At 62.2% G+C, this 57,671-nt stretch carries 50 protein-coding genes (1 of these 50 running past the window's edge); 21 read left to right on the forward strand and 29 right to left on the reverse strand.

Going from position 1 to position 57,671, the window contains the following annotated elements; translation table 11 throughout:
* Positions 1 to 725, forward strand: a 725-nt coding sequence (locus tag NJC38_RS16580; protein ID WP_366856065.1) for a zinc-binding dehydrogenase, incomplete at its 5' end; no start/stop codon positions are given.
* Between the two features lie 182 nt (positions 726 to 907).
* On the opposite strand, the gene NJC38_RS16585 is transcribed toward NJC38_RS16580, so the two are convergent.
* Positions 908 to 1,864, reverse strand: a complete 957-nt coding sequence (locus NJC38_RS16585) for a hypothetical protein (RefSeq protein ID WP_253115890.1) — start codon at positions 1,862 to 1,864, stop codon at positions 908 to 910.
* Positions 1,865 to 2,234: 370 nt separating this feature from the next.
* Between NJC38_RS16585 and NJC38_RS16590 the strand changes: the two genes are divergently transcribed.
* Positions 2,235 to 4,376 carry a TonB-dependent receptor gene (locus NJC38_RS16590; RefSeq protein WP_253115891.1) on the forward strand — a complete coding sequence of 714 codons (2,142 nt, stop codon included), beginning with the start codon at positions 2,235 to 2,237 and terminating at the stop codon, positions 4,374 to 4,376.
* Between the two features lie 443 nt (positions 4,377 to 4,819).
* A complete protein-coding gene (locus NJC38_RS16595) occupies positions 4,820 to 5,167 on the forward strand; it encodes a hypothetical protein (protein WP_253115893.1) in 348 nt (115 codons plus the stop codon).
* 337 nt (positions 5,168 to 5,504) lie between these two features.
* Here NJC38_RS16595 and NJC38_RS16600 read toward each other — a convergent pair whose 3' ends face one another.
* Complete coding sequence (locus NJC38_RS16600) at positions 5,505 to 5,759, reverse strand: hypothetical protein (RefSeq protein WP_253115895.1); 255 nt, start codon at positions 5,757 to 5,759, stop codon at positions 5,505 to 5,507.
* A 162-nt stretch (positions 5,760 to 5,921) separates the two neighbouring features.
* Between NJC38_RS16600 and NJC38_RS16605 the strand changes: the two genes are divergently transcribed.
* The gene (locus tag NJC38_RS16605) at positions 5,922 to 6,260 is read left to right on the forward strand and encodes an FKBP-type peptidyl-prolyl cis-trans isomerase (protein WP_045492236.1); all 339 of its coding nucleotides are present in this window, start codon (positions 5,922 to 5,924) and stop codon (positions 6,258 to 6,260) included.
* A 5-nt stretch (positions 6,261 to 6,265) separates the two neighbouring features.
* Here the strand turns inward: NJC38_RS16605 and NJC38_RS16610 are convergent, their stop codons facing one another.
* Positions 6,266 to 6,754, reverse strand: coding sequence for a DUF3237 domain-containing protein (locus NJC38_RS16610; RefSeq protein WP_253115897.1), 489 nt, complete (start codon positions 6,752 to 6,754; stop codon positions 6,266 to 6,268).
* 117 nt (positions 6,755 to 6,871) lie between these two features.
* Between NJC38_RS16610 and NJC38_RS16615 the strand changes: the two genes are divergently transcribed.
* From NJC38_RS16615 to NJC38_RS16660, 10 genes are all read left to right on the forward strand, one after another.
* Positions 6,872 to 8,533, forward strand: a complete 1,662-nt coding sequence (locus NJC38_RS16615) for a DUF6351 family protein (RefSeq protein WP_253115902.1) — start codon at positions 6,872 to 6,874, stop codon at positions 8,531 to 8,533.
* 410 nt (positions 8,534 to 8,943) lie between these two features.
* On the forward strand, positions 8,944 to 9,501 hold the full coding sequence (locus NJC38_RS16620) for a nucleotidyltransferase family protein (RefSeq protein WP_253115904.1): 558 nt from the start codon (positions 8,944 to 8,946) through the stop codon (positions 9,499 to 9,501).
* A gap of 233 nt (positions 9,502 to 9,734) precedes the next feature.
* The gene (locus NJC38_RS16625) at positions 9,735 to 10,733 is read left to right on the forward strand and encodes an ABC transporter substrate-binding protein (RefSeq protein ID WP_253115906.1); all 999 of its coding nucleotides are present in this window, start codon (positions 9,735 to 9,737) and stop codon (positions 10,731 to 10,733) included.
* A gap of 236 nt (positions 10,734 to 10,969) precedes the next feature.
* The gene (locus NJC38_RS16630) at positions 10,970 to 13,522 is read left to right on the forward strand and encodes a TonB-dependent receptor (protein WP_253115908.1); all 2,553 of its coding nucleotides are present in this window, start codon (positions 10,970 to 10,972) and stop codon (positions 13,520 to 13,522) included.
* 72 nt (positions 13,523 to 13,594) lie between these two features.
* Positions 13,595 to 14,458, forward strand: coding sequence for a TauD/TfdA family dioxygenase (locus NJC38_RS16635; protein WP_253115910.1), 864 nt, complete (start codon positions 13,595 to 13,597; stop codon positions 14,456 to 14,458).
* Positions 14,455 to 15,810, forward strand: coding sequence for an LLM class flavin-dependent oxidoreductase (locus NJC38_RS16640; protein WP_253115912.1), 1,356 nt, complete (start codon positions 14,455 to 14,457; stop codon positions 15,808 to 15,810). Before NJC38_RS16635 ends, NJC38_RS16640 begins: the two co-directional genes overlap by 4 nt.
* Positions 15,811 to 16,102: 292 nt before the next feature.
* Entirely contained in the window at positions 16,103 to 17,206 is a 1,104-nt protein-coding gene (locus NJC38_RS16645) for an LLM class flavin-dependent oxidoreductase (RefSeq protein WP_045492248.1), read from the forward strand.
* 119 nt (positions 17,207 to 17,325) lie between these two features.
* Positions 17,326 to 18,672: an LLM class flavin-dependent oxidoreductase gene (locus NJC38_RS16650; RefSeq protein ID WP_253115914.1), complete on the forward strand. Its 1,347-nt coding sequence runs from the start codon at positions 17,326 to 17,328 to the stop codon at positions 18,670 to 18,672.
* Positions 18,669 to 19,490 (forward strand): NADPH-dependent oxidoreductase, encoded by an 822-nt coding sequence (locus NJC38_RS16655; RefSeq protein WP_253115916.1) that lies wholly within the window; start codon positions 18,669 to 18,671, stop codon positions 19,488 to 19,490. Before NJC38_RS16650 ends, NJC38_RS16655 begins: the two co-directional genes overlap by 4 nt.
* Positions 19,491 to 19,507: 17 nt before the next feature.
* On the forward strand, positions 19,508 to 20,017 hold the full coding sequence (locus tag NJC38_RS16660) for a flavin reductase family protein (RefSeq protein ID WP_045492255.1): 510 nt from the start codon (positions 19,508 to 19,510) through the stop codon (positions 20,015 to 20,017).
* 183 nt (positions 20,018 to 20,200) lie between these two features.
* On the opposite strand, the gene NJC38_RS16665 is transcribed toward NJC38_RS16660, so the two are convergent.
* Complete coding sequence (locus tag NJC38_RS16665; protein ID WP_253116131.1) at positions 20,201 to 20,584, reverse strand: VOC family protein; 384 nt, start codon at positions 20,582 to 20,584, stop codon at positions 20,201 to 20,203.
* Positions 20,585 to 20,590: 6 nt separating this feature from the next.
* Entirely contained in the window at positions 20,591 to 21,478 is an 888-nt protein-coding gene (locus tag NJC38_RS16670; RefSeq protein WP_045492259.1) for a LysR family transcriptional regulator, read from the reverse strand.
* Positions 21,479 to 21,581: 103 nt separating this feature from the next.
* On the opposite strand from NJC38_RS16670, the gene NJC38_RS16675 reads away from it, so the two are divergent.
* Positions 21,582 to 22,973, forward strand: coding sequence for an aldehyde dehydrogenase family protein (locus tag NJC38_RS16675; protein ID WP_253115918.1), 1,392 nt, complete (start codon positions 21,582 to 21,584; stop codon positions 22,971 to 22,973).
* A gap of 30 nt (positions 22,974 to 23,003) precedes the next feature.
* Here NJC38_RS16675 and NJC38_RS16680 read toward each other — a convergent pair whose 3' ends face one another.
* Positions 23,004 to 24,065, reverse strand: a complete 1,062-nt coding sequence (locus NJC38_RS16680) for a transposase (RefSeq protein ID WP_253115920.1) — start codon at positions 24,063 to 24,065, stop codon at positions 23,004 to 23,006.
* Positions 24,066 to 24,376: 311 nt separating this feature from the next.
* The gene (locus NJC38_RS16685) at positions 24,377 to 24,946 is read right to left on the reverse strand and encodes a flavin reductase family protein (RefSeq protein ID WP_253115922.1); all 570 of its coding nucleotides are present in this window, start codon (positions 24,944 to 24,946) and stop codon (positions 24,377 to 24,379) included.
* Between the two features lie 111 nt (positions 24,947 to 25,057).
* Here NJC38_RS16685 and NJC38_RS16690 point away from each other — a divergent pair, with 111 nt between their 5' ends.
* Positions 25,058 to 25,663, forward strand: coding sequence for a nucleotidyltransferase family protein (locus NJC38_RS16690; protein WP_253115925.1), 606 nt, complete (start codon positions 25,058 to 25,060; stop codon positions 25,661 to 25,663).
* Here NJC38_RS16690 and NJC38_RS16695 read toward each other — a convergent pair.
* The 5 genes from NJC38_RS16695 to NJC38_RS16715 form a co-directional block, all read right to left on the reverse strand.
* Positions 25,636 to 26,619, reverse strand: coding sequence for an XdhC family protein (locus tag NJC38_RS16695; RefSeq protein WP_253115927.1), 984 nt, complete (start codon positions 26,617 to 26,619; stop codon positions 25,636 to 25,638). The genes NJC38_RS16690 and NJC38_RS16695 overlap by 28 nt on opposite strands.
* 15 nt (positions 26,620 to 26,634) lie before the next feature.
* Positions 26,635 to 28,851: a xanthine dehydrogenase family protein molybdopterin-binding subunit gene (locus tag NJC38_RS16700; protein WP_045492272.1), complete on the reverse strand. Its 2,217-nt coding sequence runs from the start codon at positions 28,849 to 28,851 to the stop codon at positions 26,635 to 26,637.
* On the reverse strand, positions 28,848 to 29,843 hold the full coding sequence (locus tag NJC38_RS16705; RefSeq protein WP_045492273.1) for a xanthine dehydrogenase family protein subunit M: 996 nt from the start codon (positions 29,841 to 29,843) through the stop codon (positions 28,848 to 28,850). The genes NJC38_RS16700 and NJC38_RS16705 overlap by 4 nt, the downstream gene beginning before the upstream one ends.
* Positions 29,843 to 30,514 carry a (2Fe-2S)-binding protein gene (locus tag NJC38_RS16710; RefSeq protein WP_253115929.1) on the reverse strand — a complete coding sequence of 224 codons (672 nt, stop codon included), beginning with the start codon at positions 30,512 to 30,514 and terminating at the stop codon, positions 29,843 to 29,845. Before NJC38_RS16710 ends, NJC38_RS16705 begins: the two co-directional genes overlap by 1 nt.
* Positions 30,515 to 30,801: 287 nt before the next feature.
* On the reverse strand, positions 30,802 to 31,740 hold the full coding sequence (locus NJC38_RS16715) for a DMT family transporter (protein ID WP_045492274.1): 939 nt from the start codon (positions 31,738 to 31,740) through the stop codon (positions 30,802 to 30,804).
* A 138-nt stretch (positions 31,741 to 31,878) separates the two neighbouring features.
* Between NJC38_RS16715 and NJC38_RS16720 the strand changes: the two genes are divergently transcribed.
* Positions 31,879 to 32,379 (forward strand): Lrp/AsnC family transcriptional regulator, encoded by a 501-nt coding sequence (locus tag NJC38_RS16720; protein WP_045492275.1) that lies wholly within the window; start codon positions 31,879 to 31,881, stop codon positions 32,377 to 32,379.
* Here NJC38_RS16720 and NJC38_RS16725 read toward each other — a convergent pair.
* Complete coding sequence (locus NJC38_RS16725; RefSeq protein ID WP_045492276.1) at positions 32,372 to 32,809, reverse strand: YqaA family protein; 438 nt, start codon at positions 32,807 to 32,809, stop codon at positions 32,372 to 32,374. The two genes, NJC38_RS16720 and NJC38_RS16725, sit on opposite strands and share 8 nt — an antisense overlap.
* Before the next feature lie 237 nt (positions 32,810 to 33,046).
* On the opposite strand from NJC38_RS16725, the gene hmpA reads away from it, so the two are divergent.
* Positions 33,047 to 34,228, forward strand: a complete 1,182-nt coding sequence (gene hmpA, locus NJC38_RS16730) for an NO-inducible flavohemoprotein (RefSeq protein WP_253115931.1) — start codon at positions 33,047 to 33,049, stop codon at positions 34,226 to 34,228.
* A gap of 72 nt (positions 34,229 to 34,300) precedes the next feature.
* Here hmpA and NJC38_RS16735 read toward each other — a convergent pair whose 3' ends face one another.
* Genes NJC38_RS16735 through tssA form a run of 16 tightly spaced genes read right to left on the reverse strand, consistent with a single transcriptional unit; the run spans position 34,301 to position 53,822 of the window.
* On the reverse strand, positions 34,301 to 35,170 hold the full coding sequence (locus NJC38_RS16735; protein ID WP_253115933.1) for a serine/threonine-protein kinase: 870 nt from the start codon (positions 35,168 to 35,170) through the stop codon (positions 34,301 to 34,303).
* Complete coding sequence (locus tag NJC38_RS16740; protein ID WP_045492281.1) at positions 35,167 to 35,829, reverse strand: PP2C family serine/threonine-protein phosphatase; 663 nt, start codon at positions 35,827 to 35,829, stop codon at positions 35,167 to 35,169. Before NJC38_RS16740 ends, NJC38_RS16735 begins: the two co-directional genes overlap by 4 nt.
* Positions 35,829 to 39,284, reverse strand: coding sequence for a type VI secretion system membrane subunit TssM (gene tssM, locus NJC38_RS16745; RefSeq protein ID WP_253115935.1), 3,456 nt, complete (start codon positions 39,282 to 39,284; stop codon positions 35,829 to 35,831). The genes NJC38_RS16740 and tssM overlap by 1 nt, the downstream gene beginning before the upstream one ends.
* A gap of 7 nt (positions 39,285 to 39,291) precedes the next feature.
* Positions 39,292 to 40,161, reverse strand: coding sequence for a type IVB secretion system protein IcmH/DotU (icmH, locus tag NJC38_RS16750; protein ID WP_045492286.1), 870 nt, complete (start codon positions 40,159 to 40,161; stop codon positions 39,292 to 39,294).
* 5 nt (positions 40,162 to 40,166) lie between these two features.
* Positions 40,167 to 41,498 (reverse strand): type VI secretion system baseplate subunit TssK, encoded by a 1,332-nt coding sequence (gene tssK, locus NJC38_RS16755; RefSeq protein ID WP_045492288.1) that lies wholly within the window; start codon positions 41,496 to 41,498, stop codon positions 40,167 to 40,169.
* Positions 41,498 to 41,995 (reverse strand): type VI secretion system lipoprotein TssJ, encoded by a 498-nt coding sequence (gene tssJ / locus NJC38_RS16760; protein WP_253115938.1) that lies wholly within the window; start codon positions 41,993 to 41,995, stop codon positions 41,498 to 41,500. Before tssJ ends, tssK begins: the two co-directional genes overlap by 1 nt.
* 5 nt (positions 41,996 to 42,000) lie before the next feature.
* The gene (locus tag NJC38_RS16765) at positions 42,001 to 42,750 is read right to left on the reverse strand and encodes an FHA domain-containing protein (protein ID WP_253115940.1); all 750 of its coding nucleotides are present in this window, start codon (positions 42,748 to 42,750) and stop codon (positions 42,001 to 42,003) included.
* A gap of 8 nt (positions 42,751 to 42,758) precedes the next feature.
* A complete protein-coding gene (locus NJC38_RS16770) occupies positions 42,759 to 42,902 on the reverse strand; it encodes a type VI secretion protein (RefSeq protein WP_144403335.1) in 144 nt (47 codons plus the stop codon).
* A gap of 31 nt (positions 42,903 to 42,933) precedes the next feature.
* The gene (locus NJC38_RS16775; protein WP_253115943.1) at positions 42,934 to 44,448 is read right to left on the reverse strand and encodes a sigma 54-interacting transcriptional regulator; all 1,515 of its coding nucleotides are present in this window, start codon (positions 44,446 to 44,448) and stop codon (positions 42,934 to 42,936) included.
* Between the two features lies 1 nt (position 44,449).
* The gene (tssH, locus tag NJC38_RS16780; RefSeq protein ID WP_253115946.1) at positions 44,450 to 47,014 is read right to left on the reverse strand and encodes a type VI secretion system ATPase TssH; all 2,565 of its coding nucleotides are present in this window, start codon (positions 47,012 to 47,014) and stop codon (positions 44,450 to 44,452) included.
* 15 nt (positions 47,015 to 47,029) lie between these two features.
* Positions 47,030 to 48,037: a type VI secretion system baseplate subunit TssG gene (gene tssG / locus NJC38_RS16785; RefSeq protein WP_253115948.1), complete on the reverse strand. Its 1,008-nt coding sequence runs from the start codon at positions 48,035 to 48,037 to the stop codon at positions 47,030 to 47,032.
* Positions 48,001 to 49,788, reverse strand: coding sequence for a type VI secretion system baseplate subunit TssF (gene tssF / locus NJC38_RS16790; RefSeq protein ID WP_253115950.1), 1,788 nt, complete (start codon positions 49,786 to 49,788; stop codon positions 48,001 to 48,003). Before tssF ends, tssG begins: the two co-directional genes overlap by 37 nt.
* 19 nt (positions 49,789 to 49,807) lie before the next feature.
* Positions 49,808 to 50,218, reverse strand: a complete 411-nt coding sequence (tssE, locus tag NJC38_RS16795) for a type VI secretion system baseplate subunit TssE (RefSeq protein ID WP_253115952.1) — start codon at positions 50,216 to 50,218, stop codon at positions 49,808 to 49,810.
* Positions 50,215 to 51,699, reverse strand: a complete 1,485-nt coding sequence (gene tssC / locus NJC38_RS16800) for a type VI secretion system contractile sheath large subunit (RefSeq protein ID WP_253115954.1) — start codon at positions 51,697 to 51,699, stop codon at positions 50,215 to 50,217. The genes tssE and tssC overlap by 4 nt, the downstream gene beginning before the upstream one ends.
* 24 nt (positions 51,700 to 51,723) lie before the next feature.
* A complete protein-coding gene (gene tssB, locus NJC38_RS16805; protein WP_045492302.1) occupies positions 51,724 to 52,230 on the reverse strand; it encodes a type VI secretion system contractile sheath small subunit in 507 nt (168 codons plus the stop codon).
* Positions 52,209 to 53,822, reverse strand: coding sequence for a type VI secretion system protein TssA (gene tssA, locus NJC38_RS16810; RefSeq protein WP_253115955.1), 1,614 nt, complete (start codon positions 53,820 to 53,822; stop codon positions 52,209 to 52,211). Before tssA ends, tssB begins: the two co-directional genes overlap by 22 nt.
* Positions 53,823 to 54,333: 511 nt before the next feature.
* On the opposite strand from tssA, the gene NJC38_RS16815 reads away from it, so the two are divergent.
* From NJC38_RS16815 to NJC38_RS16825, 3 genes are all read left to right on the forward strand, one after another.
* On the forward strand, positions 54,334 to 55,635 hold the full coding sequence (locus NJC38_RS16815; protein WP_045492306.1) for an Nramp family divalent metal transporter: 1,302 nt from the start codon (positions 54,334 to 54,336) through the stop codon (positions 55,633 to 55,635).
* Between the two features lie 224 nt (positions 55,636 to 55,859).
* The gene (locus NJC38_RS16820; RefSeq protein WP_253115957.1) at positions 55,860 to 57,215 is read left to right on the forward strand and encodes a hypothetical protein; all 1,356 of its coding nucleotides are present in this window, start codon (positions 55,860 to 55,862) and stop codon (positions 57,213 to 57,215) included.
* A 4-nt stretch (positions 57,216 to 57,219) separates the two neighbouring features.
* Positions 57,220 to 57,671, forward strand: the 5' portion of a protein-coding gene (locus NJC38_RS16825; RefSeq protein WP_045492308.1) for an OmpA family protein. It continues 217 nt past the right edge of the window; 452 of the gene's 669 nt are visible here — the first part of the coding sequence; its start codon is at positions 57,220 to 57,222; its stop codon lies off the right edge, out of view.

Genomic DNA, 57,671 nt, shown 5'->3' on the forward strand with positions numbered 1-57,671 from the left:
TGGAAAAGATCCGTGACCTGACCTGCCTGTCGGACATTCTGCCTACCGGCTTCCACGGTGCGGTGACCGCTGGCGTTGGCCCAGGCAGCACGGTCTATGTCGCCGGCGCCGGCCCTGTGGGTCTGGCCGCTGCCGCTTCGGCGCGCCTGCTGGGCGCTGCCGTGGTGATCGTCGGTGACCTGAACCCTGCGCGTCTGGCGCATGCCAAGGCCCAGGGCTTTGAAATCGCCGACCTGTCGACCGACACCCCGCTGCATGAACAGATCGCCGCGCTGCTGGGCGAGCCGGAAGTGGACTGCGCGATCGACGCCGTGGGCTTCGAAGCCCGTGGCCACGGCCATGAAGGTGCCAAGCACGAGGCACCGGCCACGGTGCTCAACTCGTTGATGCAGGTGACTCGCGTGGCGGGCAAGATCGGTATTCCGGGCCTGTACGTGACCGAAGATCCGGGTGCAGTAGACGCGGCGGCCAAAAACGGCGCCCTGAGCATCCGCTTCGGCTTGGGCTGGGCCAAGTCGCACAGCTTCCACACCGGCCAGACCCCGACCATGAAGTACAACCGCCAGCTGATGCAGGCGATCATGTGGGACCGTCTGAACATCGCTGAAATCGTTGGCGTGCAGGTGATCAGCCTGGATCAGGCACCGGCTGGCTACGGCGAGTTCGATGCAGGCGTGCCGAAGAAATTCGTCATCGATCCGCACAAGACCTTTAGCGCGGCCTGAACGTCAGGCCAACTACTGATCTCTGTGGGAGCGACCTTGGTCTGTGCGGCATTCCGACGAAAGGGCCAGGAAAGTCACAGCATCTGCTGCGAATGTGCCGCCGCCTTCGCCAGCAAGCCAGCTCCCACACGTCTAATAGAACAGTATCGAGGCGAGCAGTAAGGGGCCGGGTCTTCTGCACATCAGCAGGCCCAGTCCAGCTCCATCTTCACCAGGTCGATCTGGCCGTTGCCGCTACCGAAGTTGAAGCCGCCGAAATCCTCTTCGATCTCCAGATAGCGCGGGCCGAATTCCGGGTAGCCCTGCACCGGGAACATGGTCCCGCCAAGGTGATTGCGGGCATGCCAGCGCTCCAGATTCTGCGCCGTACCGGCATCGCTGAAGCCCTGGATATAACCGCTGTCCTTGCACTCCTCATCCCACTCGCGTGGCGGCTTGCCGACATTCGGGTCGTCCTCGCGCTGTTCGGCGCGGATGGCAAAGGCAGTGTCGATACCCGCCTCCCGGCCCTCACCGGGCAGCCACTCATAAGCATCGGTGCCTGGGTTACGCACTTTTTCATACCCCAGGTATTCGAAATAGCTGTGCTCAAGCCAACGTGGCGCCTTGCCCAGCAGCGGATTGCCGCTCAGTGCCGGCGGCTCGCACAACGCCGCGTCAAACTCGGCCTGGGTCAGCCAGATCGCCGCGTAGCGGGTGCCGAGAATGTCACTCATGTCGAACTGCTTTGGGTGGCGCGCCTGCCGATGGGTCCAGAACGGCAGCAGATGCGCATCAGCCGGTGGTTCGTCAGCCAGAGGTGCGGCAAAGAATGCTTCGATAGCCTCACTGGACTCCAGCTCTTCGAACTGATCATCGACGAACAGGCTCAACGCCACGAACCGCTCACCCTGGCCGCGATACTGCGCCGGCACATGCAGCGTAAAGGCATGGCGCAACGGGTAGCCGTAGACCGGGCTCAGCGGCCATTGCGCCGGCGTGATGCCCGGCGGCCGGCCCAGGCTCCAGCCGCCGGCCCATGGCGCGCCACGGTCGGCTACTGGCAGGGGCTGTTGCGGGTCGCGCAGCAGATCCCAAGCGGTGGTCAGGGTCGGGTCAGCGAGCAGTTGAGGCGTTGCGCAGGAAGATGTGTCAGTCATGATCGAGCTTGCCTGGATGGATACAGATGGCTATCAGACCACGGTCGTGGCGGTTTTATCAGCAGCCGGAGAAAATTCCAGCGCTGACTGATGCGGCAGGTATCGGAAGCAGCACGAATTAAATCAGTTTAAGTAATATTAAAGCCAATAATAATTCTTAGAAAGCATGATTAGCTTATAGCCAAATATGCTTTCCTCGGTTTTTTTAAAAAGCATATCTTTTATCCAACCCGACCCCACGACATGGCGGAGGCCATGGACTTCTGTTGCCGCGTGTGGGGCGGGCGAACTGCCGCCGACTTTCCAGTGCCCGCCGCTCAGCAGTTTCCGACATCACGACCCCGATCGCTGCATGACAGGAAACGTATCAATGCCCAACATCCCTTATCCTTTGCAACCGCTGCTGCTGGCCATGACTCTGGGCGGCCCGGCGCTGGCCAGTGCTGCCGAAGAAGACCGTTTGCCCACGGTGACGGTCACCGCCGAACACCGCGAAGAAAATCTGCAGAAAACCCCGGTGGCGATCAGCGCCTTTGACCAGACCACCTTGCAGGACCAGCAGATCAACAACGTGCGTGACCTGTCTGGCCGGGTACCGAACCTGACCCTGCCGCGTCAGTCGATTTCCTACAGCGCACAGACCTACGGGATTCGCGGGATCGGCGAGACCGACCCGATCCAGGAAGCGGCTGTTGCGGTGTATGCCGATGACCTGTACATCCCCCGCGCCATTTCATCGATGCTGGACTTCAACGATGTGGAACGGGTCGAAGTGTTGCGTGGCCCGCAAGGCACGCTGTACGGCCGCAATAGCGCAGCCGGGGCGATCCGGGTCATCACCCGTGACCCCGACCAGACCACCCGTGGTTTCTTCGAGCTGGGCGCCGGCAACTATGACGCGCGTAACGCTCGCCTGCTGGTCAGCGGCCCACTGGTGGACAACACCTTGTATGGCAGCTTCTCGGCGATTCGCCTGACCCGCGACGGCACCGTACACAACCGCACCACCGACAAGGACGTCAATAACGTCGATATCCAGAGTTATCGCGGCAAGCTGCGCTGGGCGCCGGACCAATCGCCGTGGGATATGCAACTGACCCTGGCTGCCACCGTCGACCGTGGCGATACCACCAGCTACACGCCATTCAACGTGGCCAACGAGCACTATGACAAGTTCACCACCTACAACAGCCTGACGCCGAAGAACAAGCTCGACCAGGGCAGCGCCGTGCTGCGGGCGATCTACAGCATTGACGACAACCTCTCGTTCAAATCTGTCACCGCCTGGTCCGAGTTCGACCAGCCGGTGGACTACGACAACTCCGGTAAAGCCAACAGCGGTAACGCCTCGCCGATCCAGAACAACCTGATCACCTACAAGCAGCGTTATGCGACCCAGGAGTTCCAACTCAATGGTGACTATGACCGCTTCAGCTACACCCTGGGCCTGTTCCTTTATAAAGAGCGCTTTCGTGCCGAGCGCGACAGCCTGACCTATTCGGTAGCGACCGACCGGGTCAACGCCAGCGGCCAGTACAGCACCACCGACACCGAAAGCTACGCGCTGTATGGCCAGAGCAATTACAAGCTGACCCCACGCCTGTCGCTGACCACCGGGCTGCGCTACACCTACGAGCACAAGAACTTCGATTACCAAAACTACGCCATTACCCCGGCGCGGCAAATCACCGGCATCAACTTCAGTGCCGAAACCAGCGAGTCGTGGTCTTCGGTCAGCCCTAAAATTGGTCTGGAATACGCCTGGACCGATGATCTGATCCAGTACGGATATGTCGCCCGCGGCTTCAAGGCCGGCGGCTTCGACAACCGCGCCCCGACCCGGGTAGCGGCTGAACAGGGCTTTGACCCGGAGAACGTCACCACTTACGAAATCGGTTTCAAGGGCGACTTTGCCGACGGCCGCCTGCGCAGCAACCTCGCGTTCTTTTACAACGATTATGACGACCTGCAGACCAACGCCTGGGACCCGGCGATCAGCGCCAACCTGCGCACCAACGTCGGCAGCGCCCACACCTATGGTGTAGAACTGGAAAACACCGCACTGCTGACCCGCGACCTGCGCCTGACCGCTAACCTCGGTTACCTGAAAAGCCAGTACGACGACTTCCAGAATGCCAGTGGTCCGGGGGTAAGTGCCGACGGCAAGGAAATGATCTTCGCCCCCAAATGGAACGCCAGCCTGGGCCTGAGCTTGACGGTGCCGGTGAACCTGCCCGGCGCACTGGTGGCCAGCACCGATTATCAGTACCAGACCCGCTCATACGCCAACCCGCTCAACGCCGACATCTACGAGGTGCCGGCCCAGGGCTTCTGGAATGCGGCCACCAGCTACAGCAGCGGCGACGGGCACTGGACCACCACGGTTTCAGTGAAAAACATCCTCGACCGCGCCTATCCGCAAGGGGTGAGTTATTCAGCGGCGAGCAACACCTCGCACTACGTGATCAACGACCCGCGCACCGTGCTGTTGAGCGTGCGTTACGATCTTTGATGCTACCGGGCCAATACGGGTCCATTAGCGTGGAGAGAGTGGCCGGCCGACACTCCGGCTACCGACGAACAGGCCAGCAGATTCGCAGCAGATGCAGTGATTTTACTGACCTGTTCGCGAGCAGAGCTCCCTCCTACAAGGTCCTGAGTGAGCACAAAACCAATGCTCGGCACAAAACTGTGGGAGGCAGCGCTGCTGGCTCCATCGGCTGATCAACAGGTTGCGTAGCCGCGTGGTCAGCACTCGGACCAACTTGTTGCGAACCTCTGTGCGGACCGGCTCGAATTGCGGAGCAAATGAGGCAAGGCCGAACAGTAACAACCCCGCCTCATCAAAACATCTACCAGCTTGCGCTAACGAGCTTGAACTTGGTGAGCGCCTGGCAGGCAAGAGACTTTTCAGCTATGAAATAGCCATCACGCTCAAGACAGGGAGTCTTGCCCATGCTCGTAGTTCTTTTGTTTGCCCTGCTGTGTTTGCCTCTGGGCTTCTTAACCTTCCGCTCCATACAGGCCGACTATCGCTACGCGAAACAGGCCAATCTGGAGATGGATCAGGACTTCATCGACACACTCAAGACCTATCGGATCGCGTCCCACGAGATCGTAACGGAGACGGTCAGGCCTGCCAGTGATGCCAAGCATCCCTGTGAGGTCTACAGGATTTTTTTCGACGATAAAGGGCATTACTACCTCTATCTCTACAACTCAGGCCACCCTGGAATTCTCAAGCAACTCTCGCAAGAGCGGGCGCTTTTGGCAGCCAGGACAAAAGGGCAAGTCAAGGCTTAGCAAGGGGCCGCAAGCTCAATTCTGGCCTGCGCAAAATCCCGCCAGTGGTTGCATAGCGCGTCTTGACCATCTCTACAGCATCAGCTGCGGTAGCGTATATCGACGATGGTGCATATTCGCAGCAGATGCGGGACTTTACTGGCCTGTTCGCAAGCAGAGCTCCCTCCCACAAGCCTGTGAAGTGCGCAAACGCTGCGAACGTCTCGAACGTTGTGGGAGGCAGTTCTGCTGGCGAATGCAGCGTTTAGCGCTGCCGGCTCCAGCGGCTGATCAACAGGCAGCGTAGCCGCGTGGTCAGCACTCTGATCGGTCGCTTCTGCGTCACTTGTCATGGCATCTACTGCGCATCGATCTGGCTATCGGTATCGGCACCGCCATTTCTGCGCGGGGTCTGGGCGTCCTGATCCGAGCCTGGGTTGCCGGGCGGCGGGCTCCAGTCGACGGGCCTTTTTTCAGCGCCATGTTCATCAACGCCCTGATGCGGCTCGGAAGCGGTCTGCTCCAGGCCAGAACCATGCCCTTCCCCGGTATCAGCGACCCTTTCCGCAGGGTCCGGATATGCACTTTGCGGTCCGTTGTGTTCGATGGTCATGATGGCTCTCCTGTCTGGGCACAGAACGTCTGCGCATACAGGTCAGAGAAAGCCGCCGGTAATGAAGTGCAGCGCAGCCGACGAGCGGCAGACGGCCACTTGCGCCGCAGGGCATTTCCTGCGAAAAAGCCCGCCCTTTCTTTGTTCATAACGAGCACCCGCATGAGCGATACCCTGCAAATCACCGACCTGCACGAAGGCGACGGCAAGGCCGTGGTCAAGGGCGCCCTGATCACCACGCACTACACCGGCTGGCTGGCCGACGGCACGGTGTTCGACTCATCCGCCGAACGCGGCAAGCCGTTTCAGTGTGTGATCGGCACCGGTCGGGTCATCAAGGGCTGGGATCAAGGCCTGATGGGCATGCGCGTCGGCGGCAAGCGCAAGCTGCGGGTGCCGGCGGCGCTGGGTTATGGCGACCGCAAGGTCGGCAGTATCCCGCCAGGCTCGGATCTGACCTTTGAGATCGAGCTGCTGGAAGTGCTGACCCGCGACGACTGAGGGGTTCAGTAAATCCGGTAAGCCTTGATCGACACCGCATTGCGCGCCGGTCGCAGGCTGGTCAGGGTGCCGATGAACAGTGACTGGTTAAGCCACTCGTAGCGGCCTTTGGGCGCATCGACGGTGATGCGCGAAAACGCATAGCGCTCGGCGCCTTCGCCGCGCACCAGCACCTGATTGCGCACGCTGAGGATCACCCCGTCGTCGGTCTGCATCTCGTAGATCGCGTCCAGCTCGCGCACGCCGTCGCTGCGGATCAACTGCCGGTCAGCGCCGCCCGCCAGCACCTTGCCGGCCAGGCCTTTACCGTGAAACTCACCACCAGTAATCGGCACCATACGCCGCTCGCCCAGCGGTCCCTGTCCGAGACTGACCGCAGGTTCGATATCGACGATGGCCTCATAAACCAGTTCGCTGCGCGGTGGCGCGCTTTCAGCGGCATGGGCTTGATGGACGGCAAACAAGGCAAGCGACAGAACGATGGGATGACGCATGGAGAAACTCCGTTTTTTTGTTGTAGGTAAGGAAAAGCTTGACCGGGCATTTAGTTAATACTATTAACTTTATAGCTCGTCCTTCCCAACTACCACAACAAACAAAGGGAATTCTTAATGTCATTGGTTACTCGCCTTACCTTCTGCAGCCTGCCGCTTTTCGCTTTTCCGGTTGTCGCTCAGGCAGCCAGCGACACCTGCACCGGGCTCGCCAGTAACGATCCGCAGGTGCAACTGCTCAAGACCCTCAATGTGCCCGCCGGTGAAATCCCCAAAGCCAACCCCGGCCGCGCCGCACTGACCGGCCAGGCCCTGTCCAAAGCCGCGATGCCGGCCCATTGCCTGGTTGAGGGGCTGATCAACCCGCGTCAGGGCAGCGACGGCCAGGCGTACGGCATTCGCTTCGAGCTGCGCATGCCACAGGACTGGAACGGCCGCTTTCTGTTCCAGGGCGGTGGCGGCATGGACGGGGTGGTGAACCAGGCGCTGGGCGCCATCCCGTTTCGCGGCGCCAGCGCCCTGCCCGCGCTCAACCGTGGCTATGCAGTAGTGGCCACTGATTCCGGGCATGCGGGCAAAGACAGCAGCGATGCGCGCTTCGGCCTCGACCAGCAGGCGCGGCTTGACTACGCCTACGCGGCCATCGGCCAGGTCACCCGCCAGGCCAAACAGCTGCTGGCCGAGCATTACGGGCGTGGCCCCGAGCACAGTGTGTTCATGGGCTGCTCCAATGGCGGGCGGGCGGCGTTAATGGCCGCGCAACGCTTCCCGACCGAGTTCGACGGCATCATTGCCGGCAACCCCGGCCTGCGTCTGTCGCGCGCCGCCGTGGCACAGGCCTGGGACACCCGCGTTCTGGAAGCCGCCGCACCGCGCACTGGCGCCGGTGAGCCAATCCTCGCCCAGGCGCTGACCCGTGACGACATGAACCTGATCAGCCACAAGGTGCTGGAGCGCTGTGATGCGCTGGACGGCGCCCGCGACGGCAGCATTGATGCCATGAGCCAGTGCCGCTTCGACCCCGCTGACCTGCAATGCACCACTGACGGCCAGGGCCAGTGCCTGTCGGCCGCCAAGGTCCAGGCTTTGCGCACGGTGTTCGACGGCGCCAAAGACAGCCAGGGCCGCAGCCTGTACGCCAACTGGCCGTGGGATGCCGGGATTGCCAGCGATGGCTGGCGAGCCTGGAAGCTGGGCACCTCGCAAACCGGCCAGCCCAATGCGCGCAACGCCACCCTGACGCCCAACTCGCTGGGCTATTACTTCATGACCCCGCCCCACCCCAACCTGACCCTGGCTGAAGTGGACTTCGACCAGGCAGCCGCCGCCGTGGCAGAAACCGGCGCCATCAACGACCCGACCGGCACCCAACTGTCGAGCTTCATCGCCAATGGCGGCAAGCTGATCGTGATCCACGGCAACAGTGACCCGGTATTCTCGGCCAACGACCTGCGTCATTACTGGGACCGTCTGGCGCGTGACAACGGCGGCCAGCAACCGCTCGGCCAGTGGGCACGGCTGTTCATGGTGCCGGGTATGGCGCACTGCGGCGACGGCCCGGCGCTGGACAACTTCGATCCGTTACAGACCTTGCAAGACTGGCAAGACCACAACACACCACCGCAGCAGTTGATCGCCACCGGCAACGCCTTCCCCGGCCGCAGCCGGCCGCTGTGCCCCTACCCGCTCGAAGCCCGCTACAGCGGCCAGGGCGATCTGCAGAACGCTGAGTCCTTTACCTGCAGCTTGCCGGATACTCAGCAACATGCCGTCCGTTAGACGTGCAGACCAAAAAACTGTCGATATAGCAAAAGGCTTACACAGGATAGCGAACAATTGCCATTTGCCTGCATGTCCGACACGCCTATATTTGGATCCAACCACTGGTGAACAGGAAGCTCACCAGGATCAAGGATGATCGACCGTGAAAGGATACTGCTGACAGGGAGTTGGAACGGTATGGACAAAGAACCCGCTTCGGCGGGTTTTTTATGCGTGCGGCAAAAGTCTCTGCTTCCCCCATGACAATGCCTCGCCAAATGGACTCGCACGGCGAGCGAATGACAGAGCCAGCATGACCGGACTATCTCCCTCGTTCGTGCCGCAGCAGTCGCCGCAGAGCGGCCTCCCACATCCGTTGACTGCAATCTCGGGTAACCTCGGCTGATCCACACCAACCGAGAACACGCATGTCTTTGACCCACCAGCAACTGATAGCCATAGCCTCAAACGATCCGGTGAATGCCGAGCTGATCCGGCGCTTGCCCGAACTGGGTCTGGAGCAATGCGCATTGGTTGCCGGTTGTCTGTTCCAGGCCGTGTGGAATCAGCGCTCAGGGCTGGCGCCGGGCTGGGGAATCAAGGACTACGACGTGTTCTACTTCGACACAGACCTGTCGTGGGAAGCCGAAGACGCGGTGATTCAGCGAGCCGGAATTCTGTTCAAGGATCTTGATGCAACCATCGAATTCAAGAACCAGGCCCGGGTTCATCTCTGGTACGGCGAGCATTTCGCCAGGCCTTACCCACAGTTGCAATCTACCCGCGACGGTATTGATCGTTACCTGATCGCCGGGACCTGCGTAGGGCTTGAACTCGACAGCGGCGAACTCTATGCGCCTTACGGGCTGGACGATATCGACCAGGGACTGCTGCGCATCAACCCACTGAATGCCGAAGCGGAACTGTTTGCCAACAAGGCCAGCAGCTACCAGGCACGCTGGCCCTGGCTGCGCGTCGTGGACTGAGTCTGAGCAACGGACACAGATGACGCATGGCAGATAGCCAACCCAAAGACATACAAATATCTGATTATTAAAAAATCAATAGATAACCATTTTTCATAATTAGCTTAGAGCGAAAAAGACTTTCACAGTCATTTCTTATAGGGATAAGGTCTGATCCATACCCGCCCCCTTTCCTGGTGGAGGCCATTGCCACGATTGATCCAGGACCTTGCGGCCCTGGTCAGGAGCCCTCTATGCCAACCCGTTCCCTGCTCGCCTCGCTGATTGGCACCGCCCTGCTTGGCGGCTCTTTGCTGTTCAGCACTCTGAGCCAGGCTGCCGACCTGGCGCCATTGAAAGTCGCCAACCAGAAATCTTCATACAAGTTGCTGTTGCAGGCGGCCGGTGAACTCAAGGATGTGCCCTACACCATCGAGTTTTCCGAGTTTCCGGCCGCCGCGCCGCTGGGCGAAGCCCTGAACGCCGGGGCGGTGGATGTCGGCGGGCTGGGCGATGCGCCTTACGTGTTTGCGCTCGGAGCCGGGTCGCCGTTGAAGGTGGTCAGCATTACCCACGCCGATGGACGCTTCTCGACTTCGATTCTGGTGCCCAAGGATTCACCACTGAAAACCGCTGCGGATCTCAAAGGCAAGCGGGTGGTGACCAACCGTGGTTCCATCGGCCACTTTCTGGTGATCAAGGCGCTGCGCGATGCCGGGCTGCAAAGCTCGGACGTCACCTTCGTCAACCTGTTGCCCAGCGATGCCCGCAGCGCGCTGGAAAGCGGCAACGCCGATGCCTGGTCGACCTGGGATCCCTACACCACCATCGCCATCACCCAGAACGGCGCACGCATTCTGCGCAAGGGTGACGACCTGCTGACCAACCACCTGTACACCGCCGCGACCAGCAAGGCGATTGCCGAAAAACGCGTGCAGCTCGATGATTTTGTGCAACGTCTGGACCGCGCCTGGGCCTGGGCCAACCAGCATCCCAAGGAGTACGCCCAGGCTCAGGCGAAGGTCACCGGGCTGCCGGTGGAAGTGCACCTGGCCAGCGCCGAGGCCACGGATTTCCAGAAGGTCGCGATTACCGACCAGGTGGTCGCCAACCTGCAGCAAACCGCCGACATCTACCGCGAGGAAGGCATTCTCAGCAAGCCGGTGGACGTCTCCAAAGGGTTCGATCCGAGCTTCAATACCGTGCGCGGTTTGCCCGCAGCGGCGGCGTTAGCCGCAATACCGTCCAGATAAGCCCTACGGACCCTGTGGGAGCGAGCCTGGTCTGGGCGGCATACCGACGAAGAGGCCAGTAAGTCACAGCCTCTATTGCGAATGTGCCGCCGTCTTGGCTGAGCAACCGGAGCGTCGGCCGGCCACTCCCGCAGGTCTAATCGAACGGTATTGGTTTTAGCAGCCAGGCGGTATTAGCGGCTAACACGGAGCCCCGCCCGGCCGCTCCTACGATGCCCCCCATAAGGACATGTTCCATGAATGCATACACCCGTCTGCAGTCAGGCCCACGCTCGCCCGCGTTTTGCGGTCTGCTGCTGTGTGGCCTGGCCAGTGCAGTCCAGGCTGCCGACGCCGACACCGTGTTGGGCACGGTGTCGGTGATTTCCACCGGCACCCGTGGCAACACCCTGACCGTCGCCGAGAGCCCGTCGCCGATCGATATCATCAGCGGCGAGCAGATCCGCAAGACCGGCAAGGCCAGCCTGCGTGAAGCGCTGGGCAAGATCGTGCCGTCGTTCAGTGCACCGGCCCAGGCCGGTGGCGGGACCTCTTCGTCGGTGCGGCCGGTGTCGATCCGTGGTCTGTCCGGGGATCACCTGCTGGTGCTGGTCAACGGCAAGCGGCGCCACAACACCGCCGTGTACAACAACTTTGCGCGCATCGCCAGCGGCAGCGTGCCGGTGGATCTGGACCTGATTCCCACCGCCGCCATCGAGCGCATCGAACTGCTGCGCGACGGCGCGTCGGCGCAGTATGGCTCCGACGCGATTGCCGGGGTGCTGAACATCATCCTCAAAAGCCAGGCCGAAGGTGGCAGCGCCAGCGTCACCACCGGTCAGCAGCAAGACAAGCCCGGCGATCTGGTACAAACCGCGCTCAATGGCGGCTTCGCGCTGGGCCAGGACGGTGGGTTCTTCAACACCTCGCTGGACATTCGTCTGCAAGGCCCATCGTATGCAGCAGGCGATGCTCAAGGCGCCTGGTATTACCCGGTACTCAATGGCCAGTCAGTGCCGTTCGGCACCCCCGGTGCCAGCCCCGACCCACGGGAAGGCTCGGTGGACCGACTGCTGGAGAAAGGCTATGGCCGCTCCAACCGCGACGAGGTCTATAACCTGTCGTACAACGCCGAACTGCCGATTCACGACAACCTCAAGCTGTATTCGTTTTCGACCTACAGCGACCGGACGATTGTCGACACCCGCGGCAGCTTTCGGGCGACCAATCTGGGCTCGATCCCGCAGATCATCCCCGACGGCTTTCATGCCCAGCGGCTGATTGACGAGCAGGACTTTCAGGTCGCGTTCGGCGGCAAGGGCGATGTCGGCGGCTGGGGTTACGACCTGAGCACCACCTACGGCAAGGACGACGTACGGCTCGGTGCGCAGAACACCCTCAACTCGTCCATCGGCCCCACCAGCAAGACTGACTTCTACCTCGGCTCGCTGGAGTTCGAGCAGTGGACCAGTAACCTGGATTTCACCCGGCCATTCGACATCGGCCTGCCCAGACCGCTGCAGTTTTCAGCCGGGGTCGAGCACCGTTGGGAAAAGTATGTGCAAGGTGCCGGCGAGCCGGACTCCTACCGCGACGGCGGTTATGTGTACCCGGCCGGTCATCCGCGTGCCGGGCAACGCCCTACCGCCGGGCTGCAATCGTTTACCGGCACCTCGGTGGTGGATGCCGGTTCCCTGGACCGCGACAGCGTGGCCTTCTATCTGGACGCCGGCACCAATCTGACCGAGAAGCTCTACACCAGCGCGGCGTTTCGCTTCGAGCACTACGACGACAGCTCGGGCAACACCGCCAGCGGCAAGCTGTCGAGCCGCTATGAACTGGCGCCCGGCCTGGCGTTGCGCGGCACCTTCAATACCGGCTTTCGGGCACCGTCGCTGGCCCAGCAGACCTTCTCGGTGACCCAGAACACCGCGACCCTGCTGCCCGATGGCACCACCCAGTTACTCCTGGCCCGCTACCTGCCGCCAAGTAGCACCGCTGCCCAGGCGCTGGGGGCGCGGGATCTGGAGCCGGAGAAATCCACCAACTTCAGCGTCGGCCTGTCGTGGGAGCCAACCCGCAATGCACGGGTGACGCTGGACGCCTACCGCATCGAGATCAAAGACCGCATCGTCAAGAGCGAGATCATCCGCGACACCGGCACCTCGAGCCGGGTGCGCGACACCCTGGCCTCGCTGGGCATCAACGATTTGTACTCGGCGCAATACAACATGAACGGCGTCGACACCCGCACCGACGGTATCGATCTGGTCAGCGAGTTGCACAGTGACTACGGCCGCTTCGGTACGGTGCGCTGGTCGGCGCAATACAGCTACAACCGCACCACCCTCGAAGGCATCAAGCGCAACGGCACCGTCGACAGCCTGCTGGGCAGCAATTATGTGATTTTCGGTCATCAGGCGCAGACCGACCTGACCGAGGGCTCGCCGCGCGACAAGCTGGTGTTGGGCGGTCACTGGAAGGTCGGAGATTTCATCACCGACCTGCAAGTGAGCCGCTACGGCAAGTACACCGAGGCCGGCACCAGCGCCGCCGCCGATCAGCGTTTCGGCGCCAAGTGGATCACCGATCTGGACGTGACCTACCTGCTGACCGACAACATTTCTCTGTCGCTGGGCGCCAACAACCTGTTCGGCGTACGCCCCGACAAACAGGACCCGACCCCGACCGCCACCGGGTTGGGCAGCAGCAACCCCACCGAGATCAACAACCCCGACGCCTACGGCAGCTTCAGCCCGTACGGGCTGAACGGCGCGTTCTATTACGCGCGGGTTTCGTATGACTGGTAAGCGTTAGTAATTGCTTCGCGGCTAAAGCCGCTCCTGCCACCGCTATCACCGTAACCACAAGAGGACTACAGCATGCCCGCAGAAAACGTTGTATCCATCACTCCACCGCTCAGCGTAAAGCCGCTGGAACCCACTGTCGGGGCCGAGATCAGCGGTATTGATTTGAGTCGCCCGCTGAGTGCTCAGCAACGTGACGAGGTCCACGCGCTGATCCTCAAGCACAAGGTGCTGTTCTTCCGCGACCAGCACATCAACAGCGAACAGCAGATCACTTTTGCCCGGCAGTTCGGTGAACTGTACGAGCACCCGACCACCAAGAAGCAGGACCACAGCAAACCCCAGGCCCATCTGATCCTCGCCAGGGAGGCTCGCGAAGCCTACGGCAATGCGCCCAAGGGCCGGTGGCACACCGACACCAGCTGGATGCTCAAACCGACCTGGGGTGCGGTGTTGCGCGCGGTGGCGTTGCCCGAGCTGGGCGGCGATACGGTATGGGCCGATGCCGGCCTGGTGTATCGCGGGCTGTCTGATGAACTCAAAGCGCGCATCGACAACCTGTACGTGACGCATAACTTCAAGTCGTCGCTGGACAAGGTCGGCTATGCCTATCCGATCCTCGCTCACCCGCTGGTGCGCACCCATCCTGAAACAGGCGAAGACGCGATCTTCATCAACTTCTCGATGTCGCCGCAATTCATCGGCTGGTCGGTAGAAGACAGCAAGGCGCTGGTCGCCGAACTGCTCAAGGAATTCAGCAACCCCGAATACCAGGTGCGCTTCAAGTGGACTCCCGGCACCGTGGCGTTCTGGGACAACCGCGCTTTGCTGCACTACCCGGTCTACAACTACGGCGAATTCGAGCGGGTGATGGAACGGGTGCTGATTGCCGATGACGATATCCCGCACCGGGTGCGCAAGCCTGAGGCGGCGCAATGACCCAGCCACCGGTAAATCGCCAATTGCACCTGGCGCTGTTCGTCAGCCACGCTGGCACGCATCTGGCGGGCTGGCGTTTGCCGGAGGCAGAAACCGGCAATGCGCTGGACATCCGCTGGTATCAGCAGCTTGCGCAAAAGGCCGAGGCGGCCAGGCTGGATATGCTGTTTGTCGCCGACAAACTGGCGCTGGACGATATTCATGGCGGCTCGTTCGACGCCGCCGTGAGCTGGCGACCGAATGGCTCACCGGAACCGCTCGCGCTGCTTTCGGCACTGAGCGTGCTGACCTCGCACATTGGCCTGGGCGCGACCATTTCCACCAGCTACCACCAGCCGTACCACGCGGCCCGCCAGTTCGCCACCCTGGACCACTTCAGCGGCGGCCGCGCGGCATGGAACGCGGTGACCTCGGTCAACGACGGTGAGGCGCGCAACTTCGGCTTCGACCAGCACCTGGGCCATGCCGAGCGTTATGCCAAGGCGGCCGAGTTTCTCGATGTGGTGCGCGGGCTGTGGGACAGCTGGCAAGACGAGGCGATTGTTGCGGACAAGGCCAGCGGTCGTTATGCCGACGCCAGCAAGCTGCACTACCTGAACCACGACGGTGAGCACTTCAAAGTGCGCGGGCCGTTGAACCTGCCGCGCCCGCCGCAGGGCCACCCGGTGCTGATCCAGGCCGGCGTATCGGCTGTGTTCCAGTCGCTGGCCGCGCAAAACGCCGAGGTGGTGTTCCCGGTGCAATCGACGCTGGAAAAGGCCCAGGCGTTCTACCGTATCTTCAAGCAACAGGTGGTGGATGCCGGACGCCAGCCAGACGATGTGAAGGTGCTGCCGGGCCTGTACCCGATCATTGCCGACACCGACCAGCAGGCCCATGAACTGGCCGCACGACTGGACGAATCAATCCTGCCCATCGCCGGCCTGGCGTTCATGTCGGCAAGCATGAACTACGACCTCGCCCGGCACGACCCGACCGCGCCGGTGCCCGACATCCGCGAGCAGATTCGCGGCAGCAAGGGCCGCTTCGACGTGGTGATCGGCAATGCCATCGAAGCCGGCTGGACGCTCGAACAGCTGGGCCGCTGGTATGCCTCCAGCCTGGCCTTCGCCAAATTCATCGGCTCGCCGCAAACAGTCGCCGACCAGATGCAGCAGTGGCTGGAACAGAACGCAGCCGATGGCTTCGTGATCATGGCCCCGTACATGCCCGGCGGTGCCGAGCGTTTTCTTGAACAGGTGGTGCCCGAGCTGCAACGCCGCGGGTTATTTCGTACCGAGTATCAAGGCACGACGTTACGAGAACACCTTGGCTTACGAAAACCACAACGGCTGAATAGAGCCAGCCAATAAATAACCACTGAAAATAATATAACGATATTTTTATACGTTCTTTGCATATAAAAACCACCCCTCCTAGTATCGCCCTATTGCCCTGACGTGCATCACGACGCCGCTCCATGCAGAGCGGCGCCCAAGGTGTCTCTAAAAACGTAGGCGAGGCAGCCAGCGCAAGGCAAAAACAGGCGAAGGAGCGGAGTTTACGGTTGTAAATGAGCATCCTGAGCCTGGTTTTAACGCAGCGATGGCAACGCAGGTAGTTTTTAGAGGCACCTTCCACCGGATCAACAGGAGTTTACCCACCATGAGTCTCGAATTTATCGGCCTGATCGGCCCCCAGGAAGGCAGCGAATCACAGGCACCGCGTGGCCCGGTGGTGGACGTGGCGTTCGTCAAGGCATTGGCCCAGGCCCAGGAATACGGCGGTTTCGACAAAGCCTTGCTGGCGGTCAGCACCAGCTCTGCCGACTCGATGATTCTCGCCAGTTATGCGGCGGCCGTGACCGACAAGCTTGGCCTGCTGGTCGCCCACCGGCCGGGCTTTCAGGCACCGACCTTCGCAGCCCGGCAGTTTGCGACCCTGGATCACCTGAGCAATGGCCGCGCCTCGATCAACGTGATCACTGGTGGCGACAGCGGCGACCTGCAACGCGACGGCGACTTCCTCGACAAGGACGCCCGCTATGCTCGCACCGACGAATACCTGGAGGTGGTGCGCAAGACCTGGACCGGCACCCAACCGTTCGATCATCAGGGCGAACACTACCGCGTCGAAGACAACCTGACCCTGGTCAAGCCGCTGCAAAAGCCCCACCTGCCGATCTACTTCTCGGGCGCCTCCGATGCCGCCGTGGAAGTCGCCGCCAAGCACGCCGACGTGTACATGATGTGGGGCGAGCCGCTGGAGCAGGTGCGCGAGCGCATTGCCAAAGTGCGCAAGGCCGCCGCCAAATATGGCCGCGAGCAACACATTCGTTTCAGCCTGTCGCTGCGGCCGATTCTGGGCGGCACCGAAGCCGAAGCCTGGGCCCGCGCCGAGCGCATTCTGGAAGACGCCCGGCATCTGCATCACCTGCGCCAGGGCAAGCGCCGCGACAAGGTCGGCATCAACAATATCGGCTCGGCGCGGCTGGTCGAACTGGCCAGCCAGCGCAAGGTGCACGACAAACGCCTGTGGACCGAAATCGCCGCGCTGACCGGCGCGGCCGGCAACTCCACCTCGCTGGTCGGCACCGCCGATCAGGTTGCCGAGGCGGCGCTGGATTACTACAACGCCGGTATCACTACTTTTCTGTTCCGCGGCTTCGAGCAACTGCGCGATGCCGCCGAGTATGGCCAGGACCTGCTGCCCCGCATCCGCGCACGGGTCACCCAACAAGGTTCGGCGAAGACCGCCCACGCCGGCTGATTGATCTCCTCTGGCAGTGCTGCGCACTGCAATCGCCGACAGAGCCGCCTCCCACTGGCTATGTGGGAGGCGGCTCTGCCGGCGACAAGGCCAGTAAACCGATATAAAGGACTCTGATCATGTCTCAACGTCAACTGCATCTGGGCGCCATCCTCACCGGCGTCGGCACCAGCCAGCATGAATGGCTGCACCCGGAAATCCCTGGCGACGCCAGCATCGATATCGACTGGTACAAACAGCAGGCCCGTGCGGCCGAAGCGGCGAAGTTCGACTTTGTGTTCATCGTCGACAGCCCGTATATCACCCCCGACTCCGCACCGCATTTTCTCAACCGCCTGGAACCGCTGACCCTGCTCTCGGCGCTGGCCGGCGCCACCGACAAGATTGGCCTGGTGGCGACCCTGACCACCTCTTACACAGAACCCTTCAACGTGGCGCGCCAGTTCGGTTCGCTGGACCAGATCAGCCGCGGCCGGGCCGGCTGGAACGTGGTGACCACAGGTCTTGAAGGCGCTGCCGGCAACTTCGGTCGTGAGCAGCACATCGACCACGGCGAGCGTTACCGCCGGGCCCACGAACATGTGGCGGTGGTGCAAGGACTGTGGGACTCCTATGAGGACGATGCCTTCCCGCGTGACAAAGCCGCCAAGCGCTTCATCGCCCCGGACAAACAGCATCGCCTCGACCATCAAGGTGAGTTCTTCTCGGTCACCGGGCCGCTGAACATCTCCCGCTCGCCGCAGGGCCAGCCGGTGATTTTCCAGGCCGGGGTGTCGGAGTCCGGGCGCGGCCTGGCGGCTTCGATTGCCGAGGGCATCTTTGCCGGCGTCGATAACTTCGAAGATGCTCAGGAGTACTACGCCGACATCAAGCGGCGTGCCGCTGCGGCCGGGCGTAATCCTGAGCAGGTGCTGCTGTTTCCCGGCATCGACCCGATCATTGCCGACACCGACGAACAGGCCCAGGCCATCGAGCGGGCGCGCAAGGGTGAGCTGGACCTGAACAAGGCGCTGATTCAGTTGGGCCGGCCATTCAACTATCACGACTTCAGCCAGTATGACCTCGACGGGCCGTTCCCGGATCTGGGTGAGCTGGGCAGCAACGGTTATCGCGGCCATGCCGAGCGCATCAAGCGCGTGGCCCGCGAGCAGAACCTCAGCGTGCGCCAGGCGGCGCTGCGTTTCGGCCAGCCCTATTCCAGTTTTGTCGGTTCACCGCTGACTGTCGCCAACGAGATCGAACGCTGGTTCCGCGAAGGCGCAGTCGACGGCTTCAACATTCATGTCGGCGCACCGAGCGACTTCGCCCGCTTCACCAACGAGGTATTGCCGATCCTGCGCGAGCGCGGGCTGTTTCGCGACGACTACCGGCACAGCACCCTGCGTGGCCATCTGGGCTTGACGGTGCCACAGAACCGGCATGCCCTGGCCGCTCAGGCCGAACACACCATTGGAGAACCGGCATGAGCACTGTGCAAAGCCTGTGGCAACAACGCTATCGCCAGACCGATGACAACGCCCCGGCGTTAGCCAACCCGGTGATCGAAGCCCTGCTCGGCCATCGCAGCGTGCGGCAGTATCTGGATACACCGTTGCCCGAGGGCACCCTGGAAACCTTGCTGGCCGCTGCGCAATCAGCGTCAAGTTCGTCCAACCTGCAGGCCTGGAGTCTGCTGGCGGTGCAAGACCCGGCGCGCAAGGCGCGTCTGGCAACGCTGGCCAATGATCAGCAGCACATTCGTCAGGCGCCGCTGTTTCTGGTCTGGCTGGCCGACTTCTCACGCGCCCAGCGGATTGCTGACGTGCAGGGTCTGGAGCTGGAAGTACCGGCCTTGCTAGACAGCCTGCTGGTCGGCAGCCTGGATGCGGCCCTGGCTGCGCAGAACGCGGTGGTCGCAGCCGAATCGCTGGGCCTGGGCACGGTGTACATCGGTGCGCTGCGCAATAACCTGCAGGCGGTGATCGATGAGTTGCAACTGCCGCCGCTGGTGTTTCCGGTGTTCGGTCTGGTGGTCGGGCATCCCGACCCGGCACGCCCGGCAGCGATCAAGCCACGCCTGCCGCAACCTGTGGTGCTGCACCGCGAGACCTATACCATTGCCGACGATGAGCAGCAACGCATCAGCGGCTACGAAGCGCTGGCCGGCGCGTTTGCCCGCGAGCAGGGACAGACCACGCCGTCCTGGAGCGAGCAGGTGCTCAATCGCCTGAAAAGCATTGAGGCGCTGCATGGCCGCGAGCGTATCGCCGAGACTTTACGCGGCCAGAAGCTGGCCCTTCGTTGATTACTGGTGAGTGAGTCATGACTGTACTTGTTGTCGAAAAACCCATCGCGCCCAGTGTCGACGCTGCCAGTTTCAAGCTGGCGATGCGTAACACCGCAGCGTCAGTGAATGTCATCACCTGCGGCAGTGACGAGGGGGATTTCGGGCTGACGGCCACCGCGTTCAGTTCGGTCACGGCCGACCCGCCAACGGTGCTGATTGCGGTCAATAGCGGCGCCAGCATTTATCCGCATCTACTCAAGCAGCGACGCTTTGCGGTGAATGTGTTGAGCGCCGATGCGCTGCAGGTGTCCAACGATTTTGCCGGTGGTCTGCCGCCTGAGGAGCGTTTTGCCCGACATGCGTGGACGCGCCTGAGCAGTGGCAACCCGGCGTTGGCGGCAAGCAGTGCCGGGTTTGATTGTGTGGTGACCGAGCTGAGTCAGGTGGGCTCGCATCTGGTGGTGCTCGGCCGGGTCGAGCATTGCTGGTACTCGGACCAGCAACCACTGCTCTATTCCAATGGCCGTTACGGGCGGTTTGTGTAGGCGCGAGCCTGGTCGCCAAGGGGCCGGCAGCATCAACACTTGCAGAACCGACCTAGATCCGCTGGGCGTCGGCTCGGCCGACGAATCCTGACACCACCCAGACAACGGCATTTACCGCCGCTTCGCCAGCGAAGCTGCCTGCCACCAAGATCGGTGCTGTGCGCTTGAACCAACAAGGCGGCTTCAGCCGGACAAATACTCGGACACCTCGATCAGGTTCAGGTCCGGATCACGCACATACACCGAACGGATCGGGCCGGTGGCGCCAGTGCGTTGCACCGGGCCTTCGATGATGGGCCAGTTGTGCTGTTGCAGGTGCTTGATGAACTGCTCCAGCGGCACGGCGCTGATAAAGCACAGATCCAGCGCTCCTGATACTGGCAGATGGGCCTTGGGCTCGAATTCGCCGCCCTTCACATGCAGGTTGATTTTCTGATTGCCGAACCGAAAGGCTTTGCGACCCGCGCCGAAGACCTCCAGCTGCATCCCCATCACCCTCACATAGAAGTCTTCGCACGCGTGCGGGTCAGTGGTGGTCAGCACCAGATGGTCGAGGTGATCGATCAGCATGGGTCACTCCTTGGGGGTTGCGTTGAGGTTGTCGCTGCGCGCTTGCAGCAGCTCTATGAAGCTGGACAGGCTGCGCGATACCGTGCCTTTGCGCCATACCAGCCAGGTGTTGAGGTGACGAAACTGTTCGTTCAACGGCCAGACGCTGACCATCGCGCTGCCGGGCATGCTTTCGAGCATGCTGCGCGGCATCAGGGCCAGGCCGGCGCCGGCGCTGACGCAGGCGAGCTTGCCGTGGTAGGACTCCATTTCGAAGATTTTGCCCGGCACCGCCGAGTCATGGGCGAACCAGCTTTCGAAGTGGTGGCGGTAAGAGCAGTTGGAGCGAAAAGCGTAGATCTGCTCGCCGTTCACATCGCGGCCGCCATGGATCGGTGCGTGGTTGAGCGGCGCGATGACGACCATTTCTTCCTGAAACACCGGGATGCCTTCCAGCGCCGGGTGCAGGACCGGGCCATCGACAAAGGCCGCCGCCAGGTTACCGGCCAGCACGCCGTCGATCATGGTCCCGGAAGAGCCGGTGGACAATGCCAGTTCAACCTTGGGAAAAGCCTGGTTGTAGGCTGCCAGCAACGCCGGAATGCGCACCGCAGCGGTACTCTCCAGAGAGCCCAGCGCCAGCGGGCCGCGGGGTTCTTCACCGGCGACGGTCATCCGCGCCTCTTCGACCAGGTCCAGAATGCGCCCGGCGTAATCGAGCAGGTTCCAGCCGGCCGGTGACAGGCGCAGGCGTTGTTTCTCACGGATGAACAACTCAACGCCAAGATCTTCTTCGAGCTGCTTGATACGTGTGGTGAGGTTCGAGGGCACCCGGTGAATATGCTGCGCCGCAGCGCTGATGCTGCCGTGCTCGGCAACCGCCTTGAAGATTTCCAGCTGGACAAGATCCACAGCATTCTCCAAACGTGAATGGGTTCGTCATTATTATTCAGTTTTCAGGATCATAGCAGGGCATTAGTCTGGCATCACTTTCCAATAAGACCGGAGCCTGAAAATGACCAGCGTTTCCCATACGACCCACGCCATCTCGATCAACCCGAACGACGGTGAACAGATCGGCGCCTATCCCTATGAAACCGAAGCGGCACTGGACGCCGCACTGTCGCGGGCTGCGGCAGGTTTTAGCGTATGGAAACGCAAGTCGCTCGCCGAGCGCGTCGAGCTCGTCACCGTGCTGGCCAGTGTGCTGCGCGAACAGGCCATCGACATGGCCCGCATGGCCACCCAGGAAATGGGCAAGCCGGCCACCCAGGCGCGTGGCGAAATCGAAAAATGCGCGCAGTTGTGCGAATGGTACGCCGAGAATGGCCCAGCCATGCTCGCCCCGGAACCGACCCAAGTGCCGGGCGGCAAGGCGCGTATCGAGTACCGCCCGCTGGGTCCGGTGCTGGCGGTGATGCCATGGAACTTCCCGTACTGGCAGGTGCTGCGCGGCGCGGTGCCAACCTTGCTGGCCGGCAATACCTACGTGCTCAAGCATGCGCCGAACATCATGGGTTGTGCCTATCTGCTGCGCGATGCGTTGCAGCAGGCCGGTTTCCCGGACGGCGTGTTCGAGGTGATCAACGTCACCCCGGACGGCGTATCGAAAGCCATCGCCGATGACCGCATTGCCGCCGTGACCCTGACCGGCAGTGTGCGCGCCGGTATTGCCATCGGCTCGCAGGCCGGTGCCGCCCTGAAAAAATGCGTGCTGGAACTGGGCGGTTCCGACCCGTTCATCGTGCTCAACGATGCCAACCTGGATGAAGCAGTAAAAGCGGCCGTGATCGGCCGCTACCAGAACACCGGCCAGGTCTGCGCAGCGGCCAAGCGCCTGATCGTCGAGCAGGGCGTGGTCGAGGAATTTACCCGGCGGTTTGTCGAGCAGACTCGCCAGTTGGTCGTCGGTGATCCATCACAAAACGCTACCTATATCGGCCCGATGGCGCGCTTCGACCTGCGCGACGAACTGGACGGCCAGGTGCAGGCGACCCTGAGCGAAGGCGCGACCCTGCTGCTTGGTGGCAGTAAAGCCGAAGGCGCGGGTAACTTCTATCTACCGACCGTGCTGGGCGACGTCACCGACCGGATGACTTCGTTCCGCCAGGAGCTGTTCGGCCCCGTTGCGTCGATCATCACCGCCCGCGATGCACAACACGCCCTGGCGCTGGCCAATGACAGCGAATTCGGCCTGACTGCAACGATCTACACCCAGGATGTGGCGCTGGCAGAACAACTGACCGAACAGCTGGAAACCGGTGGGGTGTTTATCAATGGCTACAGCGCTTCCGACCCACGGGTGACGTTTGGTGGGGTCAAGAAAAGCGGCTTTGGTCGCGAGCTGTCGCACTTTGGCGTGCGTGAGTTCTGCAATGCGCAAACGGTGTGGCTGGATCGTAATTGATCGGCAGGCAACTTTGACATCCTCCCCGTCCTAAAGGGCGGGGATTCCCACAACTGGACGCTCATGCCCGAGCGCGAGAATGTTCTTTGCGGCGTTGACGTCGCGGTCGTGGGTGGCACCGCACCCACAACAAGTCCATTCCCTTATTCCAAGCCCTGCGATACCTCTCGGCCTCGAGTCCGGCAATTGCTTGCAGCCCGAACAGGTTTGGGTGGTGTTTATCTCGCTGACAACCTTGAAAACCGTGCCTGCGTGATCGCATTTGTATTCCAGCATGGTTTTCAATTGACCCCAGCCGGCGTCCAGCACCGACTTGGCCATCCTGGTTTTCGCGAGTTTCAGTGAGTTCACATCGCCCACCACAATAACGCCACAACGCGCTACCAGCGCGTTGCTGAACTTATGCAGGCAATCCTTGCGGCGGTTCGCAACCTTGGCGTGAATCGCCCGTACACGGGCCTTCTTGCCGGCCCGCTGGGCCGTGCCCAGGGCTCTTTCCAGATCCCGGTAGAACCTGCCGCTTTCAAGGCGATCACCGTCGCTGCAGGTGGCCGTGGTTTTCAGTCCGAGGTCGATACCCACCGCGTCCTGGCCTGGCGATAACTGCCGGTCGACTTCGACCACGACGTTGAAATACCAGCGTCCACGGCTGTCTTCGTTGAAGCTACCGGATCTGAATTTAAAGCCCGCCAGGCCGTAGCTGTCCCAGACCTTGAAGTGCTGTCTGTTGAAGACGACCTGGCCGTTTTTCCAGACAGCAGCGCCGGCCTTGAGGGGCACCCAGCCCAGGCTGCGCCGAGCGCCGCCCGAGCAGCGCCAGCGTAGCTGGCGCTTTTTGAACTGCTTGCGCCGTGTGACATATTCGTCGGCAACAGCCTGCACCGATTGGCTGTGCAGGCTCAGGTCTTTGCCGGCCCCGTTGGTGTACTTGTGAATGTCGAACGACGACAGAAAACGACCACGCTCACGAATCGAGCGACTGCTCAACTCGTTTACGTAGTTCCACACAAAATTCACAGCGCGAGAAGCTTCACACAGCTGCGCTGCATGCTTGTCTCGCACTCGAATCTTGAGGGTTTTGGTCGCTTTCATTTCAGTCATGAAACACAGAATAGGGGCGGTTTTGTGGATTTTAACCCCTATGACCGCTTCGCGGTGGCGCTTTCATCCCCCACCTGAAGGAAGGGGCTTTTCGCACCAGTTTGGTAAGGACACCCCGTAGGAGCAGCTTTAGCTGCGAAGCCTTTCGCAGCTAAAGCTGCTCCTACGGAGGTTGCGTGTTTGCTGCGCGACAGCGCGGTGCCATGGCAGCGGGTGATCTCCCACCGAAGCCGAGCCAAACCTGCTAATCGCTTAACTGATCGGCATTGTTTCTACTGCCCCTTTCGCAGGCCAGCGGGTTGCTAAGCCACCACCGACTCGCCAATGGCGTAATACTGCCCACCCGCAATGTAATGCAGGCTGCGCCATTCGGGGCCAGCCTCGGCGAATTGCCAATGCCCGTTGCGGAACACCCGATCGTCCGCCCAGGCGCCCACCACCTCACCAATGAACAGGTCGTAGGCTTGCTGGTTATGTGGCTCGTCGATCACCTTGCAGATCAGCCACGCCGAACAGCCCACCACCAGAGGCGTTTTGAAGCCGTCCACGTGCATCAATTGCACGCCACATTTTTCCAGTTTGTCCGGGTCGTCGTTCAGGCTGTGGGTGCCCACCGCCTGGGTCAATTGCAGTTGGGCAACATTGGGCACTTGCAGGGCAAAGTAGCCACTGCCCTCGACCAGAGCACGGGTGCGGGCGATCTTGTCGATGACCACAGTGACTTTGGAGGGCGAGAAATCCAGGCCACAGGCCCAGGCGGCGGCCATGACGTTGTCGGTGCCGCCGTGGCTGGCCGAGACCAGGATGGTCGGGCCGTGGTTGACCAGGCGGTAGGCTTTGTCCAGTTCAACGGGATGCATATGCGGATTCATGGGCGCTCTCTTGCTGATAAACGTGGTGCCGGCGAAGATGGTCGCCTTACACAAGGCTGCAAAGATGCCACACTTGCGGCTGGTAATGCTCAAACAAGGACTCAGCGCTTGATGTCTCCATCCCCTTCCCCTCTGGTGGCCGCGCTGATTCTGGCGGCGGGTAGCAGCCGACGTTTTGGCAGTGACAAGCGCCAGGCATTGATTGCCGACGGCCGCCGGGTGCTGCAAAGCAGTTGCACCAACGCCTGCCAAGCGTTTGCCGATGTGCGTGTGGTGCTGCGCGAGCAAGACGATGCCGCCGCGCTGGGCCTGGCCCCTCAAGTGCGCGTGGTGCGCAGCCCGCAGGCAGATCTGGGTATGGGCCATAGCCTGGCCAGTGGCGTATCAGCGCTGACCGACGCGCCTGCCGAGGCGGTGGCCATCCTGCTGGCAGACATGCCCTGGCTGAACCCGGCAACCTTAGTGGCGTTGGCGGCGCTGGCAGGCCCGCAGCGCATCATCGTGCCGATGCATGACGGCCAGCAGGGCCATCCGGTGATCATTGGCCGACACTTCTGGCCGCAATTGCAGCAGTTGCGTGGCGACCGAGGCGCCAAGGCACTGCTCGCCGCGCACAGCGAGTACTGCGTGAGGGTCGAGACCGCCGACCGGGGCATCCTGCTCGACGCCGATACCCCGGCCGCGTTGGCTCAGGTGCTGCGCGACCAGACCTGTTGAGCGTGCATGCCATTGGCGCTGGCAAGGATATCCGCCATCACCGCCAAGGCAATTTCCGCCGGGGTCTTGCTGCCCAGATTCAAGCCGATCGGCGCATGAATGCGTGCCAGCGCCCGGGCGTCCAGCCCGCCGATGCGCTGGAGGCGCTCCATGCGCTTGTGACTGGTCTGCCGCGAGCCCATGGCACCGATGTAGAACGCCTCGCTGCGCACCGCCTCCATGAGTGTCAGGTCATCCAGACGTGGATCGTGGGTCAACGCGACCACGGCGGTCGCCGCATGACAACCGCCCTGCTCGATGTACCGCGCTGGCAGCACCGGACACACCTCGACGCCCGGCACGCAAAACCCGGCCAGCAGTTCGGTGCGCGGTTCACAGAGAATCACCTCGTAGCCCAGCGCCAGAGCGAAGCTGGCGCAGAACTCGGCCACCGGTGACAAGCCGGCCAGCAGCAGCCGGTGTACCGCGCCGATGCGGATTGAAACCTGCTCCGGAGTGACCGCCACCCGTGGATGACTCAGGCTGCCGGGCGATTGCGCTGGCAGTTGCCCGTGCAGGCTGACCTCGCGAATCAACCACGGGCCGGCGCTCAGGGCCCGCTCCACGCTGGCCAGATGCCGATCGACCTCGGCACGCGGTGACAGGTACTCCACCAGCACGTCCAGTACACCGCCACACGGCAGCACCAGATTGGGCGCAAACCCGCCTTCGCCATAACGCACCCGCTGATTGCGATGCGGTAATGTGCCGTCGGCCAGACGCTGCAAAAAGTCCTCTTCGATGCAGCCGCCGGATAATGAACCGCGATGCTCACCGCCAGCCAGCGCAACCAGCATCGCCCCTGGCCCGCGCGGTGCCGAGCCATAAGTGGACAGCACCGTACACAACCACACCGGCCGGCCTTGGGCCAGCCAGTCGCGGGCCTGCTGTATGACCTGCAAATCAAGCTGTTGCATGACACTCCCCTGGGCTCAGACCCCGGCCATCAGCTTTTCCTTGGTGATCGGCAGGCTGCGGATACGCTGCCCGGTGGCGTGGTACACGGCATTGGCGACTGCTGCGGCCAGACCGGTGATGCCAATCTCGCCGATGCCCCTGGCGCCGAATTCGTTAAGGTTCAGATCCGGATAATCGAGCAGAATCACCTCGATTTCGGGCTGATCGGCGTGCACCGGCACCAGGTATTCAGCGTAGTTGTCATTGACCGGCAAGCCTGTGCGCGGGTCGTGCTCGGTGGCCTCGAACAGGGCCATGCCGACCGCCATCACGATGGCGCCTTCGACCTGGTTGCGCGCTGCCAGCGGGTTGACTACCTTGCCGACATCGATGGCACTGACCACCCTGGCCACTCGCAGCCGCGAGATACCCGGGTCCCAGCGCACCTCGACAAAATGCGCACCGAACGAGCGAAACGAGTATTTCTGTTCTTTGCCCTGCTCGCTGTGATACGTGCCTTCGGCGCGGGCCAGACGTTGCTGAGCCAGTACGTCGGCAAAGCTGACCTGCCGCTCGCCCTTGACCAACCGACCGTCACGGACCTGCAGGGTGTCGGGCTTTTCACCGGCAAAAAAACCGCTCTCGGCAGTGGCGTAGCTGCGCAGTTTATCAAGCGCCTCGCGGGTTGCACCGGCCAGCGCCGGCATGATGCTGGCGGTGACCCAACTGCCGCCAGACACCGGGCCTGGACTGAACGACGAATTGCCCAATTGCACCTCAATGCGCTCGACCGGCAGCCCGGTGAGTTCGCTGACCGTCTGGGCGACGATGGTGTAGGTGCCAGTGCCGATGTCCTGCACCCCGCATTGCACCAGCGCGGTACCGTTGGCGCGCAGGCTGACCCGGGCTTCGGTCGGGACCTGAAACGCCTCCCAGTTGCAGGCGCCCATGCCGTAGCCAATGATCTCGTCGCCATCACGCATCGAGCCGACCTGAGCATTGCGCTGCTTCCAGCCGAAACGCTCGGCGGCCTTGTCGATGGCTTCGGGCAGGTGATTACTTGACCACGGCAAATCAGTGCTCTCATCCTTGCTGGCCAGGTTGAGCTGGCGAAATGCCAATGGGTCAAGGCCGGCAGCCAGGGCCATTTCATCGATAGCCGACTCCAGGGCGAACAATCCTGGCGCGGCGCCGGGCGCGCGCATGGACGTCGGGGTGCCGCGATTGACCGCACTGGTGTGGTGAGTGACCAGCACGTTGGCGCAGCTGTACAGGCTCTTGGTCACGCTGCCGCAGGTTTCGATGTAGGTGTCCAGGGTCGAGGTGCTATTGAACGACTCGTGACGCAGCGATACCAGCCGGCCCTTGTCGTCAGTCGCCAGGCGCAGGCGCTGGCGGGTCTCGGGACGATGGCCCACGGTGCTGAACATCTGCGCACGGGGCAGCATCAGTTGCACCGGGCGGCCGGTCAGCCTGGCCGCTGCACAGGCAGCAATGGAGTGCGGCCAGGGCCAGAGCTTGCCGCCAAACCCGGAGCCAATGAACGGCGCCCGGACTTCGACCTGTTCCGGCGCCAGATCAAACACATTGGCCAGCAGGTTGCGATGGTTCACGACCCCCTGAGTGCTCTCTTCCACGTACAGCCGACCGTCCTGCCAGTGGGCGGTGGTGGCGTGCATTTCCATCGGGTTGTGGGTTTCCACCGGCGTGGTATAGGTCGCGTCGATGCGCTGCGCGGCCGACTGATAGGCCGGCTCTGGCGTACCCCGCTCGTGACTGCCGCTGGCGGGTTTGAAGCCGTTGATGCGCAGCCCCTCTTCCAGGCTCCGCACCGGGTCCTGGGCCGCGTAGCGAACCGTGACGCGCTGGGCCGCTGCCCGCGCCTGCGCGAACGTCTGCGCGACCACCAGCGCGACGAATTGGCCGGGGTAGTAAACCTGGTCATCTTCGAACGGCAGCCGGTGTTCGTCGGTCTTGCTGGCCTGCAGCAACTTGTCAAAGCTCATGGCCTCATCAGGTGTACGGTGCATGTCCGGGCGATGGCCGTGATGCAGGATATCCACCACACCCGGCATGGCGCGGGCGCTGGCATCATCGATTGCCAGAATCTTGCCACTGGCGATGGTGCTGAATACCCCGTAGGCGTAAAGCAGGCCTTGCTGCGGATAATCGGCCGCATAGCGCGCCTCACCGCTGACCTTGAGGCGGCCATCAACACGCTTGTGGGCCTTGCCAATCACGTTCTGGTTCATGCCAGCTCCTGGGCCGTGAGATCACGGAGGTTACGGGTGATGACCTGTTGGCCGAGAGGAATCTTGAACGCGTTGTGGGAATAGCCACGGGCGTCCTTCATCGCCAACTGCGCGACCTGGCCATACAGCGCCAGCGATACCGGCTGGCCAATCAGTGCCCGCTCGGCTTCGCTGGCGCGCCATGGCTTGCTGGCCACGCCGCCCAGGGCAATGCGCGCGTCGGTGATGCGCTCGCCATCGAGCACCAGCACCACAGCGCTGGAGGCCAGAGCGAACTGGTAAGAGGTTCGATCACGCAGCTTCAGGTAGGCCGAACGACTACCCGGCAACGGCGCATCAAGGGTCAGGTGAGTGATCAACTCGTGAGCTTGCAGAGCATGCTCCTTCCATGGCGTGCTGCCTGGCAGCAGATGAAAGTCGGCAAACGCAATGTCGCGGCTGCCTTGCGCGCTTTGCACCGTCACCTGAGCACCCAGTGCGGCGATGGCTACGCACATGTCCGAGGGGTGCGCGGCAATACACTGGTCACTGGTGCCCAGTACCGCGTGAACACTGCGGTTCAGGCCGTCAACGGCTGCGCAACCGGAGCCCGGCTCACGCTTGTTGCACGGTGACAGGCCGTCACGAAAGTAATTGCAACGCACCCGCTGCATCAGGTTGCCGGCGGTGGTCGCCTTGTTGCGCAGCGCAGTACTGGCGCCCTGCAGAATCGCCTGGGCCAGTACCGGATAGCGCTCGCGGACCAAGGGGTGATTGGCCAGCTCGGTATTGCTGACCAGCGCGCCGACCCGCAGACGGCCGTCGGACAGCGGCTCGACCTTGCGCAGGTCAAGCCGATTGATGTCCACCAGATGCTCGGCCTGCATCACATCAAGCTTGACCAGATCCAGCAAGGTGGTGCCGCCAGCCAGGTAGAACCGCTGACCGTCGCCGCTGGCCTGGCCGACCGCCTGGGCCGGCGATGAAGCACGCAGATAGTCGAAGGTACGCATCAGGCCGGCCTCCCCATCTTGCCCCGCGCCGACTGCACGGCCGCAAGGATGTTCTTGTAGGCCCCGCAGCGGCAGATATTGCCGCTCATGGCCTCACGCACGCTGGCGTCATCGCTGCCGATATTCGGGTCATTGAGGATGGCGACGGCGCTCATGATCTGCCCCGAGGTGCAGTAACCGCATTGATAGGCGTCGTGCTCCCAGAATGCTTGCTGCACCGGGTGCAGTTTGCCGTCCTGAGCCAGGCCTTCGATGGTGGTGATTTCATCACCGTCATGCTGCACGGCAATGGACAGGCACGAGTTGATCGCCACGCCATTGACCAGCAAGGTGCAGGCCCCGCACTGACCGTGATCACAGCCTTTCTTGGTGCCGGTCAGTTGCAGGCGGTCACGCAGCACATCGAGCAGGATCGCGTTGGCCGGCACGTTGAGCCGGTGGCTCTGGCCGTTGACCTTGAGTTCGATGCTTTGCTCACCGGCGGCCGGCCCGGCGGCAGGTGGCTGGCTGACGACCGGTGCTGATTGAGCCATACCGTCAGGAACCCAGGTTGCAACGGTGGCGGCGGCGATGCCGGAAGCGCCAGCCTTGAGAAAATTGCGCCGTGAGGCATGTAATGCGGGGCTGTCCTGCCCGGCCACGGCCGTGCCTGGCGTGTTGGATTTTTTCATCAGGTTCACCATTGAGTGGTGCGCTCACGAAGGCGCTAGCAGTCAGGTCGGGCGGTGGTTCATTGCCACACGCCTCGGTTCCGACCGGTCCAATCAGGTGACCCTGCCCGGATGAATAGATTCAGCTTGATGATGCGTTGAGCGGATCAGTTGCACGCCGCGCCCCCGCCTTGCCCCTGATTACCGGGCAGCACAGGCGGTGGGATAAACCTTACACCCCCCAACGCCAGGGGTGGTATTAAGCGATTGATCTGTCGTCTTGCTGTGGCTGTGGCTGGCGCCTGAGCTCAGTCGCCGCTGCGCTTGCAGGTCACGATCACGATGCCGCCGAGAATCGCCATTACCCCCCCAATCAGCGGCAGGGTCAGTTGCTCGCCCATGAACAGCACCGACATCAATAGCCCCACCACCGGCACGCCGAGCATCGCGGTCGACATGCTGGTGCTCGACAGCCACATGCTCGCCGCATTGACCGCGCAGAAGCAGAACGCGGTCGCCAATGGCCCCATGAACAACAGGATCTGCCACAGCGCCATGGAGCCATCACCGGTGAACGGCCCTTCCACCACGTGCGCCAGCACCAGCAACGGTACGGTGGCGGTGAGCATCTGCCAGGGCGCCAGTTGATAGGCGCTGGTGCCTGTGGACGCATGACGCAGATGCAATATGCAAAGCGCCCAACAGATCGATGCCGCGATCAGCATCAGGTTGGCTTTGAGCAGGGTGGTATTACCCCAGTCGAGGGTCAGCGGGTTGAACAGCACAGCCACGCCAATGCCGCCGAACAGCGTGCCGATCAATTGCCGACGCGACAGCCGCTCGCCGAGGAAGGTCACCGCAATCGGCGTCACCCACAGCGGGGTGGTGTAGGCCAGCACCGCCGAGCGGCCGGCCGGCACTTCGGTCATGGCCATGGCACCAAGCACGGTAAAGGTCAGCATCTGCAGCAGGCCGACACTGAGAATCAGTGGCAGGTCGCGACGGCCCGGCACGCGCAGGCTACCCGTGGCCAGTTGCAGGGCAAACAGGCAGGCGGCACCGGCGGCGAAGCGCACGGCGGAGAACCACACCGGGGTGATGTGCTGCAAACCGGCCTTCATCACTGGCCAGTTGGCGCCCCAGATCAGGATCGCCAGTACCAGTAACAACACGCCCTTGGCCTGGGGCGAAGCCAACAGACCATGGCTTGCGGGCAAGTGGGTGGCGGGTTTGCTGGTATTGATCATGATGGCTCCGGCGGCAGTGGCTGTGCAGGAGAAATCTTAATAAAGGTGCAAGAGAGATTCTTTGCGCTTTTATCTACCCAGCAAGCCGTTTGCAGAACTAAACTCTGCTAATCAATCCTTTTAAAGAGGTTTATTCTCTTGAAGAAGCTCGACCGTACCGATATCAGCATTCTCGACAGCCTGCAGCGCGACGCCAGCATCACCAATGCGGACCTGGGCCGCGCAGTCAATCTGTCGCCGACGCCCTGCTTCAATCGGGTCAGAGCCATGCAGGAGGCCGGGCTGATCAAGGGTCAGGTCACCCTGCTCGACCCCAAGGTGCTGGGCCTGGACCTGAACGTATTCATTCATGTGAGCCTGGAGAAGCAGGACGAAGGCGCGTTGCAGCGCTTCGAGGCGGCGGTGGCCGGGCGACCTGAAGTGATGGAGTGCTATCTGATGACCGGTGACGCCGATTATCTGCTGCGCATTCTGGTGCCCAATATCCATGAGCTGGAGCGCTTCATTCTTGAGCACCTGACCAAAGTGCCGGGGGTGGCCAATATTCGCTCCAGTTTTGCCCTCAAGCAGGTGTTGTACAAGACCGCCCTGCCCTTGCCGCCAGATGGGCTGGCGTTGGCGGCCAATCGCGTCAGATAAAGCCCAGGGTCAGCCACACCACCACCAGATAGCGCAAGCCCTTGGCCAGGCTGACGATCAAGCTAAAACGCCACAGCGGCTCGCCCATGACCCCGGCGACCACGGTCAGGGCGTCGCCGATCACCGGCACCCAACTGAGCAGCAGCGACCAGTAACCGTAGCGCTGGTAATGACCACGAGCCTGTTGCAGGCGTTTTTCGCTGACCGGGAACCAGCGTTTGTGGCGCAACCGTTCGACCGAGCGGCCGATCAGCCAATTGCTGATCGAACCCAGCACATTGCCGGTGGTGGCGGCCAGCAATAGCAACCAGGTCAGGTAGTGGCCGGAGATCAGCATCGCGACCAGCACGGCTTCGGACTGCATGGGCAACAGCGTGGCGGCGCCGAAGGCGGCGAAGAACAGCCCGAGGTAGCTGGAGAGTTCGAACATGAAGGAAGGGTCGAAGCGATAAAGGCACGCATAGTAGCGTGAGATTTATCGCCGGTTGCATAAAGGTGTTGCTGAATAATGCCATTAGTCATTTTGACCAAAAGAGTCATCCTGACTACAAAAATACAAGAGTCGAAATGACACAAGAGCGCTTAAACCCTTGAATTAAAAGGCCTGAAGGCCTGGCACGGAAGTTGACTCTGCTATGGCAACCGTTAACCGCCAGGGAGTCATTCCATGTTCACCGACCCGCAACGCGCGATCATCAAGGCCACTGTTCCTCTTCTGGAGTCCGGTGGCGAAGCGCTGACCACTCACTTCTACAACATGATGCTCAGTGAATACCCCGAGGTGCGTCCGCTGTTCAACCAGGCCAACCAGGCCAGCGGTGCTCAGCCACGGGCGCTGGCTAACGCGGTGCTGATGTACGCCCGGCATATCGACCGTCTCGAAGCCCTTGGCCCGTTAGTGGGCCAGATCGTCAACAAGCACGTGGCCTTGCAGATTCTGCCGGAGCACTACCCGATTGTCGGCACTTGCCTGTTGCGCGCCATTCGTGAAGTGCTGGGTGAAGACATTGCGACCGACGAGGTGATCGATGCCTGGGGCGCCGCTTACGGTCAACTGGCCGATATCCTGATCGGCGCCGAAGAAGCCGCTTACCAGCACAACGAACAGGCCCGGGGCGGCTGGCGTGGGGCGCGTCCTTTCAAGCTGGTGGGCAAGGAAAAAGAGAGCGCGCAGATCACCTCGTTCTACTTCGAACCGCTGGACGGTGGTGCGGTGCTGGACTTCACCCCTGGCCAGTACCTTGGTCTGAAGCTGAACATTGATGGCCAGGAACTGCGCCGTAATTACTCGCTGTCGGCACTGGCCAACGGCCGTGGCTACCGGATCAGCGTCAAGCGCGATGAGCAGGGTATCGCTTCGAGGTATTTACACGATCACTTGCAGGTCGGTGACCGGGTCGAGCTGTTCCCGCCAGCCGGGCATTTCACCCTGCAAGACTCGTCGCGTCCGCTGGTATTGATCAGCGCCGGTGTCGGCATCACCCCGACCCTGCCGATGCTGGAAAGCGCGCTGGCCAGCGGCCGGCCGATCACCTTCATTCACAGTGCCCGCAATGCCAGCCTGCAGGCGTTCCGCCCATGGCTGCAAGAGCAGCAGCGCAAGCACCCACAGCTGAGCCTGTACGTCTGCTACAGCCAGCCTGAGGCCGGTGACCGTTTTGATGCCCAAGGGCGTCTTTGCCAGGAAGTGCTGGCCAGCTGGCTGCCTGCCGATCGCAATGTGGATGCCTACTTCCTGGGGCCGGTCGGTTTTATGAGCAGCGTGCGCCGCGATCTCAAAGCACTGGGCGTGCCTGAGGCGCAGAGCCATCACGAGTTCTTCGGCCCTACCGGGCAACTGCCTGACTGACCGATTGAGCTGAGCGGCGACAGCCCGCAAAAACAGCTGACCCGGCCTGAGTGCCGGGTCAGCCTTTTGTGTTCAGCCACCCAATAGTCTTCTCAACCTGCCTGGCCTGGCGCTCAGTGCCTGGTGCAACTCTTGGGCACTGATGGTTCTGCACGCCGGCACCAGCGCCAGCGCCTGGCGCAGCGCAGGCCAGCAATGGCTGGGCAGGCGGGCCGGTTTGCTTAGCGAGCGATCCAGCCGCGCCGCCTGGGCCTGGTCGCCGGGCAGGCGCTGGTAAGGGTGCCTGCCGCAGGCCAGTTCGAAGATCAGACAAGCGCAGGCATAGAGATCGGTGGCTTCAGACAACCCACCACCGGCGCAGAGTTCAGGAGCGGCGTAGGCCGGGGTCCAGGCGTTGTAGCGCTCGCGACTCAACTGCGGTACGCCGGGCAGAATGCCGGGCTGGCTCTGACCGAGACCGAAATCGAACAGCTTCAGCCCCTGCTCGCTGAGCATCACGTTGCCCGGTTTCAGGTCGCCATGCACGACCCCCCTTGCATGACTGTGCTCAAGAGCCTCAAGCAGCGCACTCGCCACCTCCAGCAACTCGCTAAACGGCAAGCCGGTCAGTTCGTCACAGAGCCAATGATCCAGAGTCAGGCCACGCAACAGCTCCAGGGTCATGAATGCACAGCCTTGCGGGATATCAACTTCAAAACTGTGGCAGCGCACCACGTTGGGGTGATGCAGATGCCGGGTCAGCGCAAATTCGGCAAACAACAATGACCCGGCATCCGGCACGTGCTGGAACGACTCACCCAGCAGTTTGACAGCGATATCGGCAGCCGGATCACCGTACTGCTCGTGCAACAGGTCGCGGGCCTGCCACACCACCCCCATGCCGCCAACGCCCAGCAAGCGGTCGAGACGATAGCGCCCGGCCAACACCCGTGGCGGCTTCATCGGTCAACCACCACAGCGGTCAGATTGTCCGGTGCCGGCCCCTGCAGAACCTGCGCGAACAACCCGTGCAACGCAGCCTGCGGGGTCGCCAGACCGAGCGCCTGGCCCAGCAGCGCTTGATCCAGCATGCGGTACAGACCGTCACTGCATAACAGATAGCGGTCACCGGGCTGAGCGTGCCAGCGCAGCACCTCCAGTTGCAGATGCTCGCGCCCGCCGAGTGCGCGGGTCAATGCGGCCCGGCCTCGCTCTGCGGCATGATCGCGGGTCAGTTGGTAAAGCTGCTGACCACGCCACAGGTAGCAGCGGCTGTCGCCAACCCAGACACAAGCGCCCTGCTGCCCCTGCAACAACAGCGTCACCAGGGTGCTGCCCATGACCCGCGGCGCTTGCCCCTGGCTTTGGGTGAGCTGCAACGCCAGATGGCGGTTGAGCCCATGCAGGCGGCAGCGCAGCAGCTCCAGGCGCTGCTCCAGCTCGCCGGGCCAGCACAGGCCTGCCAGCGTATCGACGATCAAACGGCTGGCAAGCTCGCCAGCCTGATGCCCGCCCATCCCGTCGGCCACCGCCCACACGGCCTGCTCCGGACAGTCGAAAAAGGCATCCTGATTACACACGCGCACCTTGCCCGAGTGGCTGCCCGCCGCGCTGCGATACATCACAGTTGCGCCGGCAGACGGAAACCACGCAGCACACTCAGGTCCAATGGGTTGGGCATGCGTTGGCTGGTCAGCAGATAATTGGCGCGCAGGCCGCCGACATCGGCCTTGAACAGCAAGACATCCCGGCCACTGAGCGGCTCACTGGGCATCAGGTCGAGCAGCCGAAACAGCGACCAGGGGCCGAGGTTTTTCTCGATACCTACAGTGCGCCCGGCCATCCGCTCGACCAGCAGGCTCGCACTGCCCTGCCCGGCCTCGTCGGGCCAGCTAAAGGTCATGGGCACGATGGGCCCGTGACGGTACTCATGACGCCGCTCGCCAAAGCGGAATTCAGCGCGGCTGGCGCCGCTGTCAAGGCTGTAGGGTTCCAGCCGAAAACGCACTTGCGGCTGGCTCGGGTCTTCAGCGAAAAAACCCTGTCGGATGCGCTGGCCACGGGCAATCTGTTCCAGCACGGCGCGAGACATCGGTAGGCTATGGCCGTCGATGCTGCGCAGCCGGTAATTATCGGCAGAACCGCTGACAAACGCCTTCAGATGCTGCTCGAAAAAGCGTTCCAGGACCCCCTGAGCCTTGAAGAACTCACGAAAGTCATTGAGCGCCACATCGCTGCTGCTGTGGGCGTGAAACGGATAACGCTGGTCAATGGCACGGCTGTAAAAAGCGTACAGCTCACTCTGATAGCGCTGATCGAGATGCCGGTAGGCATCGGCCAGGATCAGGCGCCAGGCATCATCAGCCAGCAGGTTGAACCAGCCGCCCACCGGCCTTGGCAGGCGCGCTGCGGTGTTGCGCAACTGGCTCAGGGCATCGCGCTGCCCGGCCATCCGCGCCCGGGCCATTTCGTAGGCGAATGGCTCGGGTTGACTGGCACGGGCCAGGCTCGCCAGTTGCTGCTGGACCGCATCCAGTCCTTGCAGGACCGCCACCAGTTCAGCGGTGGGTGCGTCATTGTCATCCAGGAGCCGATGCAGCGGTTCGAAGCGCAACTGCATGGCTTTGCGAGCATTCTCCGGCAGCACCAGGGCCTTGCTCGCGGCCCCCGCAGCGGCCTGCAACGCAGCCCCCGCGACTGGCGCCGGCAGCGCTTGTTCAGGATCCGGCAGAGCCAACGGGAAACGCGTGTTGTCGCGGATCTGGGCCAACAACTGCACCACCGGCGAGTTGGCCGACAACAGACCGCTGACCAGATCGGCGCCCTCCCCGGCCTCGCTGAACGGCAGCAGGCCCAGGCGGCCCACGGCATCACTCCAGTGGCTGGCGTAGTCACGAAAATACAGTTGCTCCAGTTCGACCAGCAGGCGACGCATGTCCGTCCCGCTCAGCTCACTGCCCTCGCCCAGCACCCAGTTATCGCGCAACAGCTCGCTGATCTGCGCGGCACTTTGTACCGAAAAGAACTGCCGATAGCCTTGCCGGGTGAAGAATCCGGGAATCGCCTGCTCGGCACCGACGAACAATTCACGCTGCGGCCCCAGATGCTGGCCGAGGCGGTAATCCGGCAGGCTGCCCGCGCGTTCCCGCAAGACCTTATAGGCCAGGCTGGCTTGCGACTCGTTGCGCAATGCCTGACGGGCCTGGGCCACCAGCGGCTCATCCAGCGGCTGGCTGAAGGACAATTTCAACAGCTTGGCAACGTGCTGCCCCAGCCCTTGCTGCACCGCTGCATGACCTGGATACAACCGCGCCCACTCGCTGCCCAACTGTTCTTCCAGCCAGGCTGGATCACGGCGCGTCGGCAAGTGCAGCATCAGGTAGGCACGCAGATTATCCAGCAACGCCTCACGGTCGTGCAGGCTGGAGCGTACGCGGGCTTCGAGCAGGCGGGTCAGCCGCGGCAGCAAATGGCTGCGCAATTCGTCCTCGTAGCGCGCCTGCAACAACGGATTGCTGGCCCAGCCCTGATACAAACCGTTGCGCTCGTGCCAACTCATGGCCAGACCATCAGGAAACACCTGGGTCGCCTGCCAACTGATATCAAGGGTTTTCAGCGCGGTCATGGCGTCGGCGGCCGGGTCCAGCGCCTGCCGCTGCTGTTGCCAGTCGCCGGCCAGTCGCCGCAGAGTTTCCAGACGCTGATGATTGGCAGAAAACCCGCTGGTCCATAGCGCGCCGCCGACCATCAAGGTGGCCAGCCCGCCCCCCAACAACAGCCGCTGCCCCCAATGGATACGCTGCCGTTCACTTGGTGCAAGGCTTTGCTGATGCGCCTCACGCAGGATCACCCGGGCGAACAGTTCATGGACGAAACGACCTTGCGCACCACCTGCCCCGCCGAGAGGCTGCGCCTGCGACTCAGGCTCCGCCGCGCTGGCGCAAGTCAGGTAAACGCCGCTCAGCCGATGACCACTGACATAGCGGCCGGAGAAAAACAGCTGATCGATGAGCATCTCCAGTTGCTCGCCAAGAGCAGCCATGCCTGGCGGGAAGTCGAGCATACGACTGCGCAGTTGCTTGTCGCGCTGCTGGTGCAGCCGGCCAATGAGCTGGCTGTCGAGATGGCGCAGCAACGCGTCGATCTGCTGATGTACCGCCTGCCGGTCGGTCGCGGGTTGTTCAGCGCTGAAGCTGACCCCCAGCGCCTGACTGTTTTGCTCGCGGCTCAGTGAATCGAAGAACGCGTTGAAACCCGGCAGTTGATCCGCTTTGCTCAGCACCAGATACACCGGCACCTGCACTTGCAGGTGCCGACGTACCTCCTGCAAGCGCTGACGAATCTGGCTGATCAGTTCCAGTAGCGCTGGCGTCTTGCCCAGCTCAGGATTGCGCGCCTCCAGTAGCATCGGCACCGCAACGGTGATTAGCACGCCGTCGAGCGGTCGCGCCCGGCGACGTTTGCGCAGCAGTTCCAGCAGCGTGCGCCAGCCACCGCCATCCACGCTGGCATCGGCCTGGGCCAGGTAGCGCCCAGGCGTGTCGATCAGCACCGCCTGGTCAGTGAAATACCACTGGCACTGCTCACCATCGTGGTCCTGGCTGAGCGTCAGAGGTTCGTCTCGGTCGAGGGCGAACTCCAATCCTGAGCACGCCAGCAGACGGCTCTTGCCACTGCCCTGCGGACCGATCAGCAGATACCAGGGCAATGGCTGCCGATCCTCGCTGAACAGGCTGGCGTGCCTGAGGCTGCGCAGCGCTTCGGCAAAGCGTTTGTGCAGGCTGCGGCGCTCATTGTCGAGGCGCTGCTGGTCGGCCTGCTGTGCTGCCCATTGCGGGTCAATGACCGATGGCCGGCCGCGCCACCAACGACTCAACAGCATGACCGCTCCCCAGAGCAGCAAAAGTGCGCAGACGGCCAGCAATCGGGCAAGCGCGCTGGCCAATACCCGCACATCATTGATCGCCAGTGTCGGGCCGCCCCACCACACCAGTGCGCCGCACGCCACTACCAGCGCCAGGCTCCACACCCAGGTCTGGCACATAGCCCCCGGAACTTTCTTCAGGAAATCTCTCATCATGCTCTCACGGCAGGTTCTGGATCAGGCTCGGGACGGCGACTTGCCAAGGCTGCAGCACGCTCTGACGCTGCTCATCGAGCACCCAGGCAAATCCGCCATACAGCATCGCCAGGCCAGCGAGGGTAAACAGCAAAACCATCCACCACGGCACAATCCGCAAGGTGGCCTGGTGACTGTCCGGCACCCCAGGCCAGGCCGGGGTCAACCCGCCGGACGCCTCGCCGCGTAACTGGCGGATCTGCCGGTACAACGCATCGCGAACCTCCTCCAGTTCCACATGGCCGGCGTTACGCACCCGATAGCGGCCCTCGAAGCCCAGCGCCAGGCACAGGTACATCAGTTCCAGCAACGGCAGATGCCGAACCGGGTTGCGGCTCAGTTGCTCAAGCAGGCGAAAGAACTTGTCGCCACCGAAGGTTTCGTTATGAAAGTGGCTGAGCAGACTGTTCTGTGCCCAGTCGCTCTGGCGCCCCCACTCGGTGGTCACCACCTGTTCATCGAGCACCGTGCACAACACGTAGCGAGCAGTGTTCAACTGCTCGCTGTCGATACCGTCGCGCAACGCCTGCCACTCAAACTGACGCACCTGTTCACGCAAACGGTTGTTGAGCTGGCTGATATCGGGAGGTGGCAGATCAAGCCTGATGCGCACGATGCTCGACAGCAGTGCCGAAGCCGCCGCCACCAGAGCGTTCAGGCCCAGACTGAAGCCGGCCGCTGGCCGCGCCTCAGCGCTGTAGACCATGCGTTCCTGAAGCTGGGCAAAGCGCGGGGCGTCACTGGCGGTGGTCAGCGGTGCCTGGGTCGGCCCCTGGCCCTGATGGTCGAGCAACACCGTCATTTCATCGTCTGGCTGCGGATTATGTTGATTCATGAGGTTCAGTTCCTGATGGCCCAGAAGGTCAGTTCCAATCCGGCAAACTCGCCGGCGACATGAAAGGCAAAGCCTCCGGAGCGCCCCAGCAGTTCCAGTGCCTCGCGGTCAGGCTCCAGGACGAAGTAGGTCTTGTTGGCATGGAAAGGAATCTGCCGGGGTGCTACCGGCAGCGGTTTGAGACGGATGCCCGGCAGATGCAGGTTGACCAGTTGGCGGATGTGCTCCACTGCACCGGCCTTCAGGTGTGCCGGCAAGCGCTGACGCAGCTCTTCGCTGTCGCACAGTGCACTGGCAGCGAGCACGAAGCTCGACGACGCCAGCAGGCTGTGGTCATGAAGGATCGCCACCTGCACGCCGTACTGGCGCTGTTGCAACGGTAGCTCGATGGCGTGCTGCTCAAGCACCATCGACAGCACCTGGCGGATCGCCTCCAGTAGCGGCCGCAGGCTGGCCCCTTGATCGTTGTGCCGATAATGGCTGTCAAGCACGGGGCGTTTGCTGTCGCTGGCAAAAGTTGCCAGTTCTCCCAGCAACCCCAATAGCAGGCGGTACAAGGCTTCGGGCGCGACCCGCGGTTGTGCCAGGCAGTGCCGCAGCAGCAGTTCGTTACGATTGATCAGTTGCAGCATCAGCAAGTCACCAACCTGGGCGCTGCCCTGCGTGCCGCTGCCGCGAATCCGCTCGGCAATGGTATCGCCTCGATGGGCCAACAGGCTGATGACTTCCTTGAGGCATGACAGCATCCATGGCGAAGCCTGCAGATGCACAAAACTGGGGATGAAGTCAGCCGCCAGAGTGATCGCGCCAGTGGCCGCTGCTTCGCGGATCTGGCAGATTTTCAAGCGCACCCAGGCCTGTTCGCCGGACGGCTCGCCCAGCAACAGCCGCAGGTCGGGCCGCGCACAGTGAATGGCGGTGCTGCCCTGCTCCCCGGCGTTGGAGTCACTGACCTGGGTCTGGTAGACCGTGTAGCGCGCCAGCACGTCGGACTGCTCGGGGTGCCGGGCTTCGATGTGGTTGCCGGTCACCAGTGGCAAGCCCAGATAAACTGCGGTATCGACAGTATTGGCCGGCACGTCGAGCGCCAGCGGCTCGGGCGTGTTGCCCAGTTCGAACAGGCTGCCGTCGGGCAGCACACCGCTGGCCTCGCTGACCACCAGCTTGCCCATATTGAGAAATTGCAGGTCGATCACCAGACTGAAAAAACCCCAGTTGTAGGCCCCCAGCAGGCAGGTGCGGGTCTTGAGCTGATGGTCGTGGTAACGATCGTTGTGTTGCAGGTGCTGGGGGCGCAGCAGCATCCCTTCCTGCCAGATGACTTTATGCGCGTTCATCACCACTCTCCGTCTGGCGCAGTCGGCCCGCGACGCTGTTCGATACCATTGTGATCAAGCAGCAGTACCGCCTGGTTGCGCTGACCGGGGCCGAGGGTCAGCACCTGGCGCCAGCGAGTCTCGTTAAGCTCACGGTAGGCCGCCAGCACGCCGAGGTGCCGGCCGCTTTCCACCAGCAACTTGAGCCGCCGGGTTTCCCCAGGACGCAGTTCAAGCTCTTCACTGACCAGCAGATCAGCCGCCAGGGTGTCGCGAGGTCGTTCATACAGACTGAAAAAATCCGCCGTCTCGAAGGCCACCGGGTGGCGCAGTTCGAACAGGCGCAACACAACCGGTGAGGGACGGTCATGCTGGTCCGGGTTAAGCCGGTCACTGGCCGCCAGGGTCAGGTCCAGACGGGTCGGTTCAGGGGCGGACGACAAAAGGCTGCAACCGCTCAATGACAGCAGTGCAATCAAGGTCAGCCAGCGCTGTGGCGGGCATTTGAAAAATGGCATCGACATCACTTCCGCAGGTCGGTATGAAGGGGCCTGATCAGGCGCAGTTGTTCGCCATAGGCACGGGTCAGGTCCTGGACCAGCAGGTTCTGGCGCAATAAAGCAGCGCCATCGAGTGCCAGTTGTTCGCACGCGGCCTGGTCAATACCGTCCAGGCAAACCCCAAGCGCTGTTGCGTAGGCCTGCCAGAAGGCTGCGGTCGGTGGTTGGCGCGCGATCGAGTCAGCCAGCAGTCGGGGCACTTGCAGTTGCTCCCTGTCGATGCCGGCAGGCGGCAACTGTTGTTGCTCGGTGTGCTGGTCATCCAGGTCGCTCAGGAGCCGGCCCAGTGGCAGCCGATGAGCCAGGGACTCACTGAGTAGAAAGGCGTCGTCCGGAATCAGGCTGCCTGCCGGTATCGGTCGCCCGACCCGTGTTTCGCTGTCATCTGCTACCGGCAGCAGGCGCGCATGCAGTGTCAGCGAGCCAAGGCGATAGCAGGCGTCCGCCGCGACCGGTTGCGCCACGCCTCTGGGCAGCCGGCTGCCGGTGCGCAAATCGAAGGAGCCGTTGCGGCTGACATCGGTCAGCCAGAACCGGCCGTCCTGCCAACTGATGCGCGCATGCCGGCTGGATACGTGGCGCAGCGTGTCCACCAGTACCCAGTCAGCCTCCGGACTTCGGCCAATCAGGCCACCAGCCTGGCCGAAACACATGTGCGGGGTGCTCACCTGCTGGCGCTGAGCGGGGTCGAGTATTTCCAGAATCAATTGCATTTCTACACTCACACTCCAGGCCCACGTTCGGCCGCCCGAGGGTCACCCAACGGGCGGTAATCACTGTCATCATTGGCCTGAAACAGGCCACAAGCGCTAAGACCAAGCATCACCAGAACCAGCAACAAGGCATGCCGAAGGCGCAGGAACATAGGTTTCTCCATTTATGAATCGAGGTTCAGCTCAGCAATCAGCGGGAAGTTCGCAGCGGATGTTGAGTCGTTGCAGGCGGTACAGCAGCGTGCGCCGGGCCATGCCAAGCTCGCGGGCCGTCTGGGTGCGATTGCCACCGTTGTTGTGCAGGCTTTCGATCACCAGGGCACGCTCGACCCGCTCCAGACGCTGGCGAAGATCGCCGCTGCCTGACGCCGGCAAGACGCCGGGCGGGCCGATGAAATGCTCAAGGCGCAACTGGCGACCCTCACTGAGCAGTACAGCGCGCTCGACCAGGCCTTTGAGCTCGCGGACATTGCCGGGAAAGCCGTAACCATTGAGGTAATCCAGGGCCGCTTCTGACCAGCGCACCGTGCCCTGGCGCTTGGCAACCGCCAGCGCGGCAAAATGGCGAGCCAGGGTCGCCACATCACCCTGGCGATGACGCAGGGCCGGCAACTCGATAGGAAATTGTGCAAGCCGGTAATACAGGTCCTCACGAAAGGCTCCGGCCTTGACCAGCGCCCGCAGGTCGCGATGGGTCGCAGCGATCACCCGCACGTCGATCCGGTGCGGCTGGTTACAACCCAGCGGGCGAATCTCGCCTTCCTGCAAGACCCTGAGCAGCTTGGCCTGCAAGCTCAATGGCATGTCACCAATCTCATCGAGCAACAGCGTACCGCCGCACGCGGTATCGAACAGGCCGGGGCGGTCGCGCAACGCACCGGTAAACGCGCCTTTGCGATAGCCGAACAACTCGCTTTCCAGCAGACCTTCCGGGCAGGCCGCACAGTTCTGCACCACGAACGCACCGGCCCGACGCTCTCCGTAATGATGGATCGCCCGCGCCACGACTTCCTTGCCGGTGCCAGTCTCGCCATTGAGTAATACGGTGCAGTCGCTACGCAGAACCTTGCCGATCATCTGCCGGGTCTGGCTGATCGCCAGGCTATCGCCGATCAGGCCATAGCCGTCAGCCGGCGCCGCTGGCGAGTGAGTCGGCCCCGCCACGCCAGACGGCTCAAGCGCTGCGTGGTCGGCCTTGCGTGCAAGCATCAGCGTGCCCAACTGCGCCAGCACCCCGGCCGCGCCATGCAGTGGTCGCTGGCGGCTACTGGCGCACAGCATCAGCCCTTTGACCTGCCCGGCAACATCGGCCAGCGGCACACACAACAAGGTCTGCCAGCGGCACTCCGGCAGGAAGCTGATGTCATGCAACACCGCAATGATCGGGTTCAGGTACAGCGGCTCACCCTGACGCAAAGTGAAATGCAACAGCGGACAGTCGCGGTAGTCCAGCGCCGGCTGCGCGCTGCGGTGCACCACAGCGTCGTCAGCCACAGACGCGGCAACGTGATGTTCTGCATCCAGATGCAGCCTCACACCTGTGCTGTCGAGCAGGTAGACCTGAGCCAGTTCGCAGCCGGTGATGTCACTGAGAATGCTCACAAAGTCGTGCAGTAAAGTTTCATGCCCGGCGCTGGCCAGGGTCACGCACTGGCGCAACAGCTCAGTGGTTTGTTCATCGAAGCTCAGAAGCGGCATTTCAGGAGAACTCCCAAGCCACATGACCATCGCTGGCGAGACCGGCATGGGCCCGCTCAAGGGTTTCGCCACTGGCCATGGCGGCCAGCAGGCGATCGACCAGAACCGGCATCAGTTGCTGGTCGAACAGAGGGTCGATCAGCCGCGCCCCACTGGGATCCTGCTGGCAGCGCTGCGCCAGTTGCACCACCAATTCAGGGCTGTAGCTGAACTCCAGCTGACGCTGGCGCAGGCGTTGCCCCAGCTGTTGCAGTTTCAGGCCGACCAGTTCGCCCAGCACGGCAGCACCCACCGGGTAGTAAGGCACCACACGCATCCGCGCCAGCAACGCCGGCTTGAAATGGCGACTAAGCGCGGGGCGAATCTGCTCGACCAATAACCCTGGCTCGGGACGCGCACCCTCGGCACACAACGCTTCGATCTGCTCGCTGGCAAGGTTGGAGGTCAGCAGGATCAAGGTATTGCGAAAGTCGATCTCGCGGCCCTCGCCATCGTTGGCAATGCCTTTATCGAAGATCTGGTAAAACAGGTTGAGCACATCCGGATCGGCCTTTTCGACTTCGTCGAGCAGCACCACCGAATAGGGCCGCCGGCGTACCGCCTCGGTGAGCATGCCGCCCTCGCCATAACCGATGTAGCCCGGCGGAGCACCGATCAGACGCGCCACGCTGTGCTTTTCCTGAAACTCCGACATGTTCAGAGTGGTCAGAAAACCCTCACCGCCATACAGCAATTGGGCCAGCACTCGCGCCGTCTCGGTCTTGCCCACGCCGCTGGGGCCGACCAACAGAAATACCCCTACCGGCGCATCGGGGCGATTGAGCCCGGCAGCAACCGTACGCACTGCTTGATCAAGCATCTGTACCGCCTGGTCCTGGCCTCTGATCCGCGCCTGCAAGTCTTGGGCAAAGCCTGCGACCCGCGCATTGTGTTCGCGAGCCAGTTGTTCTACCGGCACACCGGTCCAGGCACTGATCACTTGCGCGACCAACCGTGGGCAAACTTCACAACTGGCCAGGCGCTGCTGCGCATGGGCGTCGGCCAGGGCTGCGCGGGTTTGCAGCAGCTCACTCAGTGCCACGCCGTCATCCTGGCCGGCCGCTCGGACCTCACTGAGTTGCTGACGCAGCTCAGGCAAGCGCTCGGCCAACTCGCGCTGCCGATGCCAGTCGGCTTCCAGCGCCGGGAGCTGTTGTTCGGTATGCACCAACCGGTCTTGCAGCCGGGCCATGGCCTGCGCCGCCACGGTGAGTCCGGCGTCCTGATCGCGGCGCAGCGCCTGAAGTTGGCGCAGTTGTTGGGCATGCTCATCACGTAGCCGCTCCAGCTCCGCTGGCGCCGCGACCAGACTGATGCGAGCTCTGGCACAGGCGGTGTCCAGCACATCCACGGCTTTGTCCGGCAGTTGTCGGCCTGCCAGGTAACGTGCTGAAAGTTCGGCAGCGGCCACCAGCGCATCGTCGCGGATGTAAACACCGTGGCTGTGTTCATAGGCAGGCGCCAGCCCACGCAGGATCGTCAACGCCTCAGCCACGCTGGGTTCGTGCACCTGCACAGGCTGAAAGCGTCTGGCCAGGGCCGGGTCTTTCTCGAAGTATTTTTTGTATTCCGACCAGGTGGTGGCCGCAATGGTACGCAGCTCACCGCGGGCCAGGGCCGGTTTGAGCAGGTTGGCGGCATCGCTGCTTCCGGCCTGGTTACCGGCACCGATCAGGGTGTGGGCTTCGTCAATGAATATGATCACCGCTGGAGTGGCTGCGCGGGCCTCCTCGATCACGCCCTGCAAGCGCCGCTCGAACTCGCCCTTGATGCTCGCCCCGGCCTGCAACAGCCCCAGATCCAGCGCCAGCACGCGAACGCCTTGCAGCGCCGGCGGCACTTCACCGGCGCTGATGCGTAGCGCCAGGCCTTCGATCAAGGCGCTTTTACCGACGCCAGCCTCACCGACCACAATCGGATTGTTCTTGCGCCGCCGCAGCAGAATGTCGATCAACTGACTGATTTCGGCATCCCGGCACAGCACCGGGTCAAGTCGGCCCGCCAGTGCCTGACCGGTCAGATCATGGGTAAAGCGCGGTAACAGTGCTTCGCTACTGGCCGCCAGCACGGCGTGCTGGCTGTCGGCTTGCGCGGCCGCCTTGAGTCGTTCGAGATTGAGTGACGCCAACAATGGCTGATAGCCCTGACCGGCGTGCGCCAGCGGGTTGCCCAGCAGCGCCAGTAACAGCGCCGCCTGGTCGATGCAGGCCCGGCCCAGCTCCAGATTGGCCACCAACAGCGCTTGCTGCAGCCATTGCACCAGCTCCGGGGCAAACGTCGGATGGCGCGAGGTGCTCTGGCCTGGGCGCGGTTGCAGCACAGCCTGCAACCGGCCAGCGTCGACACCGGCATCGCGTAAACCGCGCTCGAGCAGGCCCTGTGGGCGCTCAAGCAGACACAACAGCAGGTCGTCGACCAACAACTGACTGGCACCGCGGCTGACACAGCGCTCGGCGCAGGTTTGCAGGTCGGCACGGGTTGGGGCGTCGACTGCCTGAATGAGTTTTTGCAGGTCCAGATTGATCATGCTTCAAGAGGTCCTTTAGTGAATCCGGTTGCCCAGCGTGACCAGACCATCCGCCTGGTCAGCGCCCAGCCAGCTGGTCCAGCCCAGCCGGCAGGGGTTCTGCTCGCCAATGCGCAATTCACGAATCTGCTCGTGGCGCAGTTGCAGGCGGATGTCGTAGTCGAGCGGGTCACGCAGCGTGAAACGCACCAGCGCGCACAGCGGCGCAAAGCCACTGCCGATCGGTAGAAAGTCGTGGAAGCCTTGCCAGTCGAGCTGGCAGACATGAATGCGGAATTTGCCGCCGCCATCGCGTACCCGATGGCCGACAATCAGGTCGTTGCCCAGGCGGCTATTGCCTGTCCCCAAACGGTTGCGTTGCTGCTGGTGCACCGTGACCCGGCGCTCGACACACTGCTCGATGTGCAGAAGCGGATGCTTGAAGTAGTAGCGCAACACCGCCTCGATCAATGCCGCCGAATGGGCGCGCAGGCTGAGCAGCCCCAGATAGGGCAACAGGCGCTTCCAGTTCAGGTGCCGAGACTGGCGAATCGTCTCGCCGCCCAGGCCGATCAGCGCAAACAGCCGCTGCGAAAAGCGGTCATCGGCCCCACTCCTGAAGCTTGCGTGGTATCGGTATTTGGTCCATACCGGCAGCAGCAGCCGCTGCAAACGATGGTGGAAAAGATCGAGAAACAGCCGGGTTCGCTCACCCTCGCAGCCGTCGCGCAGTGCCTGCTCGGCATAGAAGGCCGGTAACGGCGAGGCCGAACCACACAGGCCGAGCAGGTTCAGGCGCAGGCGGGCACGCAACCGGCCATGCTCGGTAAAGAACTCGACCCGCTCCACATCACTGACCGGAAACCCCAGGCTCGGGTTGGCCTGGAACTCCAGCAGCTCGTAAAGCGCATCGTCGTCCAGCTCAGGATGTTGCTCAGCCAGCCGGGTGATGATCTGGCGTACCGCCTGAAACAGCGAATACTCGCGGATTGCGCTGCACAGCCCGCTCAGAGCAGGGGCTGCTGACCCATGCGTGGCGTCCATTGATACACGTCTCCCTGTGTGGTGCTGACTTGCAGCTCGTGAAAGGAATTGAGGCTGGCGTAGAGCGCGAAAAACTCGTTGAGTACCGAGCCGAACAGATACAGGTCGCCATCTGCGATGTAGTGACGCGCGTCGATGCTCAGTTCGGTGCGCAGGCCACGCAGCGGCAGAGCGCCGTGCATCCGGTCGACCGCTTCATGACGCACCGCCTGCAAGCCATCGAGCCGCCGACGGCTGACTTTCTCGGCATGCGGGTCGTGGTAACGCGGCCAGTCATAGGTTTGCAGGATGACTTTGAGCGCCTCGACGTTGGCCAGCGACAGGTAGTTGAGCGACATGTTGCTGATCAGCTTCCAGAGAAATCCCCGGCTCAACGGCGGCGCATGACTGGCGGTGGCCGGGACGATGTTGCGAAAGCGGATGAACCCCGGGCTGTTCTCGCAAGGCTGGTCAATTTCACCGACCTTGAGCTGGCGTGGCAGGTTCTGGTTGGTGCAGGTCAGCTCCACGGATACGGTTTCATCGCCGCCCCGGCCAGCCACCGCAAAACTCAGCCAGGTCTCCAGCCCGTCGTGCAGCGCCGATGGCCGCTGGCGCAGGCTGTAATGTGGCCGGCCCTGGGCAACATCAAAACTCGGGTCATGTTCGAAGGATTCGAACGGCACGTAGGTCCGGTAATCCAGCCCGCCACTGTTCCAGCCCGTCACCGAGTCGACCGAATACACACCGCACGTTGCCGAGCCCCGGCTGCCGGGCAACAACAGGTATTCGTCCTGGCGCTGGTCGAAGCGGATCGGCAACGCGTCCTGGCGAAACAGGTTGACGATGGGGGTGCAATACAGCTTGACGTTATCCAGGGTCGGACGCAGGTGCTCAATCGCCTTGCTGCGGATATCCATGCGCAGTTCCAGACCGCGCAGGTTTTTCAGGGTCTGTTCCGGCAGGCTGCCCAGCACGTCGAGGCCATTGATATCGACAAACAGAAACTTGTCCTCAAAGGCAAAGTACTCCTGCAAGAAGCGGTAACCGCGAAAGGTGTTCAGAGGGTAGGGAATCAACGCCTGGTCCTCTGCAAAGCCGACCGGCTGGACGCAGTCGGCAGACAGCTTGAAACTCAGCGGGCTGCCATTGACGTCACAAGCCGGTTTGCCGTGCAGATCCAGCGGCACCAGACACAGCTGATCCAGATGACGCAGCAGACTCAGGTACAACATCTGGCTGATGTAGCGCTCGCCCGCCAGGTGCAGACGCAGGTTGGCCAGTTGCAATTGGCCAAGGTGACCGTCAGCGGTCATGCTCAGGTGCAAGCTGAGCAACGCGCCCTCCCCCTTTACCGAAAACTCCAGGCCGCTGGTTTGCAGAGCATGCAAGCGGGTGGCGTAGCAGGTGCGAAAACGGCAACGCACGCCGTCCACCTCACGGCTTTCCAGCTCCGTATCGCGGGCCACCGGTTGACCGGGGCCGGCCTGCGCCAGCGCTTCGAACTGCACGATGCTGAACGCCGGCAACGGCCGCATGTAGTTGGGCCACAACAGGTGGATCAGCGAATGGGTAAGCTCTGGCAGTTCGTCGTCAAGCTTGTGCCGCAGCCGCCCGGTGAGAAAGGCAAAGCCTTCAAGCAGCCGCTCAACGTCCGGGTCACTGCCCGGTTGCCCCAGCCAGGGCGCCAGCGCCGGGCTGCGCTCGGCAAAGCGCCGGCCCAGCTGGCGCAAGGCACTGAGCTCACTCTGATAGAAATGATCGAAAGACAAGGTCAGTCACCTGGGCAGTTCATGATTCGACGCACACCTGACCGCCAGCCTGGAGCCGCACCTGCCACCGCAGCGGCCGCCTTACACCGGCCGTGACCAGCAGCGCCTCGAGCGCAAAGGCCAGGCGCAGCGGGTCACCCTGGGCTGGCAGCGGGATGACCCTGACCTCTGCCAGCCGTGGCTCATGGGCCGTGATAAACGCTTCGATGGCTGCGCGCGCCTGGCTCAGCGCGTCGTACAGGCTCAAGTGCAGGTTATTGAGGTCCGGCAGCCCGTAGTCAGCGCGAATCTGCACGCTGCCGGCACGGGTGCCGAGCATGCGTTGCAGATGGCTGGCCACCGAGTCTGCTACCGCCGCCTCATGACTCATGCCGCAGCGCCGGGCGGCCTCGCCCCCCAGGCGTTCGAACAGGCTGCCGTAGCCGGTCACTGGCTGACGTCCTTGTCCAGTTTGCCGACCAGCGACAAGGTGAAATCAGCGCCCATGTATTTGAAATGCGGGCGCACGTTGAGGCTCACCCGATACCAGCCCGGCTCGCCCTCGACGTCACTGACGCTGATCTGCGCGGCACGCAGCGGGCGCCGGCCACGGACTTCGGCACCGGGGTTTTCCTGATCGGCGATGTACTGGCGAATCCACTTGTTGAGCTCCAGCTCGAGATCGGAACGCTCTTTCCATGAACCAAGCTGCTCGCGCTGTAGCACCTTGAGGTAATGCGCCAGCCGGTTGACGATCATCATGTACGGCAGTTGCGTGCCCAGCTTGTAGTTCAGCTCAGCGTTCTTGCCCTCGGCGCTGTTGCCGAAGAACTTGGGCTTCTGCACCGAACTGGCAGAAAAGAACGCCGCGTTATCGCTGCCCTTGCGCATGGTCAGGGCGATGAAGCCCTCCTCGGCCAGCTCGAATTCACGACGGTCGGAGACCAGCACTTCGGTGGGGATCTTGGTCTCGATTTCTCCCATGCTCTGGAAATGGTGCAGCGGCAAGTCTTCTACGGCGCCGCCGCTCTGTGGGCCGATGATGTTCGGGCACCAGCGAAACCGCGCGAAGCTGTCGGTCAGCCGGGTCGCGAAGGCGTACGCCGTGTTGCCCCACAGATAGTGCTCGTGGCTCGCGGCGACGGTTTCGCGGTAGACAAACGACTTGACCGGGTTTTCTTCCGGGTCGTAAGGGTTACGCAGCAGAAAGCGCGGCAGGGTAAGGCCAAGGTAACGGGCATCTTCGGACTGGCGCAAGCTCTGCCATTTGGCGAACTGCGGCCCTTCAAAGTGATCACGCAGGTCCTTGAGGTCGGGCAGGCCGGTAAAGCTTTCCAGGCCGAAAAACCCGGGGCCGGTGGCCGCAATGAACGGCGCATGGGCCATGCAGGCCACACTGGCCACGTACTGCATCAGTTTGATATCCGGAGCGCTGGGCGACAGGTAGTAGTTGGCGATCATTGCCGCCACCGGCTGGCCACCGAACTGCCCGTATTCGGCGGTGTACACGTGCTTGTACAAGCCCGACTGCATCACCTCGGCAGAGTCTTCGAAGTCTTCCAGCAGGTCCTGGCGCGAGACATTGAGGATTTCGATCTTGATGTTCTCGCGAAAGTCAGTGCGCTCGACCAGCAGCTTGAGGCCGCGCCAGGCTGACTCCAGTGCCTGAAAATCGGGGTGGTGGAGAATCTGGTCGACTTGCTGGCTGAGCCGCGCATCGATCTCGGCGATCATCCGGTCGGCCAGGGCTTTCTTCACCGGCTCGGCGCTGTTGTGCGGTTTAAGCAGTTCGGCGATGAACGCTGACACGCCGCGCCGGGCAATACCCCAGGCTTCGTCTTCGGGATTCAGGCGGGTCTGGGCGATGATGCTGTCCAACAGGCTGTCGTGCTGGTCACCGGACGGGTTACGGGTTGCGGTCTGGGTATTCATCTAGGGCTTTCCTTGGCAATTGGCTTACTGGGCGGGCGAGGTTTCAGGGCTGATACCCAGTTCTTGCAACACGCGGTTGCGCGAAGGTTCGTCGCTCAGCACATCTTCAATGGCCTTGCGGAACGCCGGTGCATTGCCCAGCGGCCCCTTGAGCGCGACCAGCGCATCGCGCAGGTCCATCAGCTTGCGCAACTGCGGCACCTGGTCGACCAGGCTGGCGGGGTTGAAGTCGTTCATCGAGCGCACGCTCAGGCTCAGTGCCAGTTCATCGGTGGCCTCGTCATCCTGCAGGCGGTTGGCCACGCTGAGGTTCAGACACAGCTCCTGCTTGGCCAGCACCTCGTCAAAGTTGTGCTTGTCGATGGAGATGGGTTTGCGCTCTTCAAGCTTGCGTGGGTCAGGGCGACAGGTGTAATCGCCCAGGGCCAGCAGTTTGAGCGGCAGTTCGAGCTCTTCCTGAGCACCTCCGGTGGCAGGTTTGAAGGTGATGTTGATGCGTTCCTTGGGGGCTACCGAGGCGTCTTTGGCCATGCTGTTTCTCCTGGGGTTTGCGGCCCTTGGGCCTGTTCGAGCACCACCTCGGGATCGAGGTGGCACAGCCTGCGAAAAATCTCTTCCTTGCGCTCGCGCACGGCGTTGTTCTGCGGCAAGCGCTCGCAGCAGTTGTGCAGCAGGTGCAGGACCTGAAGTTGCAGTTGTGGCTCCCAACCGGCCTGCTGACCCTGTAGCAAAAGCTGGTCGAGGCCCTCGAGCTGAATGCGCGCCAGTTCATACTGCTGCGCGGCGAAACACAGCCGGGCCAGGCTCAACTGCCAGAAAAATCGCTCGCGACCACAGGTCGCGCCGGTCAGCCCGGCCTTGAGCGGCTGCCCGGCGACCTTCAGGCCGTCCTTGGCCAGTCGTGCCACGGCCGTTTCCAGGGCCGGCTCCCAGGCCGGTCGCAGGTCTGCTTCGGCGGGTTCGACGACTGTCGCAAGGGGCGCCTGTTGCAGATGGACAGCGACGTATTGGGTGATCCAGAGGCTGGTGGCCGGGTCGACAAATGGCCTGCCGTCTTGAAAGCGCAACTGCGCCAATGCGGGTAAGCGCTGCAACAGCAAAGCCAGATGCAATTCGACGGCGCGCATCGCAAGATCGGCGTTCAGTTGCTCAAGGCACTGCCAGACCATGCGCTGCCCGTCGATCCAGAACGGCGCCTGACTCAGGCTGTGCTCCAGGTCAATCAACAGATCGGCGTAGCCTCCGTCGGCGAAGCGCTTGTGATAATCGGCGAGCTGTTCAGCGGCCAGACCGCGCACTGCGGTGACCTCGCCGTTACGCTCTGGCAGTGTCTGCACCGGCAGCCACAACAGGCTGCGGCTCAGATGTACGGCGCGAAAATCGCAAGCCTTGCTCTGCAACCACCAGCGGCACAGTGGCCCGGCCTGCTCTTGCAGGTTGCGCAGGGACTGCTGCGCCTGCTTGTGGCTGCTGACCTCGGCGCTTGGTGCCAGCCACTGGCTGGCGGCCTGACGGACCTGGGTGGTCACCGCCTCGACCACACCGACGGCCGGGCGGTTGTCTTGCGCACGCTGAATCATTGCCGCCAGACGCCGACACAGCGGTAACAGCAGCGGCGCGGCAGTACCGAGTTGCTCGCTGAACAGCCGATCAAGTGCTTCGAGCAAGGTCAGTAAACGGCGGAACAGCTCAAGCTGTTCGCCCACCGCGATCTTGTCTCCCAGCAACGGGTCGAGGCGGTTCAACAGCCAGTTGATGGCTGCACAGCGGGTCCGCGGTTTGAGGGGATGCACGCTCGCCCAGTGGCGGCTACAGAGCTGCTCAAGCAGGCCTATCCCGGCCAGCAGGCCGACAAAGGATTCGCGCTGGTACAAGGCCCAGGTCAACCAGACCGCCACCCGCAAGTCTTTGGACTGGTTGCGCAACAATGCTTCGCTGCGCTCCAGGACCAGCAGCCAGTCGACTCGTTGCCCGGCGTGCAGCGACTGCGCCTTGGCAATTTCCTGCTCCAGCGCTTCGAACTCGGCGCAGAAACGCACGTCTTCGCCCACGAAACTACGTTCGCTGATGGCGAGCTCGGCAATTTCCAGATAAACAAGGCACAACTTTGCGCGATAAGGCATTGGCATTCCGGCAGCAAAAGTGCGGTTAAGCACAATGCAGCCGAGAATATACCCGTGAATAAAAAACCAGCCAAAACAAGGGTTAGCGAGTATTTTAGGATGTTGTTAAATATTTAAACCATGGCTCAAACTGCACACAACTCGCATCAATAAACACTGGAAACACTTATCTAGCCCACTCTAAGACACCGCATATACGGCATTAAAAGACCGAAAACAGCACGGCAAAACAAGTTGAAACAATAAATAAATTGCTTTTCAAATCATCACTAAAGTCGTGGTCAGAGCGAGATGGCAAAAGCCCATCTCTTTCTTCGCTGATCGTATAACCGACCAACGGTACAGGGCCGCAGGTTCTGTAGAAGCCCTTGAAGCACAAGCCTCTGCGTGTTCATCACCCCCTAAAAAGCACCGCTTCAAGGCACCATGGGAACTTGCCAAGTTGTACGACATCCTATGTTATGCTTGACTGCATCTCGTCCCACTACAATAACAATCGGAGACTTTCACCATGGCGAACAGTCGATCTGTCACAGCCAAATCCGCCGACGCTGCACAACCGCTACTCAAACGCATGACCAAACTACTGGGGCCAGGCATCATCGCCGTGTTGTCCTGGCTGGGTGCTGGCGATCTGATCACTTCATCGGTCGCGGGCGCCAACTACGGCTACGCCATGATGTGGGTACTCGCGGTGTCGCTGCTGTTGCGTTTTCTGATCGTCAACATTATTGCGCGCTTCCAGCTCTGCAATAACCAGGGCATGACCATCCTTGAGGGCTACGCCCAACTGCATCCCCTGTTTGCCTGGTTCATGCTGGGTTATGCCTTGCTCATGGGCCATCTGATCAATGCCTACATGATCAAAGGGGCCGGTGAGGCATTGGCGATGTTGCTCAATATCAACCAGCCATTGCTGTGCTCGGTGGCCGTAATTATCGCGGTCTGGTTGCTGGTCGGGCGCAACGTCTACAGCCTGATTGAAGGCGTGATGAAAGTCCTGCTGGCAATCATGACCCTGGCCTTCCTGGCGCTGGCCGTGATGTCCGGCCCCGATCTGGGCGGCATTCTCAAGGGCACCATCGGCTTCAGCATTCCACCAGACCAGGGCGTGCATGGCGCCGTGCTGGTGGCGGTTTCGGTAATTGGTGCGGTGGCCGGCTCCATCGCCAACTTCGTGCATCCGTACGTAATGCGCGAAAAAGGCTGGACGGGGCCGGAGCACAAGCGCATGCAGCGCAACGACCTGTTGTTCGCGGTCATCGTCGGTATTGTGATTAACCTGGCGATCTGGGTGGTTGGCGTGGAGATCCTGCGTCCTAATGGCCTGCAGGTCAGCACGCTGGGCGATCTGGGCAAAGCACTGGAAATGTTCTTCGGCCCGGCGGGCTGGTATGTGTTCTTCGTCGGGGTGTTCGCCACCTTGTTTGCCAGCATTGCGGGCAAGACCACGGCCTTTCCGATGCTGATCACCGACGCATTCCAGCACATCCGTCCTGAGCGCCGTGAAAAGTACGGCAAGGAGTTTCATCAGGACCCGATGCACAAGTGGTTCATGCTGTTCATCCTGGTGACCCCGATCGTCTGGTCGCTGCCCGGCATGCCGGACTTCGTGACCCTGACCCTGGGCGTCAACGCGCTGAACATCGTCGGCCTGCCGATCATCTCGCTGGGCCTGTTGATCATGTCCAACCAGAAGTCGCTGCTCGACAAGCAATACCGTAACAACTGGTTCGAGAACATCGCGCTGGGCTTTGCCACCGGGCTGGCAATCTGGGTTGCCTTCCAGCTGGGTGGCGAGGTGTTTGGCTGACACTGGCTAAAGGCGGCCGGTTACCACCGCGCCGCCACTTGCCACGCAGCGGCTAAAGATTGGCGTCCGCCAGCCGATAGCGCCTTATCAGTCATGACTGACTCCCGGCTACCCAGGCCGGGTTTGTTCACGCGGACAAGGACCTCTGCAGTGCAGTTGCACACTCTCCCGTTTCATCCCGAACACACCCCACCCGTTGATCTGCGCACCGCTGAGGTGGGCGTATGAGCGGGGATTTTCTGCATTTTTTGCTACCGTCTGCTGACAGCGGGTTGGAACTGACCTTCTTTACCCTGATCATCGGCAGCATGCTGGTTTCACTGGTGGCCGCGGAGTTTTTCGGCCGCGAGCAGACCTGGCAACACAACTGGACCGGCGGAGCACAGCAAGGCGCACTGGATCTTGAGCACGGCTCGATCAGCGAACTTAGCCACGCCCTGGCGTCATTGCCCGAACGCATCGTCGCCAACATGCCAGGCCTGCTGCTGATTTTTGGCTTGCTGGGCACCTTTCTCGGCCTGGGCATGGCGCTGGACAAGGCTTCCGGCGTGTTGCAAGGCAGCGGTGATTCGCTCAATGCCATGAGTGATTCGCTGGCGCAACTGACCGGCATGATGAAAGACCTCGGTTCGAAGTTCAAAACCTCCACCTGGGGCATCATTGCGTTCATCGTTTTGAAACTCTGGGAAGCATCGCGCTGGTCGGCCGATAGCCGCCGGGTTGATTGGTGCGTGCGGCAGATGAAGCTGGAAATGGAGCTGAGCCGCCGCGACCAGCGCGCCGACAACGAACGCCGCGACCTGCAAAGCCGCGACACACAAGAGCGGGTTGGCGAGCGCCTGGTGCAGACCATGAACCAGCAATCGGCGTTGCTGACCGACGCCTTCGTCAAGCTGATGAATTTGCAAGCGACCCTGGCCAGCGAAACCCGCGAGCAGTCCGAGTCGCTGAATAAACGACTGATTACCCTCGCCAGTGTCAGCAATCGTCTGCTGACCAGCCTCGATCAACGCATCGAGACCGGTTTCGGACAACTTGACGGGCTCAAGCTCGAACAACTGCGCCACACTGAACAAACCCGGCAGCACTATGCCGAGCAAGCCAGGCAACTGGCGAACCTCGCTGCGCTGAACGAGAAAGGCAACCTGTGGCTGGACAGCCTCGATCAACGTGCCGAGTCCAGTGCCGGACAACTGAGCGAGCTGAAGATCTTCAATGCCCGATTGATTGACCTGGCTCAGGAGCGCGACGATCACCTGCTCACGCAGGTGACCGAATTCATCAACCAAGTACGCGAGAGTAACCTGTCGTTGGCCAGCCTCGATCAGCGCGGTGAGTCGGTCGCCCGGCAACTCGATGCGCTGCTGCACGGCACCCGGGAAATCACTCAGCGGCTCGATGCCCTCAACACCTCCAGCGTCGCCCAGGAAACCCATCTGGAATCCACACTGGAAGGCATCGCCAGCGTGCACACGACCCTGCATGCGGCGACCGAGTCAGCCGGGCAGATGCTTGCCGAACTGAACAAGCCTGTGGCCCGGCGCACCCCCAAACATCCTGAATCCACTGAGTTTGCATAACAGCATGAAAGACAAACCCAACGAGTGGGTGTCCATCTCCGACCTGATGGCCGGGGTGATGGCGGTGATCATGCTGATGCTGGTGGTCTCGGTGCTGCAGAACAAGGCCGCCGAGGCCGCCAGCCGGGCTGAACGGCAGTTGCAGGAAGCTGCGCGCAGCAAGGGGCTGGATAATCTGCTGACTCAATTGCAAGCCGATCTGGCCCAGCACGGTCAGTCTGCGTTGGTGGATATTGATCTGGCCAGCCGACGTCTGACGCTGCCCGATGATGCGTTTGCCCGTGGCAGTGCCTGTGTGACACCGGCCACTGAGGCGGTGCTGGTCCGGCTGGGCACGCGGATCGCACGCTTTATGCAGGACAATGCCCAGGCGCAGGTGCAGGTTGAGGGACATACCGATAACGTGCCGGTGAGTCGGGCGGTGACGGATATCCGGCGGTTTTGTACGGTGTATGA

Origin of the sequence: Pseudomonas sp. 21LCFQ010 (genome assembly GCF_024129905.1) — a bacterium.
Lineage (GTDB): Bacteria > Pseudomonadota > Gammaproteobacteria > Pseudomonadales > Pseudomonadaceae > Aquipseudomonas.

Excerpts from the sequence above, each read along its gene's own strand:
- NJC38_RS16585 (WP_253115890.1), bottom strand. The coding sequence starts at position 1,864 with ATGACTGACACATCTTCCTGCGCAACGCCTCAACTGCTCGCTGACCCG.
- NJC38_RS16590 (WP_253115891.1), top strand. The coding sequence starts at position 2,235 with ATGCCCAACATCCCTTATCCTTTGCAACCGCTGCTGCTGGCCATGACT.
- NJC38_RS16595 (WP_253115893.1), top strand. The coding sequence starts at position 4,820 with ATGCTCGTAGTTCTTTTGTTTGCCCTGCTGTGTTTGCCTCTGGGCTTC.
- NJC38_RS16600 (WP_253115895.1), bottom strand. The coding sequence starts at position 5,759 with ATGACCATCGAACACAACGGACCGCAAAGTGCATATCCGGACCCTGCG.
- NJC38_RS16605 (WP_045492236.1), top strand. The coding sequence starts at position 5,922 with ATGAGCGATACCCTGCAAATCACCGACCTGCACGAAGGCGACGGCAAG.
- NJC38_RS16610 (WP_253115897.1), bottom strand. The coding sequence starts at position 6,754 with ATGCGTCATCCCATCGTTCTGTCGCTTGCCTTGTTTGCCGTCCATCAA.
- NJC38_RS16615 (WP_253115902.1), top strand. The coding sequence starts at position 6,872 with ATGTCATTGGTTACTCGCCTTACCTTCTGCAGCCTGCCGCTTTTCGCT.
- NJC38_RS16620 (WP_253115904.1), top strand. The coding sequence starts at position 8,944 with ATGTCTTTGACCCACCAGCAACTGATAGCCATAGCCTCAAACGATCCG.
- NJC38_RS16625 (WP_253115906.1), top strand. The coding sequence starts at position 9,735 with ATGCCAACCCGTTCCCTGCTCGCCTCGCTGATTGGCACCGCCCTGCTT.
- NJC38_RS16630 (WP_253115908.1), top strand. The coding sequence starts at position 10,970 with ATGAATGCATACACCCGTCTGCAGTCAGGCCCACGCTCGCCCGCGTTT.
- NJC38_RS16635 (WP_253115910.1), top strand. The coding sequence starts at position 13,595 with ATGCCCGCAGAAAACGTTGTATCCATCACTCCACCGCTCAGCGTAAAG.
- NJC38_RS16640 (WP_253115912.1), top strand. The coding sequence starts at position 14,455 with ATGACCCAGCCACCGGTAAATCGCCAATTGCACCTGGCGCTGTTCGTC.
- NJC38_RS16645 (WP_045492248.1), top strand. The coding sequence starts at position 16,103 with ATGAGTCTCGAATTTATCGGCCTGATCGGCCCCCAGGAAGGCAGCGAA.
- NJC38_RS16650 (WP_253115914.1), top strand. The coding sequence starts at position 17,326 with ATGTCTCAACGTCAACTGCATCTGGGCGCCATCCTCACCGGCGTCGGC.
- NJC38_RS16655 (WP_253115916.1), top strand. The coding sequence starts at position 18,669 with ATGAGCACTGTGCAAAGCCTGTGGCAACAACGCTATCGCCAGACCGAT.
- NJC38_RS16660 (WP_045492255.1), top strand. The coding sequence starts at position 19,508 with ATGACTGTACTTGTTGTCGAAAAACCCATCGCGCCCAGTGTCGACGCT.
- NJC38_RS16675 (WP_253115918.1), top strand. The coding sequence starts at position 21,582 with ATGACCAGCGTTTCCCATACGACCCACGCCATCTCGATCAACCCGAAC.
- NJC38_RS16680 (WP_253115920.1), bottom strand. The coding sequence starts at position 24,065 with ATGAAAGCGACCAAAACCCTCAAGATTCGAGTGCGAGACAAGCATGCA.
- NJC38_RS16685 (WP_253115922.1), bottom strand. The coding sequence starts at position 24,946 with ATGAATCCGCATATGCATCCCGTTGAACTGGACAAAGCCTACCGCCTG.
- NJC38_RS16690 (WP_253115925.1), top strand. The coding sequence starts at position 25,058 with ATGTCTCCATCCCCTTCCCCTCTGGTGGCCGCGCTGATTCTGGCGGCG.
- NJC38_RS16695 (WP_253115927.1), bottom strand. The coding sequence starts at position 26,619 with ATGCAACAGCTTGATTTGCAGGTCATACAGCAGGCCCGCGACTGGCTG.
- NJC38_RS16700 (WP_045492272.1), bottom strand. The coding sequence starts at position 28,851 with ATGAACCAGAACGTGATTGGCAAGGCCCACAAGCGTGTTGATGGCCGC.
- NJC38_RS16705 (WP_045492273.1), bottom strand. The coding sequence starts at position 29,843 with ATGCGTACCTTCGACTATCTGCGTGCTTCATCGCCGGCCCAGGCGGTC.
- NJC38_RS16710 (WP_253115929.1), bottom strand. The coding sequence starts at position 30,514 with ATGAAAAAATCCAACACGCCAGGCACGGCCGTGGCCGGGCAGGACAGC.
- NJC38_RS16715 (WP_045492274.1), bottom strand. The coding sequence starts at position 31,740 with ATGATCAATACCAGCAAACCCGCCACCCACTTGCCCGCAAGCCATGGT.
- NJC38_RS16725 (WP_045492276.1), bottom strand. The coding sequence starts at position 32,809 with ATGTTCGAACTCTCCAGCTACCTCGGGCTGTTCTTCGCCGCCTTCGGC.
- hmpA (WP_253115931.1), top strand. The coding sequence starts at position 33,047 with ATGTTCACCGACCCGCAACGCGCGATCATCAAGGCCACTGTTCCTCTT.
- NJC38_RS16735 (WP_253115933.1), bottom strand. The coding sequence starts at position 35,170 with ATGAAGCCGCCACGGGTGTTGGCCGGGCGCTATCGTCTCGACCGCTTG.
- NJC38_RS16740 (WP_045492281.1), bottom strand. The coding sequence starts at position 35,829 with ATGTATCGCAGCGCGGCGGGCAGCCACTCGGGCAAGGTGCGCGTGTGT.
- tssM (WP_253115935.1), bottom strand. The coding sequence starts at position 39,284 with ATGAGAGATTTCCTGAAGAAAGTTCCGGGGGCTATGTGCCAGACCTGG.
- icmH (WP_045492286.1), bottom strand. The coding sequence starts at position 40,161 with ATGAATCAACATAATCCGCAGCCAGACGATGAAATGACGGTGTTGCTC.
- tssK (WP_045492288.1), bottom strand. The coding sequence starts at position 41,498 with ATGAACGCGCATAAAGTCATCTGGCAGGAAGGGATGCTGCTGCGCCCC.
- tssJ (WP_253115938.1), bottom strand. The coding sequence starts at position 41,995 with ATGCCATTTTTCAAATGCCCGCCACAGCGCTGGCTGACCTTGATTGCA.
- NJC38_RS16765 (WP_253115940.1), bottom strand. The coding sequence starts at position 42,750 with ATGCAATTGATTCTGGAAATACTCGACCCCGCTCAGCGCCAGCAGGTG.
- NJC38_RS16770 (WP_144403335.1), bottom strand. The coding sequence starts at position 42,902 with ATGTTCCTGCGCCTTCGGCATGCCTTGTTGCTGGTTCTGGTGATGCTT.
- NJC38_RS16775 (WP_253115943.1), bottom strand. The coding sequence starts at position 44,448 with ATGCCGCTTCTGAGCTTCGATGAACAAACCACTGAGCTGTTGCGCCAG.
- tssH (WP_253115946.1), bottom strand. The coding sequence starts at position 47,014 with ATGATCAATCTGGACCTGCAAAAACTCATTCAGGCAGTCGACGCCCCA.
- tssG (WP_253115948.1), bottom strand. The coding sequence starts at position 48,037 with ATGGACGCCACGCATGGGTCAGCAGCCCCTGCTCTGAGCGGGCTGTGC.
- tssC (WP_253115954.1), bottom strand. The coding sequence starts at position 51,699 with ATGAATACCCAGACCGCAACCCGTAACCCGTCCGGTGACCAGCACGAC.
- tssB (WP_045492302.1), bottom strand. The coding sequence starts at position 52,230 with ATGGCCAAAGACGCCTCGGTAGCCCCCAAGGAACGCATCAACATCACC.
- tssA (WP_253115955.1), bottom strand. The coding sequence starts at position 53,822 with ATGCCTTATCGCGCAAAGTTGTGCCTTGTTTATCTGGAAATTGCCGAG.
- NJC38_RS16815 (WP_045492306.1), top strand. The coding sequence starts at position 54,334 with ATGGCGAACAGTCGATCTGTCACAGCCAAATCCGCCGACGCTGCACAA.
- NJC38_RS16820 (WP_253115957.1), top strand. The coding sequence starts at position 55,860 with ATGAGCGGGGATTTTCTGCATTTTTTGCTACCGTCTGCTGACAGCGGG.